The sequence below is a fragment of the Sphingobacterium sp. UBA2610 genome, assembly GCF_002339225.1.
Taxonomy (GTDB): domain Bacteria; phylum Bacteroidota; class Bacteroidia; order Sphingobacteriales; family Sphingobacteriaceae; genus Sphingobacterium; species Sphingobacterium multivorum.
On the sequence record NZ_DDKA01000013.1, the window covers coordinates 1 to 57671 of the forward strand.

General features: G+C 39.3%; 56 protein-coding genes and 1 pseudogene (1 of these 57 running past the window's edge). 23 read left to right on the forward strand and 34 right to left on the reverse strand.

All coding sequences use genetic code 11. The annotated features are described in order from the left end of the window. Window positions 1-29: 29 nt before the first annotated feature. Window positions 30-659 (forward strand): helix-turn-helix domain-containing protein, encoded by a 630-nt coding sequence (locus B4Z47_RS08885; RefSeq protein ID WP_286727218.1) that lies wholly within the window; start codon window positions 30-32, stop codon window positions 657-659. A 73-nt stretch (window positions 660-732) separates the two neighbouring features. On the opposite strand, the gene B4Z47_RS08890 is transcribed toward B4Z47_RS08885, so the two are convergent. The 7 genes from B4Z47_RS08890 to B4Z47_RS08920 all read right to left on the reverse strand — a co-directional run bounded on the left by B4Z47_RS08890 (window position 733) and on the right by B4Z47_RS08920 (window position 13644). After that, window positions 733-3915: a glycoside hydrolase family 2 TIM barrel-domain containing protein gene (locus B4Z47_RS08890; RefSeq protein ID WP_236560127.1), complete on the reverse strand. Its 3183-nt coding sequence runs from the start codon at window positions 3913-3915 to the stop codon at window positions 733-735. A gap of 87 nt (window positions 3916-4002) precedes the next feature. Next, window positions 4003-5757, reverse strand: a complete 1755-nt coding sequence (locus B4Z47_RS08895; RefSeq protein ID WP_075991415.1) for a family 43 glycosylhydrolase — start codon at window positions 5755-5757, stop codon at window positions 4003-4005. A 157-nt stretch (window positions 5758-5914) separates the two neighbouring features. Further along, window positions 5915-7912, reverse strand: a complete 1998-nt coding sequence (locus B4Z47_RS08900) for a RagB/SusD family nutrient uptake outer membrane protein (RefSeq protein WP_075991414.1) — start codon at window positions 7910-7912, stop codon at window positions 5915-5917. A gap of 11 nt (window positions 7913-7923) precedes the next feature. Continuing rightward, window positions 7924-11124: a SusC/RagA family TonB-linked outer membrane protein gene (locus B4Z47_RS08905; protein WP_115049798.1), complete on the reverse strand. Its 3201-nt coding sequence runs from the start codon at window positions 11122-11124 to the stop codon at window positions 7924-7926. 728 nt (window positions 11125-11852) lie between these two features. Then, window positions 11853-13067, reverse strand: coding sequence for an outer membrane beta-barrel protein (locus tag B4Z47_RS08910; RefSeq protein ID WP_115049796.1), 1215 nt, complete (start codon window positions 13065-13067; stop codon window positions 11853-11855). Continuing rightward, complete coding sequence (locus B4Z47_RS08915) at window positions 13064-13270, reverse strand: RNA polymerase sigma factor (RefSeq protein WP_376746066.1); 207 nt, start codon at window positions 13268-13270, stop codon at window positions 13064-13066. Before B4Z47_RS08915 ends, B4Z47_RS08910 begins: the two co-directional genes overlap by 4 nt. A 14-nt stretch (window positions 13271-13284) precedes the next feature. Then, window positions 13285-13644, reverse strand: coding sequence for an RNA polymerase sigma factor (locus B4Z47_RS08920; protein WP_201303476.1), 360 nt, complete (start codon window positions 13642-13644; stop codon window positions 13285-13287). Between the two features lie 162 nt (window positions 13645-13806). Between B4Z47_RS08920 and B4Z47_RS08925 the strand changes: the two genes are divergently transcribed. The 5 genes from B4Z47_RS08925 to B4Z47_RS08945 all read left to right on the forward strand — a co-directional run bounded on the left by B4Z47_RS08925 (window position 13807) and on the right by B4Z47_RS08945 (window position 16602). Next, window positions 13807-14664 carry a hypothetical protein gene (locus B4Z47_RS08925; RefSeq protein WP_201303475.1) on the forward strand — a complete coding sequence of 286 codons (858 nt, stop codon included), beginning with the start codon at window positions 13807-13809 and terminating at the stop codon, window positions 14662-14664. A 176-nt stretch (window positions 14665-14840) separates the two neighbouring features. Beyond that, the gene (locus B4Z47_RS08930; protein ID WP_147282060.1) at window positions 14841-15095 is read left to right on the forward strand and encodes a c-type cytochrome; all 255 of its coding nucleotides are present in this window, start codon (window positions 14841-14843) and stop codon (window positions 15093-15095) included. A gap of 10 nt (window positions 15096-15105) precedes the next feature. Continuing rightward, on the forward strand, window positions 15106-15258 hold the full coding sequence (locus B4Z47_RS08935) for a hypothetical protein (RefSeq protein ID WP_159332791.1): 153 nt from the start codon (window positions 15106-15108) through the stop codon (window positions 15256-15258). Window positions 15259-15269: 11 nt separating this feature from the next. Then, window positions 15270-15656, forward strand: coding sequence for a YceI family protein (locus B4Z47_RS08940; protein ID WP_115049793.1), 387 nt, complete (start codon window positions 15270-15272; stop codon window positions 15654-15656). 16 nt (window positions 15657-15672) lie between these two features. Then, window positions 15673-16602 carry a DUF5777 family beta-barrel protein gene (locus tag B4Z47_RS08945; RefSeq protein ID WP_115050753.1) on the forward strand — a complete coding sequence of 310 codons (930 nt, stop codon included), beginning with the start codon at window positions 15673-15675 and terminating at the stop codon, window positions 16600-16602. A 152-nt stretch (window positions 16603-16754) separates the two neighbouring features. Here B4Z47_RS08945 and B4Z47_RS08950 read toward each other — a convergent pair whose 3' ends face one another. Beyond that, window positions 16755-16940 (reverse strand): CsbD family protein, encoded by a 186-nt coding sequence (locus B4Z47_RS08950; protein WP_046672091.1) that lies wholly within the window; start codon window positions 16938-16940, stop codon window positions 16755-16757. Window positions 16941-17067: 127 nt separating this feature from the next. Beyond that, window positions 17068-17463 carry a hypothetical protein gene (locus tag B4Z47_RS08955; protein ID WP_070565238.1) on the reverse strand — a complete coding sequence of 132 codons (396 nt, stop codon included), beginning with the start codon at window positions 17461-17463 and terminating at the stop codon, window positions 17068-17070. Window positions 17464-17765: 302 nt separating this feature from the next. Between B4Z47_RS08955 and B4Z47_RS24715 the strand changes: the two are divergent. After that, window positions 17766-17942: pseudogene (locus B4Z47_RS24715) on the forward strand (RNA polymerase sigma factor); the annotation flags it as partial. Here B4Z47_RS24715 and B4Z47_RS08960 read toward each other — a convergent pair. From B4Z47_RS08960 to B4Z47_RS08990, 7 genes are all read right to left on the reverse strand, one after another. Continuing rightward, complete coding sequence (locus tag B4Z47_RS08960; protein ID WP_070565235.1) at window positions 17871-18056, reverse strand: hypothetical protein; 186 nt, start codon at window positions 18054-18056, stop codon at window positions 17871-17873. The pseudogene B4Z47_RS24715 and the gene B4Z47_RS08960 sit on opposite strands and share 72 nt — an antisense overlap. A gap of 17 nt (window positions 18057-18073) precedes the next feature. After that, window positions 18074-18565, reverse strand: coding sequence for an SRPBCC family protein (locus B4Z47_RS08965; protein WP_115049791.1), 492 nt, complete (start codon window positions 18563-18565; stop codon window positions 18074-18076). Between the two features lie 277 nt (window positions 18566-18842). Continuing rightward, on the reverse strand, window positions 18843-19748 hold the full coding sequence (locus B4Z47_RS08970; RefSeq protein WP_070565230.1) for an AraC family transcriptional regulator: 906 nt from the start codon (window positions 19746-19748) through the stop codon (window positions 18843-18845). A gap of 201 nt (window positions 19749-19949) precedes the next feature. Next, a complete protein-coding gene (locus tag B4Z47_RS08975; RefSeq protein WP_070565228.1) occupies window positions 19950-20939 on the reverse strand; it encodes a DUF5007 domain-containing protein in 990 nt (329 codons plus the stop codon). Window positions 20940-20947: 8 nt separating this feature from the next. Further along, window positions 20948-21631 (reverse strand): hypothetical protein, encoded by a 684-nt coding sequence (locus tag B4Z47_RS08980; RefSeq protein WP_070565225.1) that lies wholly within the window; start codon window positions 21629-21631, stop codon window positions 20948-20950. A gap of 17 nt (window positions 21632-21648) precedes the next feature. Further along, window positions 21649-23262 carry a RagB/SusD family nutrient uptake outer membrane protein gene (locus B4Z47_RS08985; protein WP_046671676.1) on the reverse strand — a complete coding sequence of 538 codons (1614 nt, stop codon included), beginning with the start codon at window positions 23260-23262 and terminating at the stop codon, window positions 21649-21651. A gap of 4 nt (window positions 23263-23266) precedes the next feature. Continuing rightward, window positions 23267-26404, reverse strand: a complete 3138-nt coding sequence (locus B4Z47_RS08990) for a SusC/RagA family TonB-linked outer membrane protein (protein ID WP_286727229.1) — start codon at window positions 26402-26404, stop codon at window positions 23267-23269. Window positions 26405-26643: 239 nt separating this feature from the next. On the opposite strand from B4Z47_RS08990, the gene B4Z47_RS08995 reads away from it, so the two are divergent. Next, complete coding sequence (locus tag B4Z47_RS08995; RefSeq protein WP_286727230.1) at window positions 26644-27810, forward strand: FN3 domain-containing metallophosphoesterase family protein; 1167 nt, start codon at window positions 26644-26646, stop codon at window positions 27808-27810. Between the two features lie 47 nt (window positions 27811-27857). Next, window positions 27858-28394 carry a GNAT family N-acetyltransferase gene (locus B4Z47_RS09000; protein ID WP_115049783.1) on the forward strand — a complete coding sequence of 179 codons (537 nt, stop codon included), beginning with the start codon at window positions 27858-27860 and terminating at the stop codon, window positions 28392-28394. Window positions 28395-28419: 25 nt separating this feature from the next. On the opposite strand, the gene B4Z47_RS09005 is transcribed toward B4Z47_RS09000, so the two are convergent. The 4 genes from B4Z47_RS09005 to B4Z47_RS09020 all read right to left on the reverse strand — a co-directional run bounded on the left by B4Z47_RS09005 (window position 28420) and on the right by B4Z47_RS09020 (window position 30387). Next, window positions 28420-29262 carry an alpha/beta hydrolase gene (locus B4Z47_RS09005; protein ID WP_286727231.1) on the reverse strand — a complete coding sequence of 281 codons (843 nt, stop codon included), beginning with the start codon at window positions 29260-29262 and terminating at the stop codon, window positions 28420-28422. A 187-nt stretch (window positions 29263-29449) separates the two neighbouring features. Next, complete coding sequence (locus tag B4Z47_RS09010) at window positions 29450-29671, reverse strand: methyltransferase type 11 (protein WP_070565219.1); 222 nt, start codon at window positions 29669-29671, stop codon at window positions 29450-29452. Window positions 29672-29828: 157 nt separating this feature from the next. Then, window positions 29829-29957: a hypothetical protein gene (locus tag B4Z47_RS09015; protein ID WP_256602545.1), complete on the reverse strand. Its 129-nt coding sequence runs from the start codon at window positions 29955-29957 to the stop codon at window positions 29829-29831. 214 nt (window positions 29958-30171) lie between these two features. Continuing rightward, the gene (locus B4Z47_RS09020; protein WP_070565216.1) at window positions 30172-30387 is read right to left on the reverse strand and encodes a hypothetical protein; all 216 of its coding nucleotides are present in this window, start codon (window positions 30385-30387) and stop codon (window positions 30172-30174) included. A gap of 321 nt (window positions 30388-30708) precedes the next feature. Between B4Z47_RS09020 and B4Z47_RS09025 the strand changes: the two genes are divergently transcribed. Continuing rightward, entirely contained in the window at window positions 30709-33168 is a 2460-nt protein-coding gene (locus B4Z47_RS09025) for a bifunctional YncE family protein/alkaline phosphatase family protein (protein ID WP_286727232.1), read from the forward strand. A 71-nt stretch (window positions 33169-33239) separates the two neighbouring features. On the opposite strand, the gene B4Z47_RS09030 is transcribed toward B4Z47_RS09025, so the two are convergent. Then, complete coding sequence (locus B4Z47_RS09030; protein WP_070565210.1) at window positions 33240-33836, reverse strand: HD domain-containing protein; 597 nt, start codon at window positions 33834-33836, stop codon at window positions 33240-33242. A gap of 181 nt (window positions 33837-34017) precedes the next feature. Between B4Z47_RS09030 and B4Z47_RS09035 the strand changes: the two genes are divergently transcribed. The 5 genes from B4Z47_RS09035 to B4Z47_RS09055 all read left to right on the forward strand — a co-directional run bounded on the left by B4Z47_RS09035 (window position 34018) and on the right by B4Z47_RS09055 (window position 38846). After that, window positions 34018-35040 carry an LLM class flavin-dependent oxidoreductase gene (locus B4Z47_RS09035; protein WP_115049776.1) on the forward strand — a complete coding sequence of 341 codons (1023 nt, stop codon included), beginning with the start codon at window positions 34018-34020 and terminating at the stop codon, window positions 35038-35040. Between the two features lie 12 nt (window positions 35041-35052). Next, window positions 35053-36174, forward strand: a complete 1122-nt coding sequence (locus tag B4Z47_RS09040) for an NAD(P)-binding domain-containing protein (RefSeq protein ID WP_286727234.1) — start codon at window positions 35053-35055, stop codon at window positions 36172-36174. A 347-nt stretch (window positions 36175-36521) separates the two neighbouring features. After that, window positions 36522-37295 (forward strand): helix-turn-helix domain-containing protein, encoded by a 774-nt coding sequence (locus B4Z47_RS09045; protein WP_286727236.1) that lies wholly within the window; start codon window positions 36522-36524, stop codon window positions 37293-37295. Window positions 37296-37494: 199 nt separating this feature from the next. Next, window positions 37495-37992 carry a DUF1772 domain-containing protein gene (locus tag B4Z47_RS09050; protein ID WP_286727237.1) on the forward strand — a complete coding sequence of 166 codons (498 nt, stop codon included), beginning with the start codon at window positions 37495-37497 and terminating at the stop codon, window positions 37990-37992. A gap of 350 nt (window positions 37993-38342) precedes the next feature. Beyond that, window positions 38343-38846 (forward strand): hypothetical protein, encoded by a 504-nt coding sequence (locus B4Z47_RS09055; protein WP_070565311.1) that lies wholly within the window; start codon window positions 38343-38345, stop codon window positions 38844-38846. Between the two features lie 525 nt (window positions 38847-39371). Here the strand turns inward: B4Z47_RS09055 and B4Z47_RS09060 are convergent. Further along, window positions 39372-40178: a LexA family transcriptional regulator gene (locus tag B4Z47_RS09060; RefSeq protein ID WP_070565200.1), complete on the reverse strand. Its 807-nt coding sequence runs from the start codon at window positions 40176-40178 to the stop codon at window positions 39372-39374. A 338-nt stretch (window positions 40179-40516) separates the two neighbouring features. On the opposite strand from B4Z47_RS09060, the gene B4Z47_RS09065 reads away from it, so the two are divergent. Further along, on the forward strand, window positions 40517-41089 hold the full coding sequence (locus B4Z47_RS09065; protein WP_046671697.1) for a hypothetical protein: 573 nt from the start codon (window positions 40517-40519) through the stop codon (window positions 41087-41089). Window positions 41090-41433: 344 nt separating this feature from the next. Here B4Z47_RS09065 and B4Z47_RS09070 read toward each other — a convergent pair whose 3' ends face one another. The 3 genes from B4Z47_RS09070 to B4Z47_RS09080 are packed head-to-tail and all read right to left on the reverse strand — an operon-like array spanning window position 41434 to window position 42569. Then, window positions 41434-41754, reverse strand: a complete 321-nt coding sequence (locus B4Z47_RS09070) for a hypothetical protein (protein WP_286727238.1) — start codon at window positions 41752-41754, stop codon at window positions 41434-41436. After that, window positions 41711-42088, reverse strand: a complete 378-nt coding sequence (locus B4Z47_RS09075) for a hypothetical protein (protein WP_046671699.1) — start codon at window positions 42086-42088, stop codon at window positions 41711-41713. The genes B4Z47_RS09070 and B4Z47_RS09075 overlap by 44 nt, the downstream gene beginning before the upstream one ends. After that, complete coding sequence (locus B4Z47_RS09080) at window positions 42075-42569, reverse strand: N-acetylmuramoyl-L-alanine amidase (protein ID WP_115049765.1); 495 nt, start codon at window positions 42567-42569, stop codon at window positions 42075-42077. Before B4Z47_RS09080 ends, B4Z47_RS09075 begins: the two co-directional genes overlap by 14 nt. Before the next feature lie 725 nt (window positions 42570-43294). Here B4Z47_RS09080 and B4Z47_RS09085 point away from each other — a divergent pair. The 4 genes from B4Z47_RS09085 to nudK all read left to right on the forward strand — a co-directional run bounded on the left by B4Z47_RS09085 (window position 43295) and on the right by nudK (window position 47477). Further along, window positions 43295-44191, forward strand: a complete 897-nt coding sequence (locus tag B4Z47_RS09085; RefSeq protein ID WP_070565187.1) for an SIR2 family protein — start codon at window positions 43295-43297, stop codon at window positions 44189-44191. A 498-nt stretch (window positions 44192-44689) separates the two neighbouring features. Next, window positions 44690-45919, forward strand: a complete 1230-nt coding sequence (locus B4Z47_RS09090; RefSeq protein ID WP_286727240.1) for a hypothetical protein — start codon at window positions 44690-44692, stop codon at window positions 45917-45919. Between the two features lie 31 nt (window positions 45920-45950). Then, entirely contained in the window at window positions 45951-46790 is an 840-nt protein-coding gene (locus B4Z47_RS09095; protein WP_286727241.1) for a helix-turn-helix domain-containing protein, read from the forward strand. A gap of 105 nt (window positions 46791-46895) precedes the next feature. Then, a complete protein-coding gene (gene nudK / locus B4Z47_RS09100) occupies window positions 46896-47477 on the forward strand; it encodes a GDP-mannose pyrophosphatase NudK (RefSeq protein ID WP_046671704.1) in 582 nt (193 codons plus the stop codon). 24 nt (window positions 47478-47501) lie between these two features. Here nudK and B4Z47_RS09105 read toward each other — a convergent pair whose 3' ends face one another. The 7 genes from B4Z47_RS09105 to B4Z47_RS09135 form a co-directional block, all read right to left on the reverse strand. Further along, on the reverse strand, window positions 47502-47834 hold the full coding sequence (locus B4Z47_RS09105; protein WP_139144961.1) for a hypothetical protein: 333 nt from the start codon (window positions 47832-47834) through the stop codon (window positions 47502-47504). A gap of 232 nt (window positions 47835-48066) precedes the next feature. Then, window positions 48067-48327, reverse strand: a complete 261-nt coding sequence (locus tag B4Z47_RS09110; protein WP_070565173.1) for an Ada metal-binding domain-containing protein — start codon at window positions 48325-48327, stop codon at window positions 48067-48069. Between the two features lie 10 nt (window positions 48328-48337). Next, window positions 48338-49051, reverse strand: a complete 714-nt coding sequence (locus tag B4Z47_RS09115) for a 2OG-Fe(II) oxygenase (RefSeq protein ID WP_286727244.1) — start codon at window positions 49049-49051, stop codon at window positions 48338-48340. A 170-nt stretch (window positions 49052-49221) separates the two neighbouring features. After that, a complete protein-coding gene (locus B4Z47_RS09120; RefSeq protein WP_046671707.1) occupies window positions 49222-49653 on the reverse strand; it encodes a MarR family winged helix-turn-helix transcriptional regulator in 432 nt (143 codons plus the stop codon). 48 nt (window positions 49654-49701) lie between these two features. Next, entirely contained in the window at window positions 49702-50337 is a 636-nt protein-coding gene (locus B4Z47_RS09125) for a nitroreductase family protein (RefSeq protein WP_046671708.1), read from the reverse strand. Window positions 50338-50349: 12 nt separating this feature from the next. After that, window positions 50350-50718, reverse strand: a complete 369-nt coding sequence (locus B4Z47_RS09130; RefSeq protein ID WP_070565167.1) for a DUF1304 domain-containing protein — start codon at window positions 50716-50718, stop codon at window positions 50350-50352. A gap of 3 nt (window positions 50719-50721) precedes the next feature. Next, window positions 50722-51147 (reverse strand): organic hydroperoxide resistance protein, encoded by a 426-nt coding sequence (locus B4Z47_RS09135; protein ID WP_046671710.1) that lies wholly within the window; start codon window positions 51145-51147, stop codon window positions 50722-50724. 166 nt (window positions 51148-51313) lie between these two features. Here B4Z47_RS09135 and B4Z47_RS09140 point away from each other — a divergent pair, with 166 nt between their 5' ends. The 3 genes from B4Z47_RS09140 (at window position 51314) to B4Z47_RS09150 (ending at window position 54013) form a co-directional block, all read left to right on the forward strand. Then, a complete protein-coding gene (locus tag B4Z47_RS09140; protein ID WP_070565164.1) occupies window positions 51314-52228 on the forward strand; it encodes a helix-turn-helix domain-containing protein in 915 nt (304 codons plus the stop codon). A 93-nt stretch (window positions 52229-52321) separates the two neighbouring features. Continuing rightward, window positions 52322-53083 carry an SDR family NAD(P)-dependent oxidoreductase gene (locus B4Z47_RS09145; RefSeq protein WP_286727248.1) on the forward strand — a complete coding sequence of 254 codons (762 nt, stop codon included), beginning with the start codon at window positions 52322-52324 and terminating at the stop codon, window positions 53081-53083. Window positions 53084-53275: 192 nt separating this feature from the next. Beyond that, a complete protein-coding gene (locus tag B4Z47_RS09150) occupies window positions 53276-54013 on the forward strand; it encodes a metallophosphoesterase family protein (RefSeq protein WP_286727250.1) in 738 nt (245 codons plus the stop codon). 110 nt (window positions 54014-54123) lie between these two features. On the opposite strand, the gene B4Z47_RS09155 is transcribed toward B4Z47_RS09150, so the two are convergent. After that, window positions 54124-56280, reverse strand: coding sequence for an IPT/TIG domain-containing protein (locus tag B4Z47_RS09155; RefSeq protein ID WP_159332783.1), 2157 nt, complete (start codon window positions 56278-56280; stop codon window positions 54124-54126). Between the two features lie 61 nt (window positions 56281-56341). Continuing rightward, window positions 56342-57671: the 3' portion of a TonB-dependent receptor gene (locus tag B4Z47_RS09160; protein ID WP_286727251.1), read on the reverse strand. 1892 nt of this gene lie beyond the right edge of the window; only the last 1330 of its 3222 coding nucleotides appear in the window; its start codon lies off the right edge, out of view — the gene reads right to left on this strand; its stop codon occupies window positions 56342-56344.

Below are 57671 nucleotides of genomic sequence, written 5' to 3' on the forward strand. Positions count from 1 at the left end.
CCAGCAAATAGGGAGTATCATATATTATCATGGAAGAGATGGATGGATTGTCACTCTGCAAAGCCGTAAAATCTAATGCTACGCTCAACCATATTCAAATCATCCTGCTTACTTCAAGTACTTCCGACGGCACGAAGTTAGCCGGAATTCAATATGGTGCCGATGATTATATCCACAAGCCATTTGATTCGGAAATATTGTTGCTTCGGGTCAAGACATTACTGCAGAACAAAAAGAACCTTCAGGACTTTTTCCTTAACGCTATCACATTACAGTCGAATGAGCTAAAGATATCGATCACAGACAAGCTATTCATAGAACGGTGCATTGAGATTATTGAAGAGAACCTACTGGAAGAATTGACTGTAATAAGCCTTGCCGAAAAAACGGGGATGAGTCATTCGTCACTTTATAAAAAAATTAAAACAATTTCAGGCAAATCGATCAATGAATTTATCAGGTCGGTACGACTCAAAAAAGCAGCAGAAATGCTTATTTTGACAGATTCGAAAATTAATGAAGTAGCTAACTTAACAGGTTTTTACGATCAGCGCTACTTTAGACAACAATTCAACAAATTGTTTGGCGATACACCATCCGACTATGTCAAAAAGTACCGAAAAGCATTTCAGAATGAATTCCATGTAGACCGGCCTTAGTCTGAATTGTTAAAAAGTAAAATAAGTCCTGTACAACAATCACGAGCTCTTTCTGCTGTACAGGACGCTATAATTATTCGACTGGTTTTATAACGAAGGAGAATGAATAATCTTTGTACGGCAATGTATATTCGTGAAGCGGCCATGCTCCCCAGCTATTGATTCCGCCTACGCCCATTTGTCTGAGGTCAATATTAACTTGCGTTTGTTTCCTTTTGACAAGGTCAGCGGCATGGCGTTGTTGTCGCTTGGGACCGTCGTCCAAATCCTTATCAAAATAATGCAAGGCACTCATACTGAAAGTAGAATCTGCCGTAAAAAACAATCCCTCACCTTGCTTATTTCTTATTTCCATCCACCTGACATCGGTCTTATTACCTGTCTCCTGTGGCATTACATAAGGAAAATACTGTTGATCGACGGTCTGTTTATAAATTCCGACATGCGATGCAAAATTACGGTCGATGTAGTTCTCCTGTGGTCCCCTACCGTAGTAATTAATGGCCTCAAAGCCAGCAGGCATGATCCATTGCATGCCGAAACGTGGCAGAACAGCAACCTTTTTTGTGGTGTCAGCCGTGAATGATTGAGAAACGCGCATTTCACCCCGTTGATTAATGCAGTATTTCATTGCTAACTGTCCATATACCTGAGGCATTTTGTAGGCCGCATAGACATAGACCAGGCTATCGATTAATTCGGATCTAATTTCAAGTAATTCAATAGAATCCGTAACCTGTTTCCAAGATTTCAGTTTTTCAGGTGTATTTACACCGAAATCGTTATCATTCGGTGCACGCCAATAATTAGTCTTAAATAAAGCATGCTCATCCATTAAATCCCGTCCTTTGTAATGATATCTGGTCAGCCATCCTGATTTAAGGTCAAACTCCATCTGCAGCTGTTTTGCCGAGATAATCAGATTTCCATCTTTTCGCTCAGTCTTGATTTTCCCCTGTGCCACAATGGTTGTCTTAGGTTGAAAAACACCACCTAAAGACAACTGTTCGGTTGCAATAATATGCCCCATAGGAAGTAAGGGTTCGGCTTTTTTCAATCGATAAGTCAGATTCAGAAATTTCTCCCCACGTGCATCTGTTTGATAAGGGATAAACAGCACACCAGATTGTTGCGGCAACACATTCAAGTGACTGATTAAACCAGATTGGGCTTTCTTTCCATCAACAATAAGCTCCCATTGAAGTTCAACATTGTCAAGTCCAGTAAAAAAACGTTCATTGTAAACCTGTATCTTTTTCTCGTTCAATAGGCTACTATGGATATCTTGATATACTTTTTTCATTTCCCAAGCATGTGGATAGGGTGTTCTATTGGCATAAAAAATTCCTTTGGAAGCATAATTCCAGTCCGTTATGGCTTCCTTAGGCTCATAGTCTCCACCATAGGTATAAACCGTATCGCCTTTAGCGTTGATTTTAATAAAACATTGGTCCACAAAATCCCAGATATATCCGCCTTGAAATATTCCTTTGTTTGCCCGAATGATGTCCCAATAATCCTTAAAGTTTCCCAATGAATTCCCCATGGCATGTGCATACTCACATTGAATAAAGGGTCTTTGAGGCTTTGGGTTACGCGCTGCATAATTTTTCATTGCGGATGGACTTGCATACATAGGTACAATCAGATCCGTATTCCAGTCAAATCTTAATTCCCCATAATTATTCACTGCCCTTTCGTATTGTACAGGGCGACTTTTATCGAGCTCTTTCATCCGGAGGTAGGCCCGATAGAAATTGTAGCCATTTCCGGCTTCGTTGCCCATACTCCAAATAATTACGCTAGGATGATTCCGATCGCGCTGAATAAGGCGTTCAACACGAGCAACATGTGCTTTCTCCCAGGTCGGCCTATTGGCCATCGTATAGGACAGGTCATAACCCATGCCATGTGATTCGATATTAGCCTCATCAATTACATACAATCCATATTGGTCACAGAGCTGCAACCAATATTCGGCATTGGGATAGTGGCTGGTACGAACAGCATTGATATTAAATTTTTTCATGAGCTGTATATCGCGCAACATACTTTCTTTCGAGATCACATGACCAGTAACGGGATCTGTTTCGTGCCTGTTTATTCCCTTGACAAGTATAGGCTGTCCATTAACGAGCAACAGACCTTCTTTGATCTCAACCCTACGGAAGCCCACTTGCTGGGGAACGATCTCGCTGAGTTTGCCCTTAGGGTCTGTAAGTTTAACAGTCACCTGGTATAAATTTGGCATTTCGGCCGACCATAGTTCAGGATGGTCTATGGTCTGTTCAATATCCACTTCCTGTCCGTCGACTTTAACAGTTGCAATTGACACAAGCCGACCGTTTCTATGAAGTGTAACCTCTGCCATTAGATCCCCATGACTGGCCTGGTTAAAGATCAGCTTAGTATTTAACTGTCCTTTATCAAAGGCATCATTGAGGGTCGGCGACAATTGAATATCACGTAGATGCACTGGTTGCCGAACCAGCAGATAACAATCTCGCGTAATTCCACTAAGGCGCCACATATCCTGATCCTCCAAATAATTTGCGACTCCCCATCGCATGACACGCATTGTAATTAGATTTTTTCCTTTTCTCAAATATGCTGTTATGTCAAACTCGGATGGTAATTTGCTATCCTCCCCATACCCGACATATTGGCCGTTTACCCAAACAGATAGATTCGATTTGGCTGCCCCAATATGGAGAATTACGGGCTTTCCCTGCCAATCCTCGGGAATAACTACCTCACGGCGATACACAGCCGTAGGGTTGAAATCCATCGGCACAATTGGTGGATTTGGTTTCCCGATTAAATAGGTAAATTCAAAACCGGAGGTAGTATACATCGGGAAACCGTATCCATTGAGTTCCCAGTTTGCAGGCACCTGAAAATTATCCCAATGACGATCGTCATAAGTTAATGATTCAAAGTTAGCAGGTAGTTTTGAAGGGCTATTTACCCATTTAAATTTCCAGGAACCATTCAAACTTAAATACGCAGAGGATTCACGCCAATCGCTGTTGATGATCTGAGACGTATGCGGAAAGGTCACAAAATCTGTATGCATGGGCAGCCGATTTTCTTCGGTAATCGTTTCATCTAACCAAGGGATCCCTTTTCGGACAACAGTATCTTGCTGTTGCATTTTATTCCGCTCATAAGTCAAGGTAATACTGGATTGCGGATACCCCAAAGTGAAGACACAGCTATAGAGTAGAATAAGCACTAATTTATTCAGAGATTGCATTTTTTATTATTTATCGATTAATAAATCATTTCAAAAAAGATTGATTTGTTTAACTGAATCTAGGTTAAATACAGCTATATGATCGAACTAATGAAATACACTTAAATCCCACTGATCCTTCCAATTTATCTGTACTTTTTCATTCTGGAGATCAACCGGTAGCCAGATATATCTGCTATCCATAAGATCTTTGGGATTCCAGCGGTCGGCCATAAAGATAAAGGAATCCTTTTTTCCTGCGACAGGAAGGATAAATGTCGATTGGCCACCATAAGTCAAAGCCGAATTCGGTCCTTGCATTGGATCACCAAGGGATTTCCAAGGGCCAAAAAGATTTGTAGCAACATGGAGTTCTGCACGATTTGGATCCCAGCCAGTACATCCACTGGTGATCAGATAATACTTATCTTTGTACTTGAATAAAGCCGGGGCTTCCCTATGATTCCGGAAGAGTAAGGAATCTTTCGCTGTCACATGCAGGTAATCATCGGTTAATTGAACCAGGCGTAAGGCATAGTTTTCGTCCGATGAATAGATTTGGTAAGCCTTACCATCAGTGTCTACAAATAAACCCATATCGCGTGACATATTGTTATTTGGCCGGAAGCTATGGACAAACTGAAACGGCCCAAGCGGAGAGTCACTGGTAGCAACGGCGGCCCTGGCTGCTGCATAGCCTTGCCCTTTCAACTCAAGATGGAACCACATCACATATTTCTTCAGCTGTTCTTGATAGATAACCTTTGGCCGCTCCATAATACAGCCCCAAGCAATATCGCTTGTAGAATCTGTGCTAGGTGTGAGAGCCAATCCTTCAAACTTCCAGTTATACAAATCATTGGATGAGTACACATTGACTCCCTGGGACGTAGTTCCGCCACGTTTCTCACCATACCAATAATATTTCCCATTTTGATGAAGTACGCCACCGCCATGCGCATTGATCACATGACCGGATTGGTCTTTCCATATTTCCCCTGGCGTAAAACTATGCATCTCAGCATGTTCCTTTTTTTGATAAACCCGGACATAATCAATTTCATATTTTGCAGGAAGTAATTTATCAGCTATCGTGCCGCCATTTATTCCGCCGAGGGCCAAATTTAACAGGAGATAATGCGGTTGGGTAAACGGATTGAATCCTGTACCATCCCGATTGACCAATTGATCCATAGGAACGTGAAGCATTTCTATATCGTCCACATAAAGCGTAATAGCGTCTTCATTCCAAATCATTCGCCAAATATGGAACTGATCTGCCCACGCCTTTCCGCCAAGATCTTTGACGGCTTTCGTCTTACCAAACCAATGTGCTTTCCAGCGTTGGTCAGTACCGGTTGCGATATTAGCCAATATATTGCCACGGTAATATTCCATGATATCTATTTCACCATTGGATGGCCATTCTTTGGTGGTGCCTAATGTCCAGAATGCAGGCCAAAGGCCCTCACCAACTGGGATACGCGCCCGGATTTCAAAAATCCCGTATTTCCAGCTCTGCTTGCCCAAAGTATTTATCGAAGCCGAAGTATAGGTTATTTTTTTACGGCCGGCAATCCAATCATGACTGCCCTGAATAAAACCTGAATGATTACGTTGTTCTTTTTTTGCTTCAATAACCAACAGGCCATTACGACAGGAAGCGTTTTCTTTTTGATACCATTGCTCTTCCCGGTTACGTTTGAAACCTTCTTCGTAACTCCATTTAGCCGTGTCGGGTGCACCATTATAATCAAACTCATCCGACCATACCAATTTATACTGTGGTGGGATGGGCTCTTGACTATATGCGGCAAAACAACTTGACAGCAAACTAAGACAGACAGATAAAAGTTTTTTCATGATTTAGTTTAAGTTTCTTTGAGCTAACAGCTCTTGATGATCAGTAAACAAAAATATCCCCCTTTTTCTGCGTGATCAAGGGGGATATTGAGTCAAAAAGAGGGATATATTCGTATTTGTGTAATAATGAGATGACACATATCTATTTTCATATTTTCTACAGTCCGGTTGGGGCAGTTCCACTGATAAGTGACCATCCTGGATTTTGATAAATAACAGAGTTTTCTGCTGTTCCGTCATCCGAAGCCAACTGGAAATGCTCTGTGGCAATGGGTGCGAGGTAATGCGCCATGGCAAATTTTACACCGGTATAAGACAGGGCATTGCTTCGGATCTCCAATGGTCTGAGGTATTCACTCCGTGCGGGATCTGAAACGACAGATTTGTCATTGGTAGCACCATAAATCAATTGTTCGGGTGTATACCAATCTTTCATCGGTCCCCAAAGTTTAAAACCTTCAAAATGGTCTGCTGTTGTAATCAGTTGATCCATAGCCCGCCAACGCTTAAGATCCATCCAACGTAGACCTTCAGCCATAAGCTCACTTCTGCGTTCGCGACGTATATTGTACAATGTTGGTGATATAAACTGTCCTGCAGAATACGCGCCCCAATCTTTCTTTTCTTTATCCATTTGCGTTGCCGCAATGGTCGCATTGAAATCAGGATCGACTTTAGCCCGTGTACGCAGTGCGCGCCAATAGGCCTGTGCCTTCGTATCTAAATTTTGATTCTTTTCATAACAAGCCTCCATATAATTGAGGTAGGCCTCGGTGGCTCGGAAGGTAATGCTACCCGTAAATCCCTGACCGTTGAGCGTTTGTAAACCGTCGTATGAAATGCCTTTACGAATTGTATAACCTGTTGTGTAACGTCGTTCCCAATCGGTATCGTATACAGTCGGAGTGGGCTCTATGAGCGTGTAGTGAGTACCCTGTCCAATATTGACCAATACATTCTTTTGGCCAGGTTCTTTTAAAAACAATTGTAAACGGCCATCGCGATTCTTCCGAACATCTGCTATGTAATTATCACCAGCATAACCGCTGCCCGAAGCGTAAATAGGCAGTCCATTGGACATCAGAAAGCTTTCGACAAGGCCGCGTGTCAAACCAACCGCATAATTTCCGCGTTGTGCATACACAGGCACATTATGTGTCACCAGGCTTTGATTATATTGACGCCACAGCAATACTTCACCATAACTCGACATATCTACTGCGCCAAACATGCTGAAGTAAGGATTCTCGTTGTTGGCAGATTCTATAATTCCGGTATTATTTTCCAGTTGAATATTGTCAGCAACAGCAGAAGCCGATTCCATGGCCTGCGTTAAAAAGTAGTCGATCTCTCCGGTAATACTTCCAGTCGGGAATGCATAATTGCTATTGTATGATTTTGCAGCACCCGGCCAGTTTGGTCCTTTAGGGACGAATGCGGTTCCGCTGAAGTATTTGAGCCATGTACCCTCATACAAAGCCACTCGGGATTTGAACAGTTGCGCGACATTTTTTGAGATCCGCTGTTTCTTGCCGTCCGGCGAACTTTGGTTCAGCAAGGTAATAGCCGAATCCAAGTCAGAAAGAATAAAACGAGCCACTTCATTTCTTGGCGAACGCTTACTTGCTTCTACCAAAATATTCTTGTCCTTATCCGACATCACATTGCGAATAATTGGGAAATCACCTAAGGCCTGTAATTTCCCAAAGTAAACGTAGGCTCGTAAAAAATAGGCTTCACCGATATAATGTGCAATGTTACTTGAATTTCCGAGAATACGATTTTCTTTCCATTTGGGAACCACCGTATTTATAAAATAATTCATCTGATAAATACTTGAAAAATCCCAGTCGCCGCCATTCGATCCTACGCGCCATTGGCCTGGAATAAACTTGTTATCGAGTGTTGGAATAGCCATATTGTCTGTATTTCCGTCTATGCCGAAAGTGCCAAATGACCAGTTGCCGTGTGAAGGAAATAGGCCCGCATATTGATTTACGGTATAAGCAGCTAGTTGTGACTCCTCATCCAGATAAGCTTCAGGTATAATGGACGAAGGGGGTGCAATATCCAAATATTTATTGCAGGAAGCTAGACCTACCAAAGCGACAAGGCCTAATTGCATCAATCTAAAAATAGTATTATTGAATTTCATAATGAATCGACTTAAAATGTAACACTTAAACCTGCAGACCAGACTTTAGTCAATGGATAAACGGTTCCGTTGCTTCCGCCATCAATAGTTTCGGGATCAAACATTCCCGCTACACTTGAGCCGGTCAAGATATTTTCTCCGGAAACGTATACACGCAAGCGCTCCACACCGAAACGTTTTGTTGTTTCTTTCGGCAAGGTATAGCCCAGCTGAATATTTTTTATGCGGATATAGGCTGCGTTCTGCAAAAAGCGCGTCTGCGTCTGCTGGTTTTTAGCAGTACCAAAAACAGGACGTGCGTAATATGCTTCAAGATTTTCACCCAGGGGATTATCTGCAGTACGGAAATAATCAAGATGATCGACCAAGCCCGTTGACCACCATTTTGAAGTTGCTCCCCAAAAATAGTACCCCCCTTGCCAATAATCGCGTTTCATGACACCTTGCATGAAAATGCTAAAGTCAAAATTTTTGTAGTCCGCATTCAGATTCAATCCAAAGGAGTAACGCGGTGTGCTGTTTCCAATCACACGACGATCACCTGGATCGGCCTCTGTATTGCTGCCACCATCTATTTTTCCGTCTCCATTAAGATCAGCATACATGATATCTCCTGCCCCCCATTGTGTTCCTAATGCATTTTGTCCACCATTGGGCAAGCTCGCCAAATGCTGGCTCATTTGCTCTTCTGTCTTGGCAATACCAAGGGTTTGATACCCCCATATTTCACCCAGCTTTTGACCTTCACGATAGTTTGATAATGACCCTATTGCGTTAGGATAGCGTGTTACTGTTGTGGTATAATCAGACAAGAGGAACTTTGCTCCATATGCAAAACCACTGGCAGTACGGTCATTCCAGCCCAGGGTAGCCTCAAATCCTCTTGTTTTTAAGTCGGTGTTGTTTGTTTGAGGAACTGTCGTCCCTAATGTATTAGGTAACTGTGGAGCTGGGCCGACCATATTAAATGTTTTCCGTTCGAAGACCTCAAAAGACCCAGAAAGGCGGCTATTTAAAAAGGCGAAATCGACGCCTAAGTTCTTCGTATTGATAGATTCCCAGGTCAATAAAGCACTTACGAGGCCTGGAGCCGATGCAGAATTTGGTCGCGCATTATTGATCAGCCAAGCACCATTGGCTGTCCCCGTTGGTTGCGTAACATAAGTCGGATACCAGACGTCGGTATTTTGATTGCCTAGCTCTCCGTAGGAAGCTCTTAATTTCAGCATATTAATAAATGGTGCCGACTCTACAAGGAAGTTTTCTTTGGCGATGTTCCATCCCGCAGAAACTGAAGGAAACCAGCCCCAGCGGCTATCGCTACGGAAACGTGATGAACCGTCATAACGCAGATTAGCTTCCAATAGATATTTTTCAGCATAATTGTAATTCAATCGGCCGAAGAAACCCGCTGTTGCCCATTTTTGATATTCGCCAGATACAGAAGGTACTACTGCTTTTCCATTGATATCTGTGCCGGAAGTCAGATTCAATACCGGTTGATCCGGGATAATGATTCCGTCACGTTGCACACCGAGATTGCGATAGGCCGTATGTTCAATCTGACCACCGACCATAACTTTAAAATGATGGTCGCCCCAGCTTTTATCGTAATCAGAAAAGATATTGATGTTATAATAGTTTTCCTTTAAACCAAATTCGTAGACGTTTGAAGAGTTTTTATACAAATAAGGATCACCATTCACGTCATGATTGTAAAGACGCTGCGAATCCCAGTGACGAAATTGAGTTGTGGTCCTATAGTTAAAATTACCGGTTGTACGCCATCCTTTAATTGGTTCAAGGATCAGTTGTAACTGTTGATAAATGTAATCTTTACTGGATTTATCCTGTCCGCCTTCTTTCATGGCAAGTGCAGGTGAAGGAGAACTGAACAAGTATCCATTCGGATCATAAAGTGGCAGCGTTGGCCAGCCCTGTCTTCCTAAATCATCATAAAAACTATTGGTCAATGCTGCAGGACGGTCGTAGTCTTCACGTACCAACCTAGCGTTGTAATTTACCTGAAAGATGTCAGATACTTTAGAATTGATTTTAGCCGCAACAGAGTAACGGTCGTAATGGTCTGTATTGAAGGCCATCAATCCTTGCTGCTTCATGAAATTGCCAGAAAGGTAATAGGTTGTTTTTTCGGTTCCACCATTGAGACTTAGGTTGTGCTCCTGGGCAAAAGCCTGATCCCGGTACATGACGTCGAACCAATCGTTATTGTCGTTACCATAGGCATATCCTTCAGCCCAATACAACTTATTATTCGGATCGACAATGGTCGAATTTTTCAGGCTTCCGTTTTGATAATCCAAGATGCGCTGTAGATGCTCCGCGGAGAAATGCGGTGAACCGCCTGCGTTGACTTCGGCCTGATTGAAATATTGAGCAAAAGTGTAAGAGTCCATCATCTTAGGCATCAATGTCGGTGCGTTCATACGAAAGCTATTATTATAATTTACCGAAGTACGTCCAGCCTTTCCAGATTTTGTGGTGACCAAAATAACCCCAAAAGCGGCTCTAGAACCATAGATTGAAGCAGCACCAGCATCTTTCAAGACAGACACACTTTCGATATCTTGTGGATTTAATGCTGCCAAAGACCCTTCAGAACCGTCAATTAGGACCAATGGTGCCGAAGAAGATGTGCCGATTGTACCTGTACCCCGGATATTAATAGATGGATTGGTTTCCATCGTTCCCGAGTTTTGGGAAATATTTAGGCCGGGGGCCAGTCCTTGCAGTGCCTGGATAGCATTTCTTACAGGTCTATTTTCCAGCTGCTTGGCATCTACCACCGCAACAGAACCAGTCAGGTTTGTTTTTTTCTGCGAGCCAAAACCAACGACCACCACTTCATCCAAAACATCTCCTTCGGAAGCATCAAGCTGCACGTTAAGCTCGTAGCTCCCTTGGCTGATCTGTTTAAGCTGACTGAATTCAAAGCGCTGTTTCGCATAGCCTAGAAAGGTAAATTCTAATGCCGTGACGGTCGCAGCACTGAGTGTATATTTCCCTTGTGTATCTGTCTGCGCCTGCATTGTGGAACCGATATTTTTAACGGTCACTCCAGCAAGTGGCCTGTTATTTTCGGTAACCTGGCCCCGTACAGTTATTGACTGTGCATAAGTCTGCTGTAAGCTTAAAAGTAAAAAGCAGATAGAACAAAGCCAGCGCTGTGTTAATTCGATTTTCCTTTTCATAAGTAAAACTGTTTAGTGATTAAATAATATTTTGATGAAGAGTAACATGGCAATATGAGGTAGCAATATTGCGTTCCGTTAGGAATTCAAGGATCAAACAATCCACTTTTGATTAGTAAATTCATCATAATTAAACTTGGTTATTTAGCTGTTTTTGAGTTTTAGCCAACTTACTTTCCCACCACCTATTTTTTATGTGATTTGGAGAGGGTATTCATCTAATCAGGCAAACACTCTTGGTTATTTAACATCGTCAACACAATAAAACGTCATATTGACACTTGCAATATTATCAAAAACGTTACAGAGGAAGGGGGGTAGAATCTTCTTATTTTAAGGGGTAAATTCGTCAATTTAGGCTTTTTGACCTCAAAAAAAAGCCGCATCTCCCGACGCGGCTAAACAACCTATATATTTATTTATAGTGAATGACTAAAATGAAAATTGAACTTCAAAATGCATAAAGAACATAAGATCAATTTTGTTAGCTCCGTGCCAAATACCATACCATAGGGTCCTCTAGTTCATTTATACCTTCTGAAGCGCATTATAGCCTAATTAGGATCTGCTTCAAAAAATGAAATGTAGGTATGCGAACAGTTATTATTCGAATTGTTCACATACGAACAGCACATTAGAAATGAAATAGAAGATTAGTACGCCCAGAGGCGCTCCCTGATGCGAAGCTGTACCGAACATGCCCCAAACGAAAGCCGAGCGATTCCGCATTACAAACTCATTCCCAAGGTAAACGCAACGCCTTTAGATTCCAGATCTACATTTCCGTAACCTATCCCTGTCAAAGGCATTTTAACAAAAGGTTTTACGCCAATATTAATTTTATCGTTAATTTTCTTCTCAATGGAGATCGAGAAATCGGCAACACCAAAGATATGCTGGTTCTCTCCATTCACTTCATAGACGGCACTTTTCTGAGATCCGCTATAGCTACCTCCACCTTCGTAGTCGAAGGTATATTTTTCCTTTAGCATAAAATAGCTCGAAAGTCCTGCACTGACATTGAACTTCACTTTTTTACCTTTCAAAACCGTATAACTCGCTGTGAGTGGTACATCAAGAACATCACATACAGCGCTCACATTGCTCGGCAGTTGCGCCATTTCCGGTGGATTTGATGGCGCATAAAATTTATACGCTGACGTATAATTCTTTTTAGCGTAGGTAGCACCCACAGACACACGCAGTGCTTTTGTGAGAGGATAGGAATAGGCCAAACCGATATTTTCACTAAGGGAGGATTTACCTGCCCCCCGCACGCTTGTCAGATCTGGCCCAGCCAAGAAACTAACAACCGACCGTTCTCTTTCCTGCGCATTGGATCCCATACTTTCTTTAGGCTGATAAATGGCTGCCAGACGCTCCCCTGTCCCTTCAACCGGTTCTTCTCTTAAGTTGAAATGAGGCAATCTTTGATTGTTATATTCCATGCTTGGAATTGTGAATACAGTATTTAGTTTTCTTTCTTGCCCGATTATCGGATTTGAATCGGCTATCTTCCCCAAGCGGATATCTTGCAGTACGATGGTTTCATTTGAAATCTGGAACACATTATTCGCACGTTTGTTCGGCTGAAATGCAATCCAATCTTGATCCCGTTCGGTTTCGTCTGGCGAATACTCCTTAGGTTGAACAGTTTTGTTCTCCGGAACCTCCTTTTCAGGCGAAATACCGGCTGTATTTATTTCACCTGGTAAATTATTGGTTTTAAATAACGCGTTATTCCAAACAAAAAAGATCGTTAAAACTGCTGCAAGTGTAGCTGCCAAGCTCGTTAAGACGACGATCTTTCGTCTCTTTACACGCCTTTCATTGTCCAATCGCGATTCTATATCTTGCCAATGTGATTCATCAAAGTCAAAGTTAGCATCACTTAAGCCCGACTTAAATAGCTCATCAATCTTATTCTTATCCTTTTCCATCATCTTTTCTCCTCCGTTTTACCAAATTTTACCCCTTGAACTTCCACCATTTCCGCCAGTCTACCACGTGCTTTATGCAGATTAGATTTTGATGTTCCAATGGCAATTCCCAGCATGCCACTAATTTCTTCGTGTCCATAACCATCGATCGCATAGAGATTGAACACTGTCCTGTAGGCAGGTGGAAGCTGCTGTACCATCGCCAATAAATCTTCATAGTTTAACTTTTGACTGATGCTATCATCCTCAATAATGGTATGCGCTCATACATGGATACATCTACCAAGATGCCCTGTTTAATCTTTGCCCGATAAAAATCAATTGCAGTATTTGTCATGATTTTTTTGATCCATATGGAAAAAGGCTTCTGAAAATCATATTTGTTGATGTTTTTAAAAACCTTGAAAAAGCCTTCATTTAAAATACTGATAGCATCTTCCCTGTTATTAGCGTAGCGCAGACATATCCCTAAAGACATAGCGTAGTAGATGGTGTAAAGATCTTTCTGGGCCCTGCGGTCCTCATCAATACATCCTTTAATAATATGGATAGATTTTTCGTCAACTTCTGTTATCGCCACTCGATATTGCTTCTTTCTTTTGATAAATATAGTATTAAGTCTTATACGAGAGGATAATCGAAAAGGTTGCCTCCAAAAAATATTTTTTTTCGACTCAATTTCCAAGCAACCTTTTCGCTGACCTGATCGTAATATCAAGACATTATTTTAAAACATACCATTATGAAATCAAACCAAAAACAAGTCAAATTAACTTTTATAGGTGGTCTATTGACCTTAGCGATGTTTTCTGCATGTTCAAAAAGCGATGGTGAGCCTGGCAATGTGGAAAATAAAAACAAGGGCGTGCAAATGTCTGCCAATACCCAATTTGGTAATATTCTGACCGATGCTGACGGTAAAACACTCTATTTCTTTTCGAATGATACAAAAGGAGCTTCGACCTGCAGCGGTAATTGTTTGGCCACTTGGCCTATTTATTACAGCAGTGAAACAAGCACAGACCTAAAAATTGACAAAAGCCTGATCGGTGAAATAACACGTGAAGATGGCTCGAAACAAAACACATTTAAGGGCTGGCCGCTTTACTATTATGCAGGCGATAGTCAATCCGGTCAGGTGAAAGGAGATGCTGTCAATAAAATATGGTACGTGGCCAAACCTGATTATTTACTCATGGTTGCGAATGCGCAACTTATCGGACACGATACTAAAAACTATTTAGGCGACTATACCGAAGGAACCGGAAAAACAATTTACCTGACCGATGATAAGGGCAGAACGTTGTATGCCTTTAAACCCGACAAATTCAACAAAAACAATTATACTGCTGCAGATTTCAGTAATGATGCGATCTGGCCTATCTTTCAAAAAGAGACTGGAGCTCTGCCTTCGCTTGTTCGTACGGCTGACATCGCTGTCATTACCGTCTATGGAAAGAAACAATTAACGTTCAAAGGATGGCCCTTATATTACTTCGGCCAGGATACACAGCGTGGAGATAATAAAGGGATAAGTTTCCCACGCGTTGGCGTTTGGCCAATCGTAAACGATAACTCTGCCGTGGCCCCTGCTAACTAAACCAAAACTAACTATTCAAACTTATGGCACAAAATCTAAAAACCGTAAATCCTTGCCTCAGAGCACATCATTACCTAGTCATTTTTTTCTTTACCTTAACAGTTCTCTCCTTCTCCGCCTGTACCAAAAAGCAGGCGCAAGAACTTACGAACAATCCGGATAACGGCAATGAAACTGTGACGGTACTAAATGTGTGTTACACGAATTTTTCTAAAGCACTCTTTGAAACGAAATGTAGTTCGTGCCACGCGACAGGACGTTCGGCCAGTGGACGATGGACGTTCAGTGGTTATATCTCCGTCAAAGACAATATTGCAAAGATTAATAATGCGGTACTGGTGACCAAATCCATGCCACTAGGCAGCTCACTCTCCGCAAAAGAAATAGAACTGCTGGATGCATGGATCAAAAGGAATTCACCTGAAAACTAATGTTAGGCATATGAAAAAAATCAACATGTACATAGCGCTCTTCATGATGCTCATCGCTATGACGACCATTGCGCAGCAAAAGGCTTCTTTTGTTTCAAAAGAGACCAGCATCACCTTTTTTAGTAATGCGCCATTGGAAGACATCGAAGCCAAAAGTACCTAGGCGCTTCGGCGATGAACCTTCAAACGGGAGATATCATCTTTCGGGTAAAAAATACATCTTTTCAATTTGACAAAAAGCTCATGCAGGAGCATTTCAATGAAAATTACATGGAAAGTGATCAATACCCCCTATCAGAATTTAAAGGCAAAGTCGACAACGCGGACAAATTAACAAAGGATGGCAGCTATACGCTGAATGTAAGAGGCACACTTCTAATCCATGGGGTTACTAAACCTTACAGTACAAAGGCAACATTTACTGTTACAGATGGCACGATAAAGGCGGTAGCAAATTTTCAGGTCAAACTTGCAGATCATAAAATTTCTATTCCTTCCATCGTTGGAAAAAAAATTGCTGAAGTAGTCAAAATCACCGTTGATGCGACCTACAAACCATAATACGAATTCATTACAAATGAGAAAAATACTACTTATACTCCTTTGCTTTCCTTTCGCAAAGTCATTTGCGCAGGAAGATCTCGATAAATTAATCCATATCGATGCACCCAAAAATGAAAAAGTCACGGCGACCTTTAAATCCGGCAATTTGATCAATCTCAAGACCACAGAAACAATTCATCGTAATGAAATGGACTTTAGAGTAGATCACCGCTTTGGCGATATCGCGGGCAGCGCGGGTGGAGGTAAAAATTTCTTTGGCCTCGATAATTCGACCGACATCCGCATAGGTTTTGATTATGGTTTATTCGATAACCTGAACATTGGAATCGCCCGCGCGAAGGGCGCAACGGCTGTTCGGCAGCTATTTGAGGGGAATGTAAAATACCGATTTATCGAACAAACCGTCGACAATAGCATACCTGTTTCCGTAGCTTTTTTTGGAAGCACTACCCTATCCGCGATGGAAGCTAGTACGGATAAGTCTTCAGCAGCAAGCTTTGAGAACTTCAATGACCGATTGAGTTATGTAACGCAGCTCATCATCGCCCGAAAATTCAGTTCAGATCTTTCGCTCGTTGTAGTTCCTTCTTATCTTCACCGAAATTATACGGCTTTTAATGATCAGAATGATGTATTCGCTATCGGTATCGGTGGGCGGGCTAAGGTTAGTAATCGAATTGCGCTAGTCGCAGACTATACATTGCCTTTCCGAAAAGCATCGAACAAGAAGTACCGTGAAGAAGTGGGTGGTCAACGTTACTATAATGCTTTGGGTGTCGGTCTAGAAATGGATACCGGAGGCCATATCTTCCACCTCAATTTTACCAATGCGACCGCAATACAAGAATCTCAGTTTATCAGCGAAACAAATAGCTCATGGGGCAAAGGGCAATTTCGCTGGGGATTTAGCATTGCGCGACGATTCAATTTTAACAAAAAATAAAAGGTATTGCGCTGTTGGGGATTTGTAACGAAAACAATCCGTACAAGGCAATAGGAATTCAACAAGCATAAAAGTTCATTGAGGAAATTGCTATCAAATTAAAAAAGCGGATAACAATGCTGTTATCCGCTTTTTATCACACAATACTAAACCTACAAATCGTTCAACCACTTATTTACCTCATCTTGTGTTTTACCGGTCTTCTTTTGAAGCTTACCTACCAATTCGTCTTCTTTGCCCTCAGCATACAATAGATCATCGTCAGTAAGGTCTGCATATTGTTGTTTTACCTTGCCTTTGATTTCGTTCCAACGGCCTTTCCATGTTAATTCGCTCATAATTACTTTGTTTTATTGTTTGTTAATAGAACAGTATCGCTCCGTAAATCGTTTAGAAAATAATGTTATAAAATGTTAAACTCACAACGTTCACCTGGCAAACAGGCGCTTTCTATTTTTCGCAAGACTATTTCCGATTACAATTGGCCGTCCATGCCTTGCCGTCTTTTGTATAACCAATTGTCAATTTACCGGCATCAATACGGATAAATCCCGTACCTGCTGAGCCGATATTAACTAAGACGTTATCCTTTTTTTCAAAATCTACTCCATTGAGATTAGGAATGCCATTTCCAAAAGCAAAATTATAGGTATCGCCAACTTTTGTTACAGTAACCGTTCCTTCTCCCGAGGCAACATCGTTATCATTGTTGTTCATGTCATCAAAGCCAATAGTGCCTTCATATTTTCCAACAAAAAGATCGTTATCAGCCGGATCATCATCTTTGCTACATGATGTAAAGCCTACTAATACTGTTAAAATAAGCATACCTAGTCCCAGTGTTTGAATTAATTTTTTCATACGTCGATGTGTTAATGTGAATAATTTATGTATTACAGCAGGGTAAAATTCAAACTTTGTGCCAGTCCAAATACAAGATTCGAAACATACGTATCAAAACGCCCAAGAAGAGGTATAAATACAGTCTAAGGGTATTAATACAATCCGACCAAGACGAAACGCCCAATTGAGAGTCTATAACCGTACATCGAAGATCATTCAGAAAACAAATCTCATCCAATAAGAAAAGAGGCAAAATATTTTTTAAAAAACTTGGAGCGAAAGCGCATTATCGCTAAATTCATTTATTCCAAGCCTACACTATGGAAATCAATTATGCGTCTATTGTCCGAAGATTTGAGGAATACTTTGACGTATGGAGTTCCAAAGTATACCAATATGCGCTCAACAAAACCAAATCTTCTTATCTAGCCGAAGAAACTGTGCAGCGTGTATTTATCAAACTCTGGAAAAATATGCGTGACAAAAATATTGATTCCAGCATAGAATCCCAGATATTCTGTATCACCCGAACAGTAGTGATTGATTTGGTCAAAGCAGAGTATAATCGAAAGAAACTTTTGGATCACGATCAGACAATTGTCTTGCGGCATAGTCCTCATGATGATTTTTATGCCAAACAACTTTCATCCACACTCCATGAAATTGTCGATAAATTACCAAAGAAACGCAGCTGTCCTTTACCTGTTTCAATATATGCTTCTAAACTTTTCACAAATTGTCGCCATCCATCTGTACAAATATCATAGCATTCGATTTCAGGGGATAAGCCAATATGTTCAAGTTGCAACACAATCCCGTTTTCTTTTTCTGTGATGTCCCAAACGATCGTTGTGCCAATCCATTCTTTTTGATTATTCAATCCGGGAAGGGCTATCAATGAATCTTCGACATGCCAAACAACTTTTGCATTTTCATGTAAGTCTTCCACTTGCATTACTTTGTAAATAAGATCTCCAAAGCGAATTGTAAATCTATCGTCCTTCTTATTGGAAGAGCCCTCAAACATGATTGTCCACCAAAATGGTATTTCATCGGTTAGTGCTTTAAATACCCGATCCTTTGTTACACCCAACTGGATAGTTTGACTATAATTTTCCATTGCCAATTTTTTTTTATTAAATACGGCCTCGATTTTCCGTTATTATTAACGAATTTATAGATAGATTTTCCAATCGATCTTAGCATAAGACAAGTTTTTCTTTAGTTTTAGGTAGTAGCGGATAATAGCTGTATTACTTTTATACTCCAAACAACACGTTACTAATCAAATATAAAACCGTCTATGAAGATTATGCTTCGAAAATTAGGAATATTAGGATTTCTGATCGTACTAAATCTCTCCACATAAAAGCCACGTCTCACGACGTGGCCTTAAACTATACATATGAAACAATTGTATTTTCTGTATAGCGCTGATCATAGCGCAAAATATACTCTTTCGGTGTGCAGCCGATAATCTGTTTAAATACGCGGTTAAAATTTGTAATGCTATTGAAGCCGCAGTTGTAAGCAATAAATGAGATATTTTCCAAATGTAAATGATCTTTTCCCAATTGACTACAAACCTCATTAATTCGTATCCGGTTTAGATAACCAACTAAAGTGATTCCACAGTGTTTTTTGAAATAACGGCAGAATGCCTGTGGCGACAGGTGTGCCCTTTCTGCAACACTTTCTAAAGTAAGCCCATGTTTAAAATGTGTATTGATATAATGACAAACCTTCTCTATGCGGTTATTTTTTCCAGTGGAACCGACTACAGTCTCCATCGGTTCGGGACAGAGCGCATCTGTTCTCTTTGAAATTTGGGCTAGTGTCCGGAGCAAATAGAAGAAATGCATCATTTTATCGATCTTTTCCGATTGTTTTAATAACAGCATACGCTTAGATACCATGTCGAAATCCACCTCCGGAATCTTAAATCCCCTGGAATCCTGACTTAAAAATTGCTCCAAGGATTCAAATTCACCCAACATAAAAAGTTGTTTCAACCTCCCTTCCGGATCAAAAAAGATCGAAATGGATCTAGCGGCATCACCAGCCTTATCCTCGGATACAGATTTAAATACATGTGCTTGGTGAGCAGCGATGAAAAATATATCGTTTTCCTTAAAGGGATGGAGGGTTTCATCCACAAGCAACACACCTTTTCCTTTCGTAATCCACATTAACTGGGCTTCTTGATGACGATGCAAATGTGGATAGAACGATTCCGAGATATCCTCCTGGACAGTGATGCTTTGTCCTTTAATTACAGGAATATTAAATTGTAACGTTTTCATAGCATGTTAGTATTAGGTTACTCAACATTGGTTTTACTAAATATAGACAACAAGCGTAACATATTGAGAAATGTCAATCGCACATCTAATAAAATGTCAAAATTTGCTCATAATTGGTTAATTTTCGCACTGTGGGCATCTAAGTTTAATATAGATCTGGGTTTAATAAAGTGTGGGGAACTTACTATGCTCCCCTAATCTTTATTGTGTAATACGCGTTACCGTTGGCAGTTTTACCTGAACCTCATAAGTACCTTCCATCAATAGCTGGAATCCAAAAACAGGGTTGACATTATTAGCACTTAAGCCGTCGATTTGGGCATACTTCATGGGGATGCGATAGTAATTGAGAAAACCCCAATCTGTTCCATCTTTTCCAATTAATTTAGCAAGCGGAAAAGGTGCAACCTCAAAATCACAGATCAACGAATTATCTGTCACTTGGACTGGATTAAACTTCACATGAGATTCAAACATCGGTCGATCCCCCCGTTTGATCACTTCTCCATTTTTAGGATTGAATGCATTTCCATTTTTATCGACGATCTTTAGGATAACACGAGCGCCATCGTTTGAAATTTTTGTACAAGTCACCTTTGGGGCCGTAATTCCGGTAAAAACTTCTGCAGCACTCGATCCACTTGCCGCTTGATAGGTTACTTTAAACATATCATCAATCGTAGGTTCTACAATCTCGATGGTTGCCAATTTAGGGAATACACGCTCTCCTCTAGGGTTGGTCATTTTGACATCAAAATTAAAACGCCCTAAAGGTAGATTGGCAGAAGCTCGATTAAAAACCAGCTGTCCACTGACTGTATTAAATTCCATCGGGGCTTTCTTTACTGTTTCTCTCTTTTTATTGAGTAGTTCGACCGTGGTATCTGTCTCGGCATTGAACACTAAACCAGGCTTAAAGGTTAGAATGTCAAATTCTTTAAAAAAGACATCCGGTGCGGGCTGACCTGTTGCTTCATCGTTTAAGTTTAACAATTCGAATGTATAGGGGGGCGTAGAACCATCTGTATTAATACGGTCAGACATCGTTAGGGACATTCCACGTTTGCAAAATATGGTATTATCTTTATATCGTATACCTTCGCTCAAAAAGCCGTTTTCAATTTTCTTGCAGCCAGAAGTCAGCGCAAAAGCAAACAGCAAGCTATATAAAATTTTTAAATTCGTTTTCATATCAGTTTCTAATCAGCCATTTTTCCGGCGTTAAAAAATAAACGATGTGTGTTTTGCAATACATGCAATACACCTGTCGTCGTCCTAATTCCCGAGGTTTGACAATCATAGGATTTATCAAGTTGATCTTTTGGAATCGCATTATAATCGGGTTCCTCAGCATCAAGAGTACCGATCACCTTTGTGAAATTGAGATAATCTACATAATCCAGATAATCGCTGTAGTCACGTGTTCTGCGCAATTTGATATTGAACCTGACATTGGGAATTGCACCAAGCTTGCTTACAAAATATTTGTTGTCAGGGCTGAGATTTTCTCGTGTGATCTTTCCATCGAATAGGTAGATCATCATCGAATCACGTAATTCTTTGACTGGGATGTTATTGATCCCGAACTGAATATTTTCGTTTCCCACCTCAATGATCCTTTGTTGTTTTTTGGCGGCTACATAATCCCGTACGCCATAATCGCTCGTTGCAAAGAACGTGACATCTGAATTCACAATATCTTTAATACCGGCACGGTCTATAATCTTAACCAACGAATCAAAGCTACCATGCTGCTTCAAAAAATCATAAGTTGTCTGGTTCACGTTGGCATCGCTCTTTCCACCATCGACTTTATAATTATCCTTCTTACATGCGAAAAGAAAAATTAATATTGACGCAAACAATCCTGTTATCTTTTTCATAATTCTTTTTTTAGTGCTTACACCTTTCCTCTCCAGTATGAGGTCTGTGTCAACTTGTTATTATTTTTGAATAGGGCTGGATTAATTGGCCAATAGAATCCTTCCTGACGGAAGCGGGACTCCGAGAGCCATGGAACAAAATTGCTGTATTGCCTTGTTCGCAATAGATCATAAAAAATATGCCCTTCGAGATAAAGTTCTTTTCCTCTTTCAATAATATATTCGTACATGACATCGTCTTTACTCGATGTATTATCCACGAAGGCAGATTCATCGGCGCCATTCCTTTTTCTAAATTCATTGATGATGTCTATTGCTTTGGAAACTTGATTTCTATAAAGTGCAATTTCGGCTTTCAACAAGCGCATATCCGCTAACCTAAAGACAATCAGATTATTGCTAACATAAGCATCTTGCTTTTGTGAGGGATTACGGTAGACAACACTTTGATATTTTACGCAAGTAGGTTTATCACTGTTTAGATCGGTAAAATTACGTCTACAACGAATATCACTATCGTCGAAGACCTGTGAAGGCATCGCCTTCCACTCCCATTGCTGCAAACTTGTATTCCAATACCAGTCCCAAACCTGGTCTATTTTATAAAAATGATTTGTCAGATAATCTGCATTGACATAACACCTCGAATTTGTTCCAGAAGTTGCCAGCTGCGCAGTTCTCAAAAACATATTGGCAATATGTTGATTGGTTCCTTCGCGTGTATTTTCACTCATTGCAATTTCAAAAATACCTTCACTCGAAAGTCCTTCGAAAGTCTTATAATAATTAGATGTGTCGGTCAATGAATACATACCATTATTTAAGATTTCATCGATGGCTTTATCTGCTTTGTCTACCGTTTCGAGATCAGGTTGGTTTGAATTGACATCACTCATTGTTGCCTTCCAAAGGTAGAAATGAGCTAACAATGCATTCACCGCGCCTTTATTGGCTGTGACTTTGGCGTTCCCAACAAGTGAATATTGCCAAGGCAACAATTCATGTGCCTGCAGTGCATCCTTCTCGATCTGCGCCATAACCTCTTTTTTGGTACTCCGTGCTAATTCTGGAGCAGAAATAGGGTCGTCGTATTCTTCCGTTACCACGGGCACGTCTCCCCACACGCGTAGCATCATAAAATAAGTGAACGCCCGTAAAAAATAAGCCTCTCCAAGCATCTCATTTTTGAACTTCGTTGGATTGGTCACATCGGTCAGTAAATCGTCCGCCACCTTAGGAACTCGATTAATAATGATATTGCTCATCGTAATCGCTTTATAGTACTTGGTCCAATCTCCAAAATTCTCTACATTGTATTGAAATGTAAAATCTCCATTTTGGATCCCTTCGAGTCCATCACCATTATATTGGATTGTAAAATAATTCTTGGCAATTGCATCGCCATACATAAAGTATCGTGGACTCGGATTCCAGTTACCCGAATTCATCACATCCCGTACCAAAGCATAGTTACCTGCCATAGCACTCCGTAAATCCCCTGAGCTTTTCCAATATGCGCCCGCGAAAGTCGAATTGACGGGTTCTTCCACCAAAAACTTTTTACATGACCCTAGCAAGAAAACCAGCATCAATAGCACCGCTAGTCTATAGTTTAAAAAAAATCTTTTCATCGTCTTAAAAAGTTAGTTCAAATCCTAATGTATATTTTCTTGGAATCGGATAACCACCACCGTTATACTCTCCATATGGGTTTACAGCCTCGGCATCCGGCAATTTTTTTGATTTTTGCCAACGGGCAACATTATCCACTATACCAAAGAATCTCACTTTGGAAATACTCCATTTCTTGCTGATCCGTTCAGGGAGGTTGTAAGAAAAAATCAGGTTCTTAAATCGCATATAGGAACCATTTTCTAAAAAGAAAGTCTGCGCAGAGGTGTAATAGTAACGATAGGTGCCGATATCATATTTTGCGTATTCGGCCTTGTCGCCGGGCTGTTTCCAGATATTGAGTTTGTCCAGATCCCGTATCGAATAGTAAGCAAAATTTGAAGTCGCATCGCCCGAAGTGGAGTTACTGAATTGATCTGATTCAAAAAGATTCAGTACATCCCTCCCAAAACCGTAGGTAAAAAACAAAGTAAGCGAAAAGTCTTTATAACTAAAGACGTTATTCCAGCCTCCGGTCCACTTAAAATTAGGATCTCCAATCGCCCTTTTATCTGGATTAATACCACTATTAAATACGTCTACAAAATAATCGCCATCTATATCTTCAAAATAAAAATCTCCGGGATTGAATGTTCCATTGGAATTTCGATAGCGTTCGCCTGTATATGGATTGACCGGAATATCGTCCAGGGTCGAGAAAACCCCCAGAGTTTTATAGAGATAAAATGCATTGATCGGGCTGCCCACCGAGAGGATATGAGATTTATCAAATCGATCGCCATCCATGACCATATCGCGGCCGCCATTTGGCAGATTCATGATCCGATTCTTGACATAGGAAATATTTAAATTGGACCGCCAGCTCAATGTGGAGCTACGTGGGAACATATCAGCAGACAATTGAATATCGACACCTGAATTGCGGATTCCTACCGAATTTGTTTTGGCGTAATCGTATCCGGACGTGACGGGAAGCATGACGTCAAATAGCCCATCATAGTTTTCCTTATTAAATACATCTACCATAGCTGTAAAACGTCCCTTGTACAATTCCATATCGACACCTAAATTCCATTGCCTATTGCGCTCCCAGCTGAGATTTTTTTGGGCAACGCCATTATTAAAGTTTGGTGTAATAGCCACTTGGCCATTATAGGAAGTTGCTCCGGAATTACCCTGATACCCCCCATTATTGACATTATAGAGATTATACTGCAAATAGTTACTTTTAGGGAGAGATCCGGTCAATCCATAACTTCCTCTAATTTTAAGTAAGGTGAATATAGGATTGTTTTTCAGAAAATCTTCTTCAGTTAAAATCCAGCCGACAGATGCGGACGGAAAATATCCCCATTTGTTGTTTTCTCCAAATCGGGACGATCCATCCGCACGGACAGCCCCTGAAAACAGGTATTTACTATCAAAATCATAGGAAAAGCGACCGAGATAGGACAGCTGTGACCACTTTTGCAAATCGGAGTTGGCACCGATGTTATTTTGCAGAAATCCTGTAACCACTTGGATCTGATCCGATACCCCCTGACTACCCCATGCGGATACATTTTGCATTTTATTTTTTTCCGCTTCCTGACCCAATAGTACATTTAAAGAGTGTTTTCCAAACTGTTTGATATAAGTTAAAAAGTTCGATATCCTGACTTGGCTATTCTCATTAGAATAAGCTGACGAATAATTACCGGCACCGCTCATCAAAGCTGATGGCCTATTATAAGCCCTATTGGCCATATCTTTGATATAGGCGGATTGGGAAGTAAAAGTTAATCCTGGTGCAATATTGAAAATCAGATTTAGATTGGTATTCAGATTAGAAGATTCATTGTTATCAAGACTACTATTATAGATACCCAAAAGGTAAGTTTTTTTTGCATCTGAAAGATTAAAAAGTGATGATGGCATACTACCGGCACTCAAGGCAATTGGGCTCACGTCACTCCCGCTTCCTCGCGCTCGCTTATTATACGAATAGGCCACAATGGGATTGATCGTTAAACGTTCATTGATTGCCTTACTGGACAAATTGAGCCTTCCAGTATAGCGTTTAAATCCGGTTGCTTTAATGATTCCCGCCTCATCGTAATAGTTCCCACTAAAACGATATGAACTAATCGCTGACCCGCCGCTAACAGAAAGATCTGCACTCTTAATCTTTCCTTTTTGGTAGAATAGATCCTGCCAATCTGTATTCCCATTGAATGCAGGGTTCAACGAATCGGTAAGCATAAAGGGCAGATTTCTGAAATCGTTGGAAGAAAGCTGATTCTTTAGTATCCTCATCTTCTGCTCACGCTCGGTTCTTCCGAGTGTCACTTCACGGAGTTCGGGCCGTTGCGTTAGACCACCATATCCGGTTAACATAAAACGCGGATCTCCGTTACGCCCTTTTTTCGTCGTGATCATGATCACCCCATTTGCTGCCCTAGAACCATAAATTGCGGCGGCAGAAGCATCTCGGAGCACATCCACAGATTCGATATCATTCGGATTCAGACCTGCTAGATAATTTGTTCCTGTTCCTGTATTCGGGCCTACAAATTGTTCCGTTGGCTGCGGAACTCCGTCAATAACATAGAGTGGATTACTAATGACATTGTAATAATCGTCATTGGAGTAATTCAGGCTAACGGCCGATGTACCACGAACAGCCAATGTCGGCGAAGCACCTGGAGCGCCAGAAAAATTCTGAACGTTGACGCCGGCCAATCTTCCCTGAAGCAACATATCAAAACTGGCTGCCGGAAGATTTTCCAGATCTTTACCCGAAATACTTGAAATCGCAGCGGTCGCTTTTTTGCGGGAGGTACTCTGGTAACCGATCACTACGGCTTCATCTAGAATACTCAATGTTTCGACCAGGGTAAAGGTCATTTTGCCTGCCTCGGGAATGGGTTGACGAGCCCGCTCGTATCCGATAAAACTTGTCTCTAAGATATCTCCGGATTTACCTGAAATCTTAAAATTCCCCTGATCATCGGTCTGTGTACTGTTGGAAGTACTCGTGTTTCTCAAAGTTACTCCGGCCAATTGTTTACCATTTTTATCACGTACGGTTCCCGTGATCTGCTGGCCCAGTGCAATTAGTGAAGTTAGAAACACAGATAAAAATAAAACTATCTTTTTCATTTGTGTTTGATTAGGTGCTCTTACTTAGGTTATTCCAAATATAAGTGCCAAACACAGGTCACATTTTCTTAATTATTACCTGTTTACAGCACTTTTTTAGCAAAAAACAAAACGAGACATCTTTTAGTCTAGCAAGACTGTTACATTTCAATCCATAGCTTGTTCACACAATTTTATATCTTTAGCGCAAGAAAAAACCGATTTAGGTTCCAAAATCAATTATAGCCCCAGGTAATACAATGACTAAACTAAAATGCATCATCCTATTGTTGTTCTTCAATTGTTTTATGGCAGTTGGTCAGGATGCGATCAGAATAAATCACTTACCTTTCATTCAAGGATTAACAGAGCAATCTGTTTCCATTATTTGGACGACAGACAAGCCTGCTACTGGCTGGGTTGAGCTGGCCCCAGATGACTCCAGTCACTTTTACTTTAAGGAAAGACCAAAATATTATGCGGCTGCCTATGGCTTCAAAAAAGTAGGTACGTTGCATCAAGTTACATTGAACAACCTAAAACCTGGAACACGCTATAGATATCGTGTGTATAGTCAAGAAGTCCTCAAACATGTTGGCGTCAATGTACAATATGGAAAAGTAGTAGCCAGTGATGTTTATCAAAAGGCACCCTTATTTTTCCAAACCTTTGGCCATGCCAGCTCCACCCATTTTACAGTTGTCAATGATATTCATGAGCGCAATGAGGTACTCGATAAGCTACTGGATATCGGCAATCTAAAGACAAGTGACTTTGTGGTATTCAACGGTGATATGGTTAGTAATCTACTCAGTGAAACACAGCTGTATGAGGGGTTCATGGATACCGCCATTAAAAAGTTCGCCAGTGAAAAACCAATGTTTTATGCAAGAGGCAATCATGAAACACGTGGACCTTTTGCCATTGAATATCCCAAATATTTCCCAACACCAACAGGTAAACTATATTACCAATTTAAGCATGGGAATACCGGTTTTATCGTCTTAGATTGCGGTGAAGACAAGCCCGATACCGACATTGAATATAGCGGTATTGTAGACATGGATAACTATAGAAGCGAACAAGCGGCCTGGTTAGCTCAAGCAGTTGAGAACCCGTCATTTAAAGATGCTAAATATAAGATCGTAATCTGCCATATGCCCCCTTTTGGTGGCTGGCACGGGGAACAGGAGATTTTGGAGAAATTTGTTCCTATCCTCAACAAAGCAGGAACACAGATCATGTTATCAGGACATTTACATAGACACATTATCAAAAATGCGACAAATACAGTACAATTTCCGATCATTGTAAATTCCAACGACAATGTGCTCCGCGTAGATTTAGACGACGAAAAAGGAATCTTCAAAATTCTCGATCAGCAGGGGAAAATGGTCGATCAAGTAATCATTAAGCCGTTAAAATAAAGCGGTAAATTCGCGTATGAAATAACGAACACCATTTTTATGAAACGATGATCGATTTAAAGCCGCTCTCACTCGAAGATGTCTCTCCATTTTATGAATGGATCAATGATGAGATGTCTATAAAGTACTCCCTTTCTCTTTTTCAGTCGCTAAACACAAGGGATCAAATCGACAATTGGTTTCTCTCCGTTGTCAACGATTCTAAAAATTTTAATCGTGGAATTTTCCTAAACGACTCTAATAAACTGATTGGTTATACAGGCATTTGTAATATTTCCAAAGCAAACAGATCTGGAGAGTATTTTATTTTTATAGGTGATCGCGAAGAATGGGGGAAGGGAATAGGCACTCAAGTTACCAAATTAATCTTAGCTATCGGATTTGGAAAACTAGAGCTCAACAGAATTATGCTGACGGTATCTGAGCCAAACTATACAGCCATAAAAGCATATGAAAACGCCGGTTTTAAATTGGAGGGAAGAATGCGTAAAGCCTGTTTTAGAGATAATCAATTTCACGACAAGCTATTGATGTCAATCCTGGAAGATGAGTGGCGTGATCGCACAAAACTAAGTATAAAATAAAACTAATCTCAGAATAGACATATTACTACTTTGAATAGACCGTTTTTGGATACAACTTCTTAAAAGCGTTGTAGACCGCTTGATGTATTACAGTCGAATGCAATTCATCGGGCATGTAATCAAATACAAAATGAATCTTCTTGTTTCGTTTAAGAATCTCCGATAACGCTATAGCCTCATCATACATTCTTATGTCTTCTTCCTTGTTGGGGATACCGAGGTAAACCTTTATATTTTTTTTCAAATTAGTTTGCAGAAACTTCTCCCCATGCGTCAATAAAGACTCTTCTCCCCACCATAAACTTGGACTTATAATAATATAATCATCAAATAATTCGGGTTGTTTAAATAATATTTCTGATGAAAAAAGTCCTGCCAATGATTCTCCAATTAAAGTCTGTTTTCCGTTCGATTTAAAATTGCCATTTATATAAGGGATCAATTCATTTTTCAGGAATATCCGGTATTTTTCTGAACCACCATACGAAGGAAAGCTCGCTTTTTGAAAACCTTCCTTTTCTATAAAATCTGTGTTTTCAACAGGGAAGGTAAAATCTCTCCTTCGTGTGTTTCCACCGATTCCAACAACAATACTTTGCGGGAATCTATCGATCCAGGGTTGTGTACTGAAACGTACAATACCGGCTATATGAAAAAAATCTTCATCCATACTACCATCAAGAACATATACCACTGGATAGCGAACAGAATCATTGGGGTTATAATTGTCGGGAAGATGAATGTTGATCATTCTGTCTTCAGCCAAAACTTTTGAATGCAATATCTCTGATGTGCCTATCGTTAACGGTGTTCCATTTTGTGCAAAACAGTCTGTATTAAGAATAAAGAGCATTAAAAAAATGAGCATGCTATTGCCTATCATATCCGATATATTACGCTTACCAACAATGTTTTTTTGAGTAATCTTATATTGAAATACTTGACTATTAGACATAACATCCTTAGGGACTGCCAACAGTTTTGTTCAACAAATTACCAGCGCAATTTACAACGAAAATTAATATAATAGTTAGCTTTTTATTTTTCATGAATGATTAAATGATTCTTTCGCAACGATAACCCCACTCAAACATCTTTCTAACAATGCTGTTGGTCTCAATTTCCAATTGCGAAGATTCAATTCTTAGAATACGTTCTTCATCTTCAAGATCGAAGTTAATTTTATAAGATGAAAACAGGCTGACAAGAGTTGCAACAATTTGCTGTGCATCTTTCATTCGATAAACATTGGTTTTAAATATTTCGACTCGTTTCATTAGATCAGATTAAGTTCCATTCAAGAAATACGGTGTTAGTCCTATTCCGTTTACTCATTCTAAACTACAATACGGGGCGTGCAACAGCTACAAAATTTAGATAAAGACAGTAAAAAACTCGGTAAATATGGGAAATTAAACGGTGAACATCGAGTTGCTATTTAATAACTGAATTGTAACCGTTCATAAATCCCTGAATAAGTTCTGGTAGATTCAATAATAGAAATACGCAAATGACAATAGCAATAATGGCATAAAAAAACCACGACGAACTTTTCTTTTTCATAACAAGCTATTTAAGAATAATCAATTTAAAAATATAGGCTTCCCAAAGCTAGAAATTACGCTAGAGCTCTACACAAATGAACAGATGCCGTAACATACCCTTTGGATTTTTCACTATAACTCAATATACGAAATTAATCTATATAACAAAAAAGTAATTTAAAAATTATATTTTTCAAAAATAAAAACAGCAGCTTCAAATAAGAAAGTTCATGTTATAAAATGGAATCTTTGCAGTCGGTATATAAATGAATCTTATCTTGCCGCATACTGTGTAAGGTATTAGGCTTTACAGTGCCATTGATTGAAGATTTATATTCTACCATCGTGTCTCCAATATTGGCCTGGGAATCTTTAGTTTTCACATTGGTAGAGAGGCTTACCAATCCTACTATAGTTAAAATTGCCAATGAATTAAAGAAGTGTATCATAAATAAAGATTGAATAGTTTATCCGCCCAATTTCAAAAAACAAACTGTAAAACACCATAATTTTTCGGTGAAAAAACAATTTTCATCGGTAAACAACAGAGTTTTACCTATTAACCGATCACCCCTTGTTATAAACGATTACAAAGAGTATTCCGTGCAAAATTTTCTGATCAGTCCTGTATTACAGATTTTCAGAGGCCCTTGACCATACTAAAAAACAGCGCGTCATCACCTACACTAAGTTCGCGGTCCAATATTAAGTTTTCTTTAATTTTGAAGCTTCCTATTTAGTCTGACTACTCAATTTCGTAAATATGTCCCATGAAAAGAATAGGAACATTTATTTTGACAACGTGTATGTTTGCAACCTCACAACTCACATTCAGTCAAAACAATATACAAAATAGGATTAGTTCAATTTTGGAAAGCAATAAAGTTGGACTACCAAATGGCTGGACACTAACCCCTGTTGGGAAACAGATAGAGCTCGGAGATTTACCGCTGAACTTAGTTATCAGTCATCATAAAAAGCTTGCAGCTGTCAGCAACAATGGACAAAGTACACAAACAATAGATCTTATCGATCTCGCTTCACAACGAAAAATCGATAGTATTGCTATACCAAAATCTTGGTATGGATTGGCTTTTTCGAGCGATGATAATACACTGTATACTTCTGGGGGACATGATAACATGATCAGGATCTATAAAATCAACGGTGGAAAAATTGCATCCAAAGATTCTATTGTTCTTGGCAAGCCATGGCCCAATAAAATAGGAATAGCCGGATTGGCTGTAGATGATAAAAACAAACAACAATTATATACTGTCACCAGAGAAGATAAAAAACTATATGTCATCGACTTAAAAACCAAAGCAACGAAAGCAACTTATGATTTGGGAGCTGAGGGGTATACCTGCCAGCTAACACCTGATGCAAAACAACTCTATATCAGCGTCTGGGGCGGAGAAAAGATTTTAGTATGGGATGTTACACAAAATAAGATAACCAAAGAGATCCCTGTGGGTAGCCACCCAAATGAAATTACGTTTAGTAAAAATGGTAAATGGCTTTTTGTCGCCAACGCAAATGACAACTCGGTATCCATAATCGATACTAAAACAGGAGCAGTCGTAGAAACATTGAATGCAGCATTGTATCCTAATGCTCCAAGTGGATCGACCAGCAATGGTGTTGCTTTGTCCACAGATGGTAAAACCCTTTACATAGCCAATGCAGACAACAATTGTTTAGCAGTATTCGACGTAAGCAAGCCTGGGAGATCTATTTCGAAAGGATTTATTCCAGTGGGCTGGTATCCAACGAATGTAAAAGTAGTCGATAAAACAATTCTGGTTACAAATGGTAAAGGCTTATCATCCAAAGCTAATCCACAAGGTCCCAATCCGACAGACCAAAAGGAAAAAGTCGATCGTCATGCAGGCGACCTCAACAAACCAAAAGAGATACAATATATTGCTGGTCTTTTTAGGGGAACGTTAAGCTTTATACCTGATCCTAACCCAGAAGAACTCGCCCTATATTCTCGTGCGGTATACCGGAATACGCCCTATTCGAAAGAAAAAGAGCTGCAAACAGAGGGTGAAGCCGGCAACCCTATTCCAATGAAAGTTGGAGCCCCCTCTCCGATCAAATACGTATTTTATGTCATCAAAGAAAATCGTACCTACGATCAAGTTCTAGGTGATGTTAAACAAGGAAATGGAGACGCTTCACTTTGTTTATTCGGCGAAAAAATCACGCCTAATCAACACAAAATTGTCAATGAATTTGCACTTCTAGACAATTTCTATGTCGATGCGGAAGTTAGTGCGGATGGGCACAATTGGAGTATGGGTGCTTATGCCACCGACTATCTGGAGAAAACCTGGCCATCAAGCTATGGCGGTCGCGGCGGCACTTATGGAGGAGAAGGGGAACGAGAAATAGCCAACAATAAAGGCGGATTTATTTGGGATAATGCCAAGCGACATCAGGTATCTTATCGCACCTATGGTGAATTCGCAGATAAAGGAAAACCCAACGTAAAATCTTTGGAAGGGCATGTTGCCACTGGATATACAAGTTATGACCTGAGTGTTGCCGACACCACACGTATAAGACAATGGAAAGCTGATTTTGATCAACTCATCCAAAAAGGAGAAATGCCCCAATTGACAACCATTCGAATCAGCAACGACCATACGGAAGGGATGCGTGCCGGCAAAAAGTCCCCTTATGCTCATGTAGCGGACAATGACCTCGCTGTTGGGATGTTTGTTGACCATATCAGCAAGAGTCCAATCTGGAAAGAATCTGCGATCTTTATACTGGAAGATGATGCCCAGAATGGTCCTGACCATGTGGATGCACACCGTAGTCCTGCCTATTTGATTAGCCCTTATGTAAAAAGAAGATCTGTAGATCACACCATGTATTCAACCTCAGGGATGATTAGAACGATAGAGCTGATTTTAGGGATGAAACCAATGACGCAATACGACGCTGCTGCAACACCCATGTGGCGATCGTTTAGCAATAACCCCAATTATACTCCATTTGATCATGTCGACGCAAATGTAGATCTCAATGAGCGCAATCCAAGTAAAGGGAAACTAGCTGTATGGAGTGACAAATATGATTGGTCGAAAGAAGACGCGGTACCTGATTTGGTATTCAATGAAATTCTATGGCAGGGACTTAAAGGTGAATCTGCTCCAGCTCCAAAAAGAGCCGCCTTCCTAAAGGTAAGCGAACAAAAAGAGGATGATGACGATTAATGTATATTTATAAAACCACAATGGTCAGCAATAGTATCGGGATTACTGCTGGCCATTGATGAGTATCCTACCTACTCTCCTTTTTTCAGAATCCCCCGAGCAACTCCAGCATCAATCAATTTTTCTGCATATTCCCACAATACTGCTGAGCCATCCTTAATGACAGATTTTTTTTCATAAACCTTTTCATAATTTACACCAGGTTCATTCCAGGTTCCACCATTATTGGAACTATTCTGTAAAAGTGGCTCCAATCGATCCATCGCTCGTGCGAACTGTGCTTCCGGCGTTTGACCAGCTTCAAATTCTTCCCAGATCGCAATGAGTTCCTCTGCTTGCTGCCCAGGCAAAATTCCAAAAATCCGCTGAGCTGCCAAACGCTCCGCACTTGTATTGGTATGGTTTTTTTCTGTATCATAGATAAAAGTATCACCTGCATCGATTTCGACGATATCATGTATCAATACCATTTTGACTACCTTCAATAAATCCACTGATTGATTTGCATGTTCTAAAAGCACAATAGCCATTAGGGCAAGATGCCAACTGTGTTCAGCGTCATTTTCGGGACGGTCACTATTGAAAAGTTTTGTCCTGCGCTGGATATATTTAATCTTGTCGATCTCCTTAATAAACTCGATCTGTTGTAATAATTTGTCTGAAAGCATCACTCTGAATCACTTATACAATTGAATAATACATAAAATTACTCTTTTTGAGCCACAGCCTACTTGTCATTTGGCAAATTCATTCAAACCATATATTATTGACACCCATCGGACAATCCAAACTACCGATATAATCGCAACATTTATTAAATTTGATTGACATCAAATCCCATTGTGATTTATGAAAAAAATAGGCTTTTTATCTTTTGGCCATTGGTCCAAGCATCCCGCATATAGTACGCAGACCGCAAGCGATACTTTATTGCAATCCATAGATCTAGCAGTAGCTGCTGAAGAAATAGGCATAGATGGTGCATATTTCCGTGTACACCATTTTGCGAATCAGCTAGCATCTCCCTTTCCTTTATTATCGGCCATTGGAGCCAAAACCTCAAAAATTGAGATCGGCACCGGTGTCATTGATATGCGCTATGAAAACCCCCTTTATATGGTGGAAGACGCTGGAGCTGCAGATCTAATCTCCGGGGGCAGATTGCAGCTCGGCATCAGCAGAGGATCGCCTGAACAAGTAATAGATGGTTGGCGTCACTTTGGTTACAATATCAACGAGGGCGAAACAGATGCTGATATGGGAAGGCAAAAAGCATTGGAATTTTTAGAAAAACTTAAAGGAATTGGTTTCGCTGAACCAAATCCCTATCCAATGTTTCCAAACCCGCCCGGTCTGCTGAGGCTCGAACCCCATTCGGAAGGGTTACGTGATCGTATCTGGTGGGGAGCAGCATCGAACGCCACGGCTGTATGGGCTGCTCAAAACAGAATGCACCTGCAAAGTTCCACTTTGAAATATGATGAAAATGGCAAACCTTTTCATATTCAGCAGGCCGAACAAATACGTTTATATAAAGAGGCCTGGAAAGCAGCAGGGCACCCTGGTGAACCCCGCGTTTCAGTCAGTCGATCCATATTCGCTCTGGTCGATGATTTAGATCGTTATTACTTCGGGCAAGAGGCTGACAAAACAGATAAAATTGGGATAATCGAATCGGACAAGCGGACGATTTTTGGGCGAAGTTATGCCGCAGAACCAGATCAACTCGTGAAAGAATTAGCGCAAGATGAAGCAATACAGGAAGCAGACACGCTATTATTGACCATTCCAAATACGCTAGGGGTCGACTACAATGTCCACATTCTTTCAGCCATTTTGGAACACGTAGCTCCGGAACTTGGTTGGCGTTAACTCCTCTTTCGTATGATAAAGAACATTCGCTACAAAACAAAAATTGCAGTCATTGGTGCGGGTCAGGCTGGACTTTCTGCTGCTTATCATTTGAAGAAGCTCGGACTTAAAATCGGGCCGGATTTTATCATCCTGGATGAAGCCTCTGCACCAGGAGGAGCCTGGCAATTTCGCTGGGACTCCCTTACCTTAAGTACAGTCAATAAAATATACGATTTGCCCGGCATGTCGTTTGAGGAGACTTTATCAACAAAAGGGGCGGAAGTTCAAGCCAACACCGCTGTTCCCCATTATTTTACACTTTATGAAGAAAAATTTGGACTTCAAGTATATCGACCAGCTAAAGTAGAAAAAGTCTACATGTACCAAGATCGCTTTCATATCGATACGGCAGAAACTCTTTTCTCAGCACTCGGTATTATCAACGCCACTGGAACATGGGAAAACCCCTATATTCCTACCTATCCAGGTGCAGAATTATTTCGGGGCGAGCAACTCCACACAAAGGATTTTAAAACTGCAGAGTATTTTCGTGGCAAACATGTTATTGTTGTTGGAGCCGGTATTTCTGCCATTCAGCTATTGGACCAAATTTCCCAGGTTACAACGACAACCTGGATAACACGACGACCGCCTTTATTCAGAGAGGGGCCATTTGATGACATGGCCGGGCATAATGCGGTTGCTATGGTAGAGGAACGTGTACGATTGGGGCTTTCACCTTTGTCTGTCGTTTCCGTTACGGGCCTCCCCTATTCTACAGAAATCCAGGAGATGGAAAAACGGGGTGTCCTTCAACGTTTTCCAATGTTTCAAGAAATAACAGAAAAGGGGATCAAATGGGCCAATGGAACAGAACAACAAGCAGATGTTATACTTTGGAATACAGGCTTTAAAAGTTCATTGAGCCATCTAGACGCAGTGCTACCAAAAGAAAAACAGGGTGGCATTCAAATGGCAGGCAGACTAGCGACCATGGTCGCTAAAGAACCAAGAATTCACCTCGTGGGTTATGGTCCATCAGCATCGACAATCGGTGCAAACCGTGCAGGTAGCGCCGCAGCTAGAGAACTTCTAAAAACGCTTTCAGCTGCCGACCTGAACACAAATAAATTTAGTGGGAGCCAACTATAATGGTAGTTTCAATTTTGAGTACAATAATAAAAAGTCAAAGCAGTGGATTCGGTCGTTTTAAAAAGTGACCTGAGTCATTACAACCCTTCATTGGATTCAAATTGGATTGCCAATTATTGGCAAAATAATTATGTTAAATTACTGGAACATGCACAATTATTTCAGGTGAGAAGAAAAAAACCGCTCTACTATTTCAAATAAGTTGAATCAACGACATATACTTTAAACACTACGGGTCACAGTAAATCCACTAATCGAAATCCAACGATTATCCATATATTCTTATTTCATATTTCTGTATATTTAAAATTATAAAAAGTCGTAAAGCAAAGCCAAACAATTTATAAATGAAGCCTCAGATTATCAGTCCAGATACATCCATTGCATTATTCGTAAAGGCGATCCTAGTGTTTGAAAGTCAGAAGAATGATTGCGTAAACTTACCTTTTTATGCTGATGGTTACCCTGGTTTATTGTTTCAACGATGCTATGGTGATTTTACAATCAAGCCTCATGATAAAAAGATGCCGACGATTTTTCTCTATGGTCAGATAATAAAACCGATTTCAATCGATGTAACAGGGCCTTTTCAGATTATCGTTTTTCAATTTTACCCATTTGTATTACGGACATTTTGGGGCATCTCGCCCGAAAGCATAAACGACGACTGTTATGATCTAGATACTCCTTCAAATACAACCTTCCACCAACTTACCGGCACATTATCCTCATCTTCAAGCACTGAAAACAGCATCCAACTATTGATACAATCTCTTCTCAGCTTTTTCGATAGCAAGAAAAATAAACTTGATTTTTCGATTCAGCGAGCAATCCTTGAAATCATCGAAAACCAGGGCCAAATCATTATTAAAGAAATTGCAAAAAGAGAAGCATTGAACATCCGAACTTTTGAAAGAAGGTTTTTCAAGGAAACTGGAATATCCGCTAAACAATTCGCTAAAATGGTACAATTTCAGGCCGCTTTTAAACAGCTCAATAGCAAAGACTTCCGAAAGATAACGGAAATTGTTTATGAAAATGGATTTTCCGACCAATCGCATTTTATTCGTGTCTTTAAGACTTTCACAGGCACAACTCCAGCGTCATTTAACAAAAAATAGATTACTGTCGTTTTTATTCTATATTGACTCCCTGATTATCATAACTTTTGTATTGTCTAAGGTCGAGTGCAACGAAAGTGTGTATTTTTTTAGCCTCAACTCCTTCGAAAAATTTACGATAAGAAAACAATGCTTTGATAAATCAGAACGCTTAGACAATTGAGTTCAGCAAAACATGATACATCAAAAAAATATAGACATGAAATTACAAGACATCATTTTAGCGCTGGCAACAATATGTTCGGCTATCATATCAGGCTTATTTTTTTCGTATACCTTTTCGGTCAATTTGGGGCTACATAAACTCAACGATAAAGCCTATCTGACCGCCATGCAAAATATTAATAAAGAAATACTAAACTCAGCTTTTTACTGCTGTTTTCTGGGCGCCCCAATTTTATTATTGATGGCTACAATATTATTTTTTGATCTATCGTCACCAAAATTTTATCTAATACTAGTAGCATGCCTAAGCTATATCATTGGTGTATTTGTAGTCACAGGCACACAAAATGTCCCCTTGAACAATCAATTGGCCTCGATCGACCTATCTATATCTCCAGAAAAATCTTTAAGACTTGCACGTGATGCCTTTGAAAAACCCTGGGTATTTTGGAATAACATCCGAACTTGCTGCTCTTTACTTACACTCACTTGTTTAATTATTAACTTGGTATTTTTTAAAGCAAGAAATTGATCATAATATGAGGTAATAGTTTAGGATCAAATACCATATAGCCCGTTTACTGGCATTTCCACCGAAAAAAACTTGCTATTATTTACCGACCTCTTTTAGACGAAAAAAAGTCCAATGTATGCGAATTTAAATCCATTCCCCCCGAATTTAAATCAAGTGCTAAAACCTCTTCCTCAATACCTTACTTTTATAAAAATTAATCGACGGATGTTATTGAATGTGAGTGTAAATCAGCATGAAGGCAGGTATATCGAAGATTCCAAAAAATCTTCGATAGATTACCAAAACATTAATAAGCAGAAGTTGTCTATCAATAAAAATAGTCTTTACAATTAATGAAATTTTTCCCCATGAAAACTAAACACTTAATTTCAACATCATTATTAGTATCTTCAGCCATAGGGTTGTTCTCATCTTGCAATGGTAGTTCTGTCGATACGGTAAAAGCGATCGAATCAAACTATGACAACCAAAACAAAACTATTACGTTAACAGGTGAATTTGATGCGCCTTCTTTTACATTCTCATCAGGAAAATCAAAAACTATGGCCATGAATTTCGTAGTTAAATCTCATGCGTTTAGTTCTGAAAAGTTCACTGCATTCAGCGTTATATTACCTGTAGGGACAGAAAAGAACAATGTTTTATTTGAAATTCCTACAGATCAGAAAAATTATACGCTTAAGAACTTTTATGTATTTGACGATAAGGGAGAAAAAATCAACCTAGATTCTCATACAACATTCAAGATGACAGGAACAGTACACTACAATGAGATGGAAAAACCTGTAAATGAACGGGAAAAAGATAATTTTTCCTATAAAATAACCGATGTAAGCTTTGTCAAAGATTAAAACTAACAACAATTGATAGCATAAGAAATAAAAAAGCCAGATTTCGAAACCTGGCTTTAAAAATAAACATATGATGATTAGTAAATGGCAAGTCCATAGGTACAGCTTAGTAGATAGTTCAATTATTCGAAAATTCCTCCACCCCGCGTTGATAACCTACGCACATGTACCTATTATTTCAATTGAACGCTACGAACATGCCTGAATAATGAGCAACCAATATTCTCGTCACGTTATCAGTCTTCTTAACGTTAAATATATACTAGGAGCGCCAAGATAGGACGCAACAACATGTCCGCATACGTTCAATTTATAGCCAAATATAGAAATAAAAACTAATATAATTAGTTTTTATTTCTATATTTTTTAGCAACACCATACAAACTTGGTACGGATAACTTTCAATTAACAGTGCGCGATTGGGTTAATTTATCGCACATATAGCTGAAGCAAAAAGGTCCACCTATTAACTTTGGTGTGAAAAGATGAACTGTCAAAACGAAATTAATCCGAGCTAGGCTATTCCTAAAGCGAACGGCTGATATCTACAACATTAAAAATTTGGTCAACATCATCCAAACTTACCTCAAAATCTGGGTACCTTGTTTTATCAGCATTTAGCGAACGAAGGGTAAGAATTCCGTTATTGACATCATGATGAGCAATTTCTTTAATAATAACTCCTTCATATTTATGTACAACAACCCAATACCGATATTTGTGGGTATGAAATTTTGATTGCCATAACTCTCTTTTAATCAAACGTCCAGTCACAATATCACCGTCCAATACACTTGCGTCTGTTCCATCGGTCATACTATCACCACTAACTTCAAAAGAACGATAGGCACCTTTATGAAACTCAGTGACTGTAATAAAATGTGCCGGTAAATCGTCCATATATTCAGCATCAGAAAAGCCAGAAAGATACCCGGCTTTAGCTTTCTCTGTGACAAGTTTTGTCTGCATCAAATATCGTCCTGGGGAAACTTCAAAAAATATATTATTCTTATTTTCGTCAATAAACTTGACGTCCTCCGAAAAATATCCTATTGACTTACCATTACCAATACTAAGCATGGCTATCGTGTTGGGTTGCACTAAAGGAGCTACCTCCATTCTTTCACCTTTTCCATACAGCAACCAGTCATACTGAACATGAGGAAAAGCCGCTTGAATACGTGTTTTCATCGTAAGTCCAATAGGATACTCTCCTTTTTTAATACGCGAGTACACCTGCTCGCGTACCCCTAGTAAAGACGCGAATTCACGGTTAGTAACGCGCATCTCCAAGCGTAAAACTTCAAAGTTATTATTTGGATAAGTTTCCATAGTCGATCGGGTATTTAACAAATGTTACACAAATATATAACAATCTGACACTAAGTTACACAACTTATTAAACCTAAACAAATAGACAATCAAAATAAAACAATAAAATTCTAACTATCAAAGCATTACAGTTAAACAAATAAGTTTACTATTTCATATAAAAAGTAAAAATTAGGTTTTAATAAACTTGCAAGATTAACAAATTTGTTTAACTTTGTTAAACAATAAAAAAAATATAGACCCCTAGAATAGATAAGCAGGGTAGTAAGCAGATCAGCTATTCGTAGGATTTGCAATTTGCGAGACGAAAATCAGTTCATACTTAAAGATAAAAGAAAATGGAACAGCTCATGTCACAACATCTCAGACAGCCCATTGTATACACAGTGGATTATTATCAACTACAAAAAACCAGCAATATTTTACGAAAAGAGGAAAGCAGTATAGTAACCGACAAAAATCGTTCACAACGTATGAACACATTATATTATTCATTCATCATGAGTTTCTTAAAAGAAAATCATCCCGAGATACTAAAATCCATCGATAAGATCTATGAATCTGATCTTTCCAAAATCAGCCAAGTAATTGACTGTTATTGTCAATTTGTGGGCATTCCTTCTCAGCAGATTATGGGCGAATATATCAATTACAAGGACATACAGCATCGTTACAAAGCTATCGCCGTTGTTCTACGTATCTTTCAGCCGGAAAAATTAAATAATCTGAAAACAAAAGTAAAAAGTAGCATATACAAGGAACTTGGTCCTTACTTAAAAATAAACAATGACACATTACAGAAATCTATCATCTGTGCTTGCAATCAATTTGACCTCTATCGTGATTTCAAAAAAGAGATTAAACAGATTGCCAATTATTACCTTATTGACCGGCATTTCGATGGGGATTAATATTATTTTATACAATCACAGCAGCTCTGCTCATTCAGCAACTGTATCCAGCTCTACAAAATAGTCCTTGAATTTTATACTCAAGGACTATTTCGTGTTATTTACTGAATTTTACTAAAATATAATGGTAACGATCTTTTTAATGGGTAACTACCAAATTCTGATCAACTTACGTTTATTTATCCACCAAATAATCAAGCCGACCAATATACTGCACCCCATTAAAAAATAAAGAAGACTTGACACTGCTGGTTTTGCAACCTCTTTTGATTGTTCTTTAGTTAGCTCCGTTTTCGTTTCAATTTGCTGACTACTTTTTGCTTTGTGATCTTTCCAATTGGTATTTAACCTTCTTTCAAGCTGCAGCTTTTCAGAATAATGTTCCTTTTTCGCATAGACTTTCCCTTATGTAGCTGAACAACGCCATCCTGCATAATCTGAATCCCCTCACCTTCAACTTGCATCACATATTCATCTGTTACCAAAGCCTCTTTAGCTAATCCAACAACTTGTATATGTCCTGTCTTCTGTGCTATAGTAGCAGACTCTGTATTTTTTTCTTTGATGCCAAACTCTTGTGATGCATTGGTTTTCTCAACCTTTTTAAACAAACCGCAGCTGCTAACCAGTAGCAGCATTGCGATTATCTGTAGTGTATTTTTCATTTTTAACGCGCTTTAATTCAATCTGTAGCCTATTATAAAGTTTCATAAGATCATCATATTTTACCTGCAAATCCGCTAAAGTCTTAGCACAAGACATACGTTCGTCATTTGCCAAATGTAACCCTTCATTAAGATCTTCAATGATCGTCCGTAAATGCTCAATATCTTTCTCTAACCTATTGGCATAGCCTTCCCATTTTTCAATTACCTTTCCGGCATTCTCAACATTTGTCGCCTCCACCTCGGCTTGCTGCTTAGGCCTTCCAACAAGATACCCCCCTACAGCTGTCGCTACAGGGATAATCAATTTCTCTAAAATCTCAAGTAATTCCATTATAACTTCCTTTTGTTAACGGTTTAAATTTTTCCCAGGGAAATTGTACCCCTGGATCCTCCTTTCTTCCAGGTGCAATATCCGAATGCCCTAAAATCTCTCGAATCGGATAAGTACGGATAATTGCTTTACATACTGCTATTGCCGCATTGATCTGCTTTTCAGTGTAACTCTCCATCCCTTTATTTTGCAATTCGATTCCAATGCTACAGTTATTCAAATCTTTTTGACCGGCCCAAGTACTAAGGCCTGCATGCCAACATTTTGTATTAAAAAGCGCCAATTGCGTTATGATACCATCACGACTAATATGAAGATGAGCGGAAACCTTGCTCCGGGAATCGGTCATCCAATCAATTGCACTTGTAGCATTGGACGCACCGTCGTAATGCATAATAATATAAACGGGTTTAATAATCCCACCTTTGTTTGGTGTTTCTCTATAAGAAACACCGATAAGTTTGTTTTCTTTAATTTCCATATCACGATTTTTTTATGAATTAATCTGTCTTACACTAAAAAACTTGTATTGAGAGAAGGGAAACACACTTTATTACGAGTTATTTAGCTTCTATTTTATACAAAGTTAAGCGTGATCCTGCGCAGTGAAGCGCACTATTAGCTGGATGTAAGCGGTAGGTTACAGATACCGAATATTGTGCAAAATTTTCATCGATGTATGTATACACCAAAAGCGAGCTTAACAGGACTTGCTCTTCATAGCACTCTTAAAAGCGAGAATAACACAACAAAATACTACTATAATTTATGGGAATATGTTGCCAAGACCGTGATATCATTGTCAAGCCATATCACAACAGACCATCCTTGAAGAGAATCAAACATTTCCTCTATTCCTTTGTTATTTGTTTGTTATAGCATAGGATGAGTTATACCGTGAAGGCTAGGAAGTTGGTTCGCCTAGCCTTTTTTGACGAATAAAACCAACATATTTGACTGATCCGTCCATCGCAATGACGTAGCCATTTTTTACAGAAGTTTCAATTTACATCACATTGTTTCCATGCGGTATATAATGAGATTAAGAACGCTTTCGTCGCTGTGGTCATGTACAAAATCCTTCGATTTTTTATTAAATTCGTATGGAAGAAATCTAAATTCAATCGATTAAATGTTATATCAAAAGATGCGATCGATTGACATCTTCATTTAACTTTACAGACGTAAATCTTGATTTACAATACAATGAACAAGTTTGCTTTATTAGTCGGGAACGACATTAATAATATTTCACCAGGGATAAGCTGGAGTGATTTGCTACACAACATCAAAGAAAAGTATAAAGTTAGCTCATTGGAAAATGGACAAAAACCGTTCCCTATGTTGTATGAGGAAATATTCCTTAACGCAATTCGAGAAAAGCATATTAATGAAAGAGAACTTAAAAGCTATATATCGGATTGTGTCTCTCAAATCAATCAAAATGAAATCCACCAATTAATTCGGGATCTCTCGATCGAAAATATCATCACAACTAACTATGAATTCAGTTTAGAAGGAGAAACCGCAACAGCAAATGCTGGCCTTATCCGTGAAACAACCTACAGTGTATTTCGTAAACACCAAATCGGCAACACGAACTATTGGCACATCCACGGCGACTGCCTAAATCCCTCTTCCATTAACCTCGGTTATGAACATTACTGTGGTCAATTGCAAAAAATGAGGGATTATGTCGTTAATGGGACAAATTATAATTCGCAAACAGTCTACAAGGCTGCATTAATTAAAAGATTAAGTCGAAAAAAAGATACTAAACTCCAATCCTGGATTGACTTATTTTTCACGCAGGATATCCATATCCTAGGTCTATCGCTTGATTTTGTAGAAATAGACCTTTGGTGGTTGCTAACCTACCGCGCCAGAAATAAGTTTTATAGACGAAGTACCTTTATTAAAAATAAACTTTTCTATTATACAACAAAAAAATGGTACGCACTCTCCAAAGATAAAATGCAATTACTTCAAGCAAACGATGTTGAAATTGTTGTTATTGACGAAACCGATAAAACGAAATACTACAAGAACGTCCTCGCCAACATCAAAAAAAAATATAGGTTATCCAGCAAAATATTAAGTTGAACCTCAAAGCAATTTATAGATTTCTAGCTTGTTATCATTTCATTAATTGAAAAAGAATTTCGCGTTGCCAAACAAAATAAATTTACATTAAGCATTGAAAGCTTGGTGAATCGTCCAAAATCTGAACAGCAAGCTAATTAGGCACATTATCCACTAGTTTATTTCATCTAACGAGCCCCAAATAATGAGACATCCTTACGCAACCGTTATTTCATGCTGAAAATGATTGGCGACCAAAGTCAGTGAAACTACGCAATCAGGCCTTTACCAACTGATGGATCAAACAGGGGGATAAAGCCGGGAACAGCCTCCATCGACACAAGTCAAAAAGACACTTATAAATCAGAAAACCAAATATTTACAACATATAAAGTATTTTATTAAATTGATTTTGAGAAATAAAAAAAATAAATCATTTTTGCTATCATTTAGCTAAGATTAACAGGAAAAGTAAAACCGTAAGGGATTATCATTCATATTTTATTTTTATTGATCTATATGTCATTTAAGAGAATTGCCTATTTCTTTTTGGGATTTTTGTTATTTATTGGTTGTAAAAGAGATATTCATCCAGGAATTGTACCACCTGATCCCGAAGTCATTGAAAAAGATAAATTACCCATCCCTACAGGTTTCACAAGCGACCTAGGTTCAATAAAAATTAATACAATTGCCAATGCAAACCAACCCGGCGAAGAACTCCCAGGCTGGATACGCGATATCTCTGGCAATAGCGCGAGTTATTGCCACCCAGATGTTGAATATTTCCCTGCCGGTTTCAAAGGATACAAATATTGGATGGTATTTACGCCATATTTTGGCATAATCGGGTCAGACCGTACCGCCTCTCTCTATGAAAATCCGACTGTGGTAGTTTCTAATGATGGAAAAGAATGGATTACTCCGGCTGGATTAATAAATCCTATTCAACGACGTCCGGCACTAGAAGATTCTTTCATCCAAAAAGATGGTAGCCCCAATCAAGGTTATTGGTCCGATGTAGACTGGAATTTCAACGGTGAGGAATTCGAACTATATTATAGAGGCTGCTTTTTCTCAAGCAAAATTTTAAAAAAATGGGGCGCCAAAAGCGCAAACAACGATAAAAAATTAAATGAAGAAGCTGAACGTGTTATTGTAAGACAAACATCAAAAAATGGGATTGACTGGACACCGCTGGAACTCGTGTATAATAGTAATGAACCTACATCTTTCCAAGATAACCATATCCCTTCACCAACATTTGTGAGAAATTCGACAAATTTAACGACCAGTTACGAAGTGGATTTCATGCCTAGCTACAAAGCACCAATTATGACCAATATCCTATCGCGTATTTCTACAAATGGATTAGATTTTACAGCATATCGCGACAGTAAGAAAGTTGAATTTATGAACAAACCTTGGCTAGAATTCAGCAAGGGGTATTCGACTTGGCATCTGCAAGGTTCCTATATTGATGGATATTATTTTTTATGTCTGGCAATTGGAAACGTCGACCGATTTACCTCAGATATGAATTATCTCGCCTATTCAAAGGATGGTATACACTTTCGTGTATTCGAAAAACCTTTAGCTGCGGCCAATGTATACCGCTCTTCTGTATTCCCAAAGACATCTTCCTTAAAAAGCATTGAATTTGGCGCCGTAATTGGTTATAAATCCGGAGCCTTTGGCTATCGTGAATTCACCATCAGCAAACAGGTATTGGAAGATGGTTTAAAATAAAATAGTTATATTTAGGTTCAAAGTCATTTCGATGGAGTTATTTCCAACAATAGATATTCAAGAATTTAGAAAAGACCAGCTTGCAGGTAATCAAGGATATTTATACTCGGAATTACGTGGTGAACATCATATAGCGCGTCCACACCAGCATCATTTTTTTTTATTGGTACTTTTTGACCAAGCAGAAGGTGTTCATACGATTGATTTTAAAGATTACCATATTGATCGTCATCAAATCCATATCCTGTTTCCAAAGCAAGTTCATAGTTGGAAATTAGGGGCCAATACAACTGGTTTCCAATTGATGGTCGATAGGGAACACTTCGAGAAATTTTCGCCCAATTTCCATTTTTCATTTGCTTACTATCAACGTACTCCTGTTATCTCACTCTCTAGCGAAACATTTGCTCTGCTTTATTATGAATTTAATGCAATAAGAAAAGAACTTGAGGATCACAATTGCGTTCCTGCAATTATCTACTCTCGCACAGCTGTCGTCGCATCTATAATAAGCAAAGAGGTACAGAAAATAGTACAAAATGAACAAAATAATGACTCCAATCCACGTCTTTTAAAGTTGCAAGAGTTAATTGACATCCATTTTCAGCATGAGAAGTCGGTATCTTTCTATGCGAAACAACTTAATATATCAACTCCGCACCTTACTAAAATCTGCCGTCAAAAGCTCGAAGTATCTCCGAGCCAGCTTATTCAACAACGAACTATCTTGGAAGCAAAACGATTGTTAAAAGCAACCGATCTATCTATCAAAGAAATTTCGTTCAAACTTGGTTTCGTCGACTCTCCTTACTTCTCTAATTTCTTCAAACAACACACAGGTCTGAATCCAAAACAATTTAGAACGGACTGAGATTCACCAATACTTCGTATAAATTCATCAAAGCTTCTCTTAGTTTTTCCTGCTTAGTTTGGATTGCAATTCTTATTTTTATCTTTTGACTTTAACGCGCTAAAAATGGCAATAAAAGATATTAAAATTGTAAAAACTGAAATTCTATCAGACAACTGGTACACGTTAAAAAAAGTGACTTATCAATACAGCAAACCCGATGGGACGGTACAGCAACAAAGTCGAGAAGCTTATGATCGTGGCAATGGAGCCGTCATTTTACTCTATAATACCAGTGCTCAAACAGTCATATTAACAAGGCAATTTCGAATACCAACTTACATCAACGGGAATGAGTCAGGCATGCTTATCGAAGCTTGTGCAGGTCTACTTGATCAAGATTCTCCCCACGACTGTATACGGAGGGAAACAGAAGAAGAAACAGGCTATCAGATCAAGGAAGCAAAAAAGATCTTTGAAGCTTATATGTCTCCAGGTTCTGTAACTGAAATTCTACATTTTTTTATAGCAGAATACACCAATAACATGAAAGTTGGCGATGGCGGTGGTTTAGAAGAAGAGGAAGAGCATATTGAAATTCTAGAAATCAATATCGAAGAAGCACTACATATGATTGATACAGGTGAAATCAAAGATGGAAAAACCATTATGCTACTACAATATATTCGATTAAAAAATATACTGTAGACGCCTAATTTAGATGATAAGAGGCTAGTGATTAACTTTCTCAAAGATAAACTTTGGGTCTTGGAAATTGATGGTTGAAGGTATATAATGTGGAATTCCCATATACACTTGCTCCGTTCCTGTACCTAAAATATACAAAGACCCTTTTTTTAATAAAGCAAAGGGTCTTCTTTTTTTCTGTCCCCAGCCAAATGGCGTATAATAATAGTCCCCAAGTAAAGTGTCTTTTTGGATATTGCCGCGAATGTCTCCCGAATCAACCTCACCTCCAGGTCTATAAAAGAACAATTTACCATGAAAACGGCTCTCAAAAAGATTAAGATCCAAACGGGCACTGTCACGTTCAGTATGAGCCATATAACTCAATACTTTAGGATCTCGCCTCCCCTCTTCACAGCTTATCAACAGCAGAGTCGAAAAAATAAAATAAACAGCAATCGAATATAAACGCATTTTTCTTTTGATCTACGATAATTAATCCCGTCTCAAGATAAACACAAAATTCAACAATATACAAGGAATTTGACATAAGATTCTTTTTCCAAATTTGATTTACTTAGATTCTCTATATAATCAAACTTAATGCGAACTACACTTTATCAAATCTTTTATTTTCTTCCTTCCATTCAACGTAGTTCGCTTTTAAGCAGTGCCCACAAGGGCGATAATGATGTTTTAGCGCTTCTTGCTCAGTGGAAAAAAAGACCCTGTTCTCCCGCTTCATCCGTTTTCCCGAAATACAGCAAAGCAATCCATAAATTTTTAGCTTTTCATTGCCACCAAATTGAATTTCTCCCGCTCGAATCTTGGCGCGCAATGAAGCATCTGTTATATTTTTATGCCATTCCATTGTGTGGGATTTATTTCTCGGCATCATGAAAAATAATACCCAACGCATGGCGTTCACCGGCCGTGACTTCACTCACTCCATGTTTCATATTAACCCTAAAATATCCCATTCGTCCTTTCTCAGGCCTAAAATTTGTTGCGAATAAAACGAGATCACCTTTTTTAGGTTTCAAAACAATTGCCTTTGATTGAGCCCTCGGAACTTGTTGTGTTAATACAAATTCTCCGCCCATAAAATCGACTCCTGGCTCATTTAACATCAAAATCACCTGCATCGGAAAGTAAACCGCTCCATACAAGTCTTGATGTAGCGTATTGAAACCTCCTTGACCATATTTCAAAATCAATACTGTTGCTTTTTCTTGTCCTTTCAAACGGCAATCCGTCAAAAGGTCTTCATGTTTCAATGAAAATGATATATCGATTTTCAGCGCACGAAACCAGGTATTAGCAATGACGGCAAGATAGGGATAAAGTTGAGATCGAATCGTTTGAATCAACTCAGGTAGTGGGTAGTCAAAATATTTATACTCCCCTAATCCGAATCGATGCCTTTCCATAACGACAGTTTTACGGTAGAGCGTCGAATCGCTATACCCTTTTTTTAATAGATCGCATTGTAAAGCTGTCAACAGGTTTGGTATAACCACATAACCATGTTTATGCATCTCTTCGGTAATCAAAGGCCAATTTAGATCTTCTATCTTTTGAATGATATTTTCCATACCACGAATCTCCACATTACAGTCCTATGAAAAAATCCGAAATATGCTAATATGATGTATAATAAAAGGAACGCGAACATGTATCGCTCAAGACAATCCATAGCACAAAAAAAAGGATTAAATACAGGCAGGTGTATTTAATCCTTTTTTGATTTCATATCGTATAAAAACTAGCTATTCCCAACATTATTCACGATTTTTTCTGCCAAAGCTTTAAGCTGAACCATATCAGTATAGTCGAGCTTAAGGGCTTCAAAAATCTGCATGGGAATACAGCTCGCCTTTTCCTTCAATTGCAATCCTTGTGCTGTAAGCTGTATCTTCACGACGCGTTCATCTTCTTTGCTTCGTGTTCGTGTAAGCAAAACTTTAGCCTCCAAGCGCTTCAATAGTGGTGTAAGCGTTCCATTATCTAGAAATAACTTAGCCCCCAATTGATTTACTGTCTGCTCATCATTCTCCCATAAAGCCATCATCGTGATATACTGTGGATAGGTCAAGTCAATCTCTTCAAGAATAGTTCGATATTGCTGCATAATTTCTCTATGTAGCACATACACGGAAAAACAGAGTTGTTTGTCTAATTTTAATAAATCATCCATCTTGCAAATATATTGAGTTTCTGAGGGATTGAAAAAGTTGTTTGCGGTTTATTTGAATTCAACAACAAACTCTTCCTTAGGAACCCGAACCTTCTTCATCGTCGAAATCCAATCTCTCGAAGAGTCCGCCACGCCAACATACATCAATGAAACGCTTTTTAGTCCATGCTTTTCTAATTGTAGAACCTCATCCACGACTTGGTTATCAAAACCCTCGGCGGGTGTGGAATCGACACGAAGTTCAGCTGCCTGAGCCAACGCCAAACCTAAAGCAATGTAAGTTTGTCTTGCAGTATGTGCAAAATTTCTTTCGGCAGCTTCACTCAAATAAATAGATTTCAACTTGTCCGTATAAGAACCAAAGCGTCCCCTTGGCAAATCCCGCTCATCCGTTGTAAAATCATAAACTTTATCAATACGTTCTTCCGTATAACGATCCCAGGCAGCGAAAACAAGCACATGTGAACATTCACGCATACAGTCTGGATTTAGTGCTCCTTTTGCCAGTTCTTCTTTCAATGCCTGATTTTCAACAATCAATATCTTAAATGGCTGTAAACCCGAAGAAGTAGGTGCAAAGCGTGCAGCCTCAACGATTTTATCTACATTTTCCTGACTAACTTTTTTTGTCGGGTCGTATGCTTTCACAGCATGACGCCATTGTAAATCTTCTATTAATGACATATAATTATAGTTTTATTTTAAGAGAATAACGGATAACAACGCCAACAATGCAGGAACTCCTTGTACAAAAAATATCTTTTTGCTCGCTGTAATTCCGCCAAAAACACCGGCAACAAGGACACATCCTAAAAAGAACAGGCATACATTGTAACTCCAGATGGGGTCATTGATTAAAAAAGACCAGGCTAAACCTGCAACCAGAAAGCCATTGTAGAGCCCTTGATTTGCAGCAAGCCCCTTCGTTGGCTTAAATAATTCTGCCGGAAGAGCCTTTCCAAAACTACGTTTTCCTGCAGTTTCCCAAGCAAACATTTCCATCCATACAATGTATACATGTTCTAAAAGTACGAGTGCTGTAAGCACGTTGGCAATATAATTCATATATTATTCGTTAGTTGATACCGTCAATTTGACATCCATATTACCCCTTGTTGCATTTGAGTAGGGACAAACTTGATGTGCTTTTTCAATCAATTGTTGCGCTAATTCCAGGCTTACACCAGGTATATTTGCATGTAATTCTGCAGCCAAACCAAAACCACCATTATCCAATTGTCCGATACTCACATGGGCTGTTACCGAAGTTTCGCCCGCTTTTACTTTTTCTGATCTAATCACTAAATTCAAGGCACTATCAAAACATGCCGCATAACCAGCCGCAAAAAGCATCTCTGGATTGGCATAATCATCATTGGCCCCTCCTAGACCTTTTGGCATACGAACAGCTAAATCCAATACACCATTTTCGCTTTTTACCTGACCATTTCGTCCTCCCTTGGCGGTCGCACCGATGTTATATAACGTTTTCATATTTTAATTTGTTTTGTTTGTACAAATGTATGGCAAGGATTTATGTTGTGCAAAATATAATTTTGCAATTTACATTAAAATGAGAATTGCAAAATCTCAAAAAAAGTACATTGTTACCGAATGTAATCTAAAAGCACTACATTTGATTATTGCAAATAGGGCTTAAATGAAAACAACTTCCATCGAACAATTTTATCGGGAGATCAATGCGAGTATCCCAAAAGAGATCGCAAGAGAGATTGGTCATTTTAATGTGTTCAGTTATGAGGAACTTGCCGCTAAGTTGAAAGATAAACCGATCATGCCCTACAATAAGCGAACGTATTATAAAATCAGTTTAATCACAGGAAAAAACACAGCCGAATATGCCGACAAAGTAATCGAAATCGATGAATCGGCACTTGTATTTGCTACTCCTAAGGTTCCTTACCATTGGATACCGAAAGATGAGCATCAAAAAGGTTATTTTTGCGTTTTCACCGATGAATTTCTGGCAAGGAATAAAAGTGGTGTGATCATAGATGATTTGCCGATCTTTCAACCAGGCGGCCTTCCGATTTTCCAACTATCAGAAGAACAACGCATTGAAATAGAGGGAATCTTCCTAAAAATGAATAAAGAGCTATCTTCAGATTACGTTTTTAAATACGATCTGTTGCGAAATTATGTGCTTGAAATCGTCCATTATGGCCAAAAGCTGCAACCCAAAAGTATAACAAATCCTACACACAACGCCTCCAATAGGATTACTTCATTATTTGTAGAATTGCTAGAAAGACAATTTCCACTTGAATCTCCGATGCAACGCCTACAACTACGAACAGCTAATGATTTTGCGGAACGACTGGCCATACATGTCAACCACCTGAATAAAATTTTAAAGGAAAATACTGGAAAAACAACCAGCCATGTCATCGCAGCCAGAGTCACACAGGAAGCAAAAATTTTACTGCGACAAACCGATTGGAATATATCTGAGATTGCTTATTCACTTGGCTTTGAGGAGATCGCCCATTTTTCCAATTTTTTCAAAAAGCAAACCAGCTTTGCCCCAAACATTTTTCGTTCCCAAACGTTATAATTTGAATTTCGCAAACATCCATTTGCATTTCGCAAGGAAAGGCTCAACTTTTCGGCGGATCTTTGTGCTATTGAATCTTTAAAACAAATTAAAATGGCTACAAACAAAATAGCATTGGTAACAGGCGGAAGCCGTGGTTTAGGTAGAAACATGGCTGTTAGCCTTGCAAAAAAAGGAATCGATATCATTTTAACCTACAATAGCAATCAGGAGGAAGCGGATCATGTGGTTGCTACGATACAATCTTTAGGGCAACATGCAGCTGCATTCCAATTGGATGCAGGAAATGTGCAGTCCTTTAATGGCTTTATTGAACGGGTTACGCAACATTTGCTACAACAAACGGGAAAGTCTAATTTTGATTTTTTGATCAATAATGCGGGCACTGCCTTATATGCACCCTTTATAGAAACCACAGAAGAACAATTTGATACAGTTTATAATATCCATTATAAAGGGGTATTTTTTCTCACGCAGAAAGCTCTTCCCTATTTGAATGATGGCGGACGTATTATCAATATTTCCTCTGGCCTCGCCCGTTTTGCATTTCCGGGATCATCTGCCTATGGCTCGATGAAAGGGGCAATCGAGGTACTCACGAGGTATCTTGCCAAAGAACTCGGTCCTCGAGGTATTGCAGCAAATGTCGTTGCTCCTGGCGCAATCGAGACTGATTTTGGTGGCGGGCAGGTGCGGGATAACAAAGAAACAAATGCGCATATTGCAGCTGTTACAGCTTTAGGACGTGCTGGTGTACCCCATGATATCGGTGGAGTGGTGGCCTTCCTTTGTACAGAAGATGCAAGATGGATCAACGGACAACGCATTGAAGTATCGGGCGGGATGAATCTTTAGTAACGTATCACTTAAATAAGCACATATCTGAGCCTATTCGATATGTGCTTATTTAACAGTATTTCTTCACCAATCCCATCCAGTTCCTCCTCTTTTAGAATAAAAATTATAATGCTATTATCATTTTCTTCTTTACCTCTTAAAGTGTACGTTGACTGACTATCCGAATGATTATGTTTGTAGCATAAGAATATGATACAACTTGCCATAATAAGTGACATTCATGCCAATTTAATTGCATTGGATGCGGTATTAACAGATATCAAAAATAAAGGATTAACACAAATTTACTGCTTAGGTGATCTTGTTGATTTCGCTCCCTGGGGCAATGAAGTCATTGACAGAATACAAGAAAAAAACATTCCACGTCTACTGGGAAACCATGACCAAAGAATTGCTTTTGACGAAGCCATTATCCCTTTACCACACCATGATGTAATAGAGACTTCAAATCGAGAAATCGCCATCAAGCTAAGTAAGAAGGAGATATCGGCCCCTCATAAAAAATGGCTAGCAACATTACCCTACACCATTGAACTAACCTTCAAACTTGGAACGAGTTTTAGGAAAATACTTCTTGTCCATGCCAGTCTCCAAAGCAATGACGAATACATCAATGAATCAACCCAAAAATGCGCTCTATCAACTCAATTAAAGCAAAAAGCGATTGATATTCTGGTGATGGGACATACACACCATTCTTATATTCAACAGGATGGAGATGTCTTGTTTATCAATTGTGGTTCCGTCGGACGTAGTAAAGAAAAAGACAGAAAAGCAACTTACACAATAATAACCTTATCTGAAAAAGAAATTAATGCCGAGATCATTAAAGTAAACTACCCAATAACAGCTGTCGCAAATGCAATTTACGACAGCAATATCCCCGATTTCTACGGAGACTTTTTACTTGCGAATAATACACTTTAATCATTGTCAATTTGCTAGAATAGCTAAATCCCCGACATATACTCTGCATTATTTTCAAAGAGAGGGTCTCCTAAAAAACAATACGGTTGCATCGGGGATTTGTATAGTTATTATTTCAGAAACAGTTTCCGAATAGCTTTATTACCAACATCCAGAAGATAGATATTACCATCTTTATCTACGACTATGTCTTTTATCAGACCAAACCGCGCTGTAGACAAAGTTCCATCCACATATCCATTCGTTCCCTTTATCAAAGTAGTCACTTCCCGTGTTGACATATTGACCTCCCGAATAGCATAGTTGTAGTTATCAGCAACAATCAATCTGTTATTTAATCCTGCTGTGATACCGCCTATTCCGTTGAAATATGTGTTCGTTCCAATCCCATCTTGATAACCTGCATCCGAACCTCCTACCCAACGTTCCCCACGTGTAACACCCGGTCTTACAATTTCAATCCCGTTATTGCTGCTCGTATTCTGATCCGAATAATACAAAACTCCTTGACTATCTACAAAGGGCTTTGCCATTACCCAACTAGGTCCAGGTACCTTAGTATAACCTCCAGCCAGGTTGACTTTGTTTATTCCCTGCGCAAAACCAGCTACTGCCACATATAAATTCCCTGACAGATCTAAACACATTGCACCCGGAGAAAATCCTTTTGCGTGTATAGTGCGTTTGCCCGCAGCTGTAATTTTAAAAATCTGATTTGATCGCTGATCGCTGACATAAATATTATTTTGCGTGTCAACAACTATTCCTGTAGGATAGTCGAATACAGCATTGGCACCATCTACCTGCAAAATAGATACACTTCCAGTCGGAGATACCTTTTTAACTTGTTTATTCTCTGGATCTGCGACATATAAATTTCCCTGCGCATCTATCGCCATTCCAGCTAGGTTATTGCCGAATACTGTACTTCCTGGCCCCCCTACGAATGTCATTACACCTGCGCGACGGAACGGTTGCGGTGCTAAAGCATCCTGACCGCCAACGATTACCTTCACCTCGCCTGTTGCAACACCCTGTGGTGCCTCTATAACCAACTTATTCTCACTAGCACTTGTCACAGGGGCCGAAACACCGTTGAAATAAACCCTATTTTCGGCAGCATTTGTACTAAATCCAGTGCCCAATAACGTTACACTTGTTCCCGCCAAACCATTGTCCGGACTTATAGAACGAATACCAAGCGTCTGATCTTTAAACTGTGGTCCTTCCACGGATTGATCGTTGACTACAACCCTTACCTTTCCAGATCCAGTTCCGCCAGGAATGATCAACTTCAGCTGATTTTCACTACTTGAAGAAATAGCAACTTGCTTCCCATTTATAAAAACCTGATTTTCGTCAAGTTCTTTACTAAATAATAGCCCGCTTATTGTCATTTCAGCCCCTTTAGGGCCACTCAAAGGAGAGACAGCGCCGATTTCAGGCTTGCCTACAACCGTAAATTTCGGACCCGAAATCTTCTGTTCATTGATATTCACGGATAGAGGTCCGGTACTGACACCAGCTGGAGCCACTACCACAATTTTTTCAGGACTAGACTCCAATACGACCGCGATCTTTCCATTGAAATCAACGATATTCCCCGAACTGACTTTTTCGAAGCCTTCACCCATTAGGGTAACTTTGGTTCCCGCCCCACCTGTTAATGGTTTAATACTGCGGACGACCTGATAAGTAAAATTCTGTCCTTGAGACTTTTTACCATCCACACGAACTTCTACAGTACCATACCCCGCATCTTCTGGAATTTCTGCAACGATTAATTTATCTGTAACACTCACAACTAAAGCTTTTTTGCCATTAACATAGACTTCTGCAGGTTTATCTGTACTACCAAACCCCTCCCCATCAATCCGTAGCTGGGTGCCGCCTGTACCATTTGTCGGAAAAATTTTTGAGACTGAAAGATCTTGATAGGTATACGTACCGACATCAAAACTATTACTTCCATACTTCAAGACAATTCCGCCACTTTTGTCACCTTTTGGCACACGTAAAACAACCGATGTTGAAGTAGCGCTAATGACCTCTGCTGCCCCCCCTGCAACTGTTGCAGAAAATTCTGTATTTGCCCCGCTGAAGCCCTGTCCTTCAATCGTAACTAGTGTGCCAGCTTTACCAGAATTAGGGTAATAACTATCCACTTTAACCGGAATTTTATCGACCAATTCTTCCTTTTTACTGCAACTGATCGTCGCAATAGCCATCCATATAGATATGATGACTAGATTAATTGTATTTTTCATTGGAATAAATTCTTATAACTATATATCCGCTATCCTTTTAGGTTTTTGCCAAATGACCAAATTAGAATGTATATCGAACCCCACATTGTATTTGTGCTCTTGAGTTAAAATAATCGATGCTATAAGGCTGCCCAGGATCACTAAAGGTAAATACGGGCCAGCTATCAGCATTTTGCCTCGGCGGAAATAATGATGGGGTAAGTCCCACACTACTCGTCGAATTAAATGTATTGGGCGAAAAATATTGAATACCCCATTTCTTGGAGATTAGATTAGTCAAGTTCATAACATCCACCGAAAATGTTATAAATCGTTTCTTTGACTTCTGAAGAAAGAGATCATGTGCAATTCGTAGATCTGCCTGTACATTCCATGGCGTACGTCCCATATTACGCTCTGTAAAATCTCCTCTACGAGAGCTTAGATAATCATTACCATCAATGAACCGATTAAAAGCATCTGCTTGCTGCTGAGCAGAAAGACCATTTGCAAGATCTTTAAAGTAATGAATTGTTTCCGTCTGTCTTGGAATATAAACCAAACTTACTTGTTGCGGCAAACCTTGTATGCTATTATTGACGATACCATAGGTAAATGGACTTCCAGATTGCGCACTGATATACAAGGTAAAATTCGTACGTCCTACATTACGCCAAATTTGTTCGTAATTTATACTCGAAACGATACGGTGACGGATATCGAAATTACTGTAAGCTAACTTTGGATTATTAGGAATAAGTGACTGATTTAGTTGCCAGTTACTTTCCATAGAATTACGTACGCCATTACTTAAATCCTTCGATTCTCCATAGGTATAACTCAGTGTAGCATTCATTTTTTCTTTGATCGTTTTTCCAATGGTCCCTGTTATACTGTAGCGGTAGCCTTGATTGGTATTACTCAGAAGATATACATTCGAGAAACGATTATCCACAGTACCGCTATAAACAGGTTGTTGTTTGTTGACGTCATATCCATACCATAATGGGTTATCCTTGTTGTTCAGCTGCTGAAATAGAACATCTTTAATATTCTTTGTATAAATACCTTCAACCGTAAATTTCCAGCTTTCAACCTTGTAATCTATACCCAAGCTGGACCGCAGCACCTGCGGCAGTACAAAATTGTTATCGACCAGATCAACCTGCGTTTTTCCGGTACTTGGATCATTAATGACAGCGCCATTCTGCGCTATAAACTCACCTATTCCATTCGGACTTGGCTTTATAGGGTCAGACCCAGGTGCAAATGGTTTCTGATCTGCTTTTTGATCGAAAGCGCCGTAACTGTTCCCCGTATTATAGTATGCATAAGCCAGCCAAGCAAATGGTATACGCCCTGTAAACAAACCGGCACCACCCCGGACAGTCAGTTGTTTATTGTCCATTGCC

Excerpts from the sequence above, each read along its gene's own strand:
- B4Z47_RS08885 (WP_286727218.1), top strand. The coding sequence starts at position 30 with ATGGAAGAGATGGATGGATTGTCACTCTGCAAAGCCGTAAAATCTAAT.
- B4Z47_RS08890 (WP_236560127.1), bottom strand. The coding sequence starts at position 3,915 with ATGCAATCTCTGAATAAATTAGTGCTTATTCTACTCTATAGCTGTGTC.
- B4Z47_RS08895 (WP_075991415.1), bottom strand. The coding sequence starts at position 5,757 with ATGAAAAAACTTTTATCTGTCTGTCTTAGTTTGCTGTCAAGTTGTTTT.
- B4Z47_RS08900 (WP_075991414.1), bottom strand. The coding sequence starts at position 7,912 with ATGAAATTCAATAATACTATTTTTAGATTGATGCAATTAGGCCTTGTC.
- B4Z47_RS08905 (WP_115049798.1), bottom strand. The coding sequence starts at position 11,124 with ATGAAAAGGAAAATCGAATTAACACAGCGCTGGCTTTGTTCTATCTGC.
- B4Z47_RS08910 (WP_115049796.1), bottom strand. The coding sequence starts at position 13,067 with ATGATGGAAAAGGATAAGAATAAGATTGATGAGCTATTTAAGTCGGGC.
- B4Z47_RS08925 (WP_201303475.1), top strand. The coding sequence starts at position 13,807 with ATGAAATCAAACCAAAAACAAGTCAAATTAACTTTTATAGGTGGTCTA.
- B4Z47_RS08935 (WP_159332791.1), top strand. The coding sequence starts at position 15,106 with ATGAAAAAAATCAACATGTACATAGCGCTCTTCATGATGCTCATCGCT.
- B4Z47_RS08940 (WP_115049793.1), top strand. The coding sequence starts at position 15,270 with ATGAACCTTCAAACGGGAGATATCATCTTTCGGGTAAAAAATACATCT.
- B4Z47_RS08945 (WP_115050753.1), top strand. The coding sequence starts at position 15,673 with ATGAGAAAAATACTACTTATACTCCTTTGCTTTCCTTTCGCAAAGTCA.
- B4Z47_RS08950 (WP_046672091.1), bottom strand. The coding sequence starts at position 16,940 with ATGAGCGAATTAACATGGAAAGGCCGTTGGAACGAAATCAAAGGCAAG.
- B4Z47_RS08955 (WP_070565238.1), bottom strand. The coding sequence starts at position 17,463 with ATGAAAAAATTAATTCAAACACTGGGACTAGGTATGCTTATTTTAACA.
- B4Z47_RS08960 (WP_070565235.1), bottom strand. The coding sequence starts at position 18,056 with ATGCCGCAAGACAATTGTCTGATCGTGATCCAAAAGTTTCTTTCGATT.
- B4Z47_RS08965 (WP_115049791.1), bottom strand. The coding sequence starts at position 18,565 with ATGGAAAATTATAGTCAAACTATCCAGTTGGGTGTAACAAAGGATCGG.
- B4Z47_RS08970 (WP_070565230.1), bottom strand. The coding sequence starts at position 19,748 with ATGAAAACGTTACAATTTAATATTCCTGTAATTAAAGGACAAAGCATC.
- B4Z47_RS08975 (WP_070565228.1), bottom strand. The coding sequence starts at position 20,939 with ATGAAAACGAATTTAAAAATTTTATATAGCTTGCTGTTTGCTTTTGCG.
- B4Z47_RS08980 (WP_070565225.1), bottom strand. The coding sequence starts at position 21,631 with ATGAAAAAGATAACAGGATTGTTTGCGTCAATATTAATTTTTCTTTTC.
- B4Z47_RS08985 (WP_046671676.1), bottom strand. The coding sequence starts at position 23,262 with ATGAAAAGATTTTTTTTAAACTATAGACTAGCGGTGCTATTGATGCTG.
- B4Z47_RS08990 (WP_286727229.1), bottom strand. The coding sequence starts at position 26,404 with ATGAAAAAGATAGTTTTATTTTTATCTGTGTTTCTAACTTCACTAATT.
- B4Z47_RS08995 (WP_286727230.1), top strand. The coding sequence starts at position 26,644 with ATGACTAAACTAAAATGCATCATCCTATTGTTGTTCTTCAATTGTTTT.
- B4Z47_RS09000 (WP_115049783.1), top strand. The coding sequence starts at position 27,858 with ATGATCGATTTAAAGCCGCTCTCACTCGAAGATGTCTCTCCATTTTAT.
- B4Z47_RS09005 (WP_286727231.1), bottom strand. The coding sequence starts at position 29,262 with ATGCTCATTTTTTTAATGCTCTTTATTCTTAATACAGACTGTTTTGCA.
- B4Z47_RS09010 (WP_070565219.1), bottom strand. The coding sequence starts at position 29,671 with ATGAAACGAGTCGAAATATTTAAAACCAATGTTTATCGAATGAAAGAT.
- B4Z47_RS09015 (WP_256602545.1), bottom strand. The coding sequence starts at position 29,957 with ATGAAAAAGAAAAGTTCGTCGTGGTTTTTTTATGCCATTATTGCTATT.
- B4Z47_RS09020 (WP_070565216.1), bottom strand. The coding sequence starts at position 30,387 with ATGATACACTTCTTTAATTCATTGGCAATTTTAACTATAGTAGGATTG.
- B4Z47_RS09025 (WP_286727232.1), top strand. The coding sequence starts at position 30,709 with ATGAAAAGAATAGGAACATTTATTTTGACAACGTGTATGTTTGCAACC.
- B4Z47_RS09030 (WP_070565210.1), bottom strand. The coding sequence starts at position 33,836 with ATGCTTTCAGACAAATTATTACAACAGATCGAGTTTATTAAGGAGATC.
- B4Z47_RS09035 (WP_115049776.1), top strand. The coding sequence starts at position 34,018 with ATGAAAAAAATAGGCTTTTTATCTTTTGGCCATTGGTCCAAGCATCCC.
- B4Z47_RS09040 (WP_286727234.1), top strand. The coding sequence starts at position 35,053 with ATGATAAAGAACATTCGCTACAAAACAAAAATTGCAGTCATTGGTGCG.
- B4Z47_RS09045 (WP_286727236.1), top strand. The coding sequence starts at position 36,522 with ATGAAGCCTCAGATTATCAGTCCAGATACATCCATTGCATTATTCGTA.
- B4Z47_RS09050 (WP_286727237.1), top strand. The coding sequence starts at position 37,495 with ATGAAATTACAAGACATCATTTTAGCGCTGGCAACAATATGTTCGGCT.
- B4Z47_RS09055 (WP_070565311.1), top strand. The coding sequence starts at position 38,343 with ATGAAAACTAAACACTTAATTTCAACATCATTATTAGTATCTTCAGCC.
- B4Z47_RS09060 (WP_070565200.1), bottom strand. The coding sequence starts at position 40,178 with ATGGAAACTTATCCAAATAATAACTTTGAAGTTTTACGCTTGGAGATG.
- B4Z47_RS09065 (WP_046671697.1), top strand. The coding sequence starts at position 40,517 with ATGGAACAGCTCATGTCACAACATCTCAGACAGCCCATTGTATACACA.
- B4Z47_RS09070 (WP_286727238.1), bottom strand. The coding sequence starts at position 41,754 with ATGAAAAATACACTACAGATAATCGCAATGCTGCTACTGGTTAGCAGC.
- B4Z47_RS09075 (WP_046671699.1), bottom strand. The coding sequence starts at position 42,088 with ATGGAATTACTTGAGATTTTAGAGAAATTGATTATCCCTGTAGCGACA.
- B4Z47_RS09080 (WP_115049765.1), bottom strand. The coding sequence starts at position 42,569 with ATGGAAATTAAAGAAAACAAACTTATCGGTGTTTCTTATAGAGAAACA.
- B4Z47_RS09085 (WP_070565187.1), top strand. The coding sequence starts at position 43,295 with ATGAACAAGTTTGCTTTATTAGTCGGGAACGACATTAATAATATTTCA.
- B4Z47_RS09090 (WP_286727240.1), top strand. The coding sequence starts at position 44,690 with ATGTCATTTAAGAGAATTGCCTATTTCTTTTTGGGATTTTTGTTATTT.
- B4Z47_RS09095 (WP_286727241.1), top strand. The coding sequence starts at position 45,951 with ATGGAGTTATTTCCAACAATAGATATTCAAGAATTTAGAAAAGACCAG.
- nudK (WP_046671704.1), top strand. The coding sequence starts at position 46,896 with ATGGCAATAAAAGATATTAAAATTGTAAAAACTGAAATTCTATCAGAC.
- B4Z47_RS09105 (WP_139144961.1), bottom strand. The coding sequence starts at position 47,834 with ATGGCTCATACTGAACGTGACAGTGCCCGTTTGGATCTTAATCTTTTT.
- B4Z47_RS09110 (WP_070565173.1), bottom strand. The coding sequence starts at position 48,327 with ATGGAATGGCATAAAAATATAACAGATGCTTCATTGCGCGCCAAGATT.
- B4Z47_RS09115 (WP_286727244.1), bottom strand. The coding sequence starts at position 49,051 with ATGGAAAATATCATTCAAAAGATAGAAGATCTAAATTGGCCTTTGATT.
- B4Z47_RS09120 (WP_046671707.1), bottom strand. The coding sequence starts at position 49,653 with ATGGATGATTTATTAAAATTAGACAAACAACTCTGTTTTTCCGTGTAT.
- B4Z47_RS09125 (WP_046671708.1), bottom strand. The coding sequence starts at position 50,337 with ATGTCATTAATAGAAGATTTACAATGGCGTCATGCTGTGAAAGCATAC.
- B4Z47_RS09130 (WP_070565167.1), bottom strand. The coding sequence starts at position 50,718 with ATGAATTATATTGCCAACGTGCTTACAGCACTCGTACTTTTAGAACAT.
- B4Z47_RS09135 (WP_046671710.1), bottom strand. The coding sequence starts at position 51,147 with ATGAAAACGTTATATAACATCGGTGCGACCGCCAAGGGAGGACGAAAT.
- B4Z47_RS09140 (WP_070565164.1), top strand. The coding sequence starts at position 51,314 with ATGAAAACAACTTCCATCGAACAATTTTATCGGGAGATCAATGCGAGT.
- B4Z47_RS09145 (WP_286727248.1), top strand. The coding sequence starts at position 52,322 with ATGGCTACAAACAAAATAGCATTGGTAACAGGCGGAAGCCGTGGTTTA.
- B4Z47_RS09150 (WP_286727250.1), top strand. The coding sequence starts at position 53,276 with ATGATACAACTTGCCATAATAAGTGACATTCATGCCAATTTAATTGCA.
- B4Z47_RS09155 (WP_159332783.1), bottom strand. The coding sequence starts at position 56,280 with ATGAAAAATACAATTAATCTAGTCATCATATCTATATGGATGGCTATT.